The sequence below is a fragment of the Pantoea sp. M_10 genome, from assembly GCF_008631515.1.
Taxonomy (GTDB): Bacteria; Pseudomonadota; Gammaproteobacteria; order Enterobacterales; family Enterobacteriaceae; genus Pantoea; species Pantoea anthophila.
In genome coordinates, this window is sequence record NZ_VWUL01000011.1 from 1 (window position 1) to 57,671 (window position 57,671).

Consider the following 57,671-nt stretch of genomic DNA (forward strand, 5'->3'; position numbering starts at 1 on the left):
TGAGCCATGATCAAACTCTTCAATTTAAAGTTTGATTTGCTGAAACGAGTTCAGCGGTGCTCATCTGTAAAACGTCATAATGAATTTCATTATGTGTTCACTCGTGAGGCTTTGATATTTTTGTGCGTCCAAGGACGCTGATATCAATCCTGCGAGTGCCCACACAGATTGTCTGATAAATTGTTAAAGAGCAGTGCCGCGTTTTCCTGCGGCGCGGGCTGCGTATATTACGCTTTCCGCATTGTCAGTCAAGCATTTATTTTCGCTTAACTCACTGGTTCGTATGATTTCGAACCACTTAACGCGACGCTTCGTAAGCCGTTGTGCCGTGTCAGTGGAGGCGCATTATAGGGAGTTCTCGGAGGCTGACAAGTGCTAATTTCAAATAAAATTCCGAGTGCTGTTTTTTTCAGCTAAAAGCCCCTAAAGCGCCAGTTTTTCCAGCAACGGGAAGCCATAACGGTGTAAAACGGGTGATAATTGTACCGCTTCGCCATCCAGCTCCGTACAGAACGCGACGTTCTGCTGTGAGGAACGCACCTCAGGTGCTTCATGCTCCAGCAGCCAGACCGTACGTCGGGCGATTGCCGCACCGGAATCAATCAGGCGCGTTCCTTCCGGCAGGACCTGTTGCAGCTCTTCACGCAGTAAAGGAAAGTGAGTGCAGCCTAAAACCACCGTGTCAGGCGGTTCCGCCATCCGCAGCCATGGCTGAACAATACGCCTTACTTCATCCAGTGCCACTTCCCCGCCGTGCAGCTTGGCTTCTGCCAGCTCCACCAGCTCCGCCGATCCCAGCATCTCAATTTTGCAGGAGCCAGCAAACTGTGCCACCAGCTCATGGGTATAAGGACGGCGAACGGTTGCTCTTGTCGCCAGCAAGCCCACGACACCATTACGCGTCAGGCGCGCAGCCGGTTTAATCGCCGGAACGACGCCTACAACAGGAAACGAAAAGTGTTCACGCAATGCAGGCAGCGAAACCGTGCTGGCGGTATTGCAGGCGATGATGACTAATGAGAGAGGCGTGCGGCGGGTAATGGCCTCAACGATGGCGACCACCCGCTCCACGATAAAGGATTCGCTTTTCTCACCATAAGGGAAGCCGGCGTTATCGAAGGCGTAGAGATAATGAAGATCCGGCAGTAGCTGACGGACCTCATCATAGACAGAAAGCCCACCGACGCCGGAGTCAAATACCAGCACGGTGGGTCGCAAATCAGAAGCTGTAGCTGCCGCTGAGGTAATACTCTCGTCCTGGAGTCTGATAGCCATACGCTGTCTCGTAATCTTTATCGAACAGGTTGGCAATTCTACCACGAACTGTGAGTTGTGAAGTGACAGGATATGAGACGGCGAGATCCCACAGACTGACGCCACCTTCCCTGACGCGGCGGCTGGGCGTGCTGTTGAAATCCGTATCGTAGCGGTCGCCCAGATAGTGATAGGTCACAGACCAGTCCGCGTCATACAGCGTCCAGTCGAGCTGATACTTCACCTGCTGTTTTGCCCGGCGAACCAGCGGCTGATTGGTGCTGCCATCCCGCGCATCGACATAATCATAAGAGAGCTGATGCGTCAGTGGCCCGGTATCAAAGCCTGCCGTCGCTTCCACGCCTTTAATACGCGCCTGCTTAATGTTGTAGTACCGGAAGGTCGCCGGATCGCCATCAATCAGGTTATCGATGTCATTGCGGTAGCCCGACACGCGCCAGCTGACCGGCCCGCTCAGCCCTTCAAAGCCGCCTTCCCACTGTTTACTTTTTTCCGGTTCGAGGTCCCGATTACCATAAACCGGGCTGTAAACCTGTGACAGATTCGGCGCTTTAAAGGCGGTGCCATAAGAGGCGAAGGCACGGTAGCCCGAGATAAACTCCCAGGAAGCTGCCATCTGCCAGGTGTTATGCCAGCCGAACTGATTGTTATCGTCACCGCGTACCGCCCCTTCCAGCGTAACCGTGCCGAACTGCTGCTGGCCGGTCAGGTAGAGGCCGGTGTTACGCTGCTCATACCCCTCTGACAGAAAATTGGTGCCTGGCTCAGTGGTCTCTTTCTGCCAGTCGACACCCCCACTCACCGCGCCCTGCCCCATCTGCACCGTGTTGCCCCACTGCAGATTGTACTGCGTGACATCATCAAACGTAGAAGCCGGGCCGTAGCGGCCATTGCGCGGGTCGTAGTTGATATCTTTGGTATGGCCATAGCTGGCGATGAGCTGAGTCGAGTAGAAATCACGGTTAAAGCGTAAACCGGTGTCCCAGGTCTGACTGTAAAGCTGACGGGTGTCCGGCAGACCGATGATGTTGATGTAACTCTCATCGTAGCTGTATGCCCCGTCATAGGCGGTGCGGTTATCAAATCCGTAGCCGCGCACAAACCCACTCAGCTCATCGCTGAACTGATGCTCAAGATTGCCATAGAGGGTTTTGCTCATGAATCCGTCGCGATCGTGCTGTGCCGGGCCATAATTACTGGGATAGCCCGCCACCACATCATATCCTCTGGTGTAGGTATAGTTGCCTGCCAGGGTCAGCGTGGTGGCGTCGCTCAGCCTCTGCTGGGTAGAGCCATCATAAGATTGATAGCCATTGGAGCCCATGCCCGCCGTCAGCGTGGTTCCCGGCTGCGACCGGCCGGTGATGATATTAATTACGCCGCCAATGGCATCAGAACCGTAGACGGCAGAACGCGCCCCGCGGATATATTCGATACGCTGCACCAGGGTCAGCGGAATCTGGCTGAGATCGGACGAACCACTGATTCCGGCCTGATTAAGCCGGATGCCATCAATCAGGATCAGGACATGGCGGGACTCGGTGCCGCGAATAAACAGGGAGCTCTGCTGACCTAACCCACCGTTTTGCGCCACATCGACACCCGGCAGGCGGCGCATCACATCCGCCAGGCTTTTAGCCTGCCAGCGCTCAATCTCATCGCGCGTCACGACGGTGGTGGGGGCCAGCACGCCGGAGACAGGTTCGGCAAAACGGTTAGCGGTCACGATTTGCGTCTCATCATTTGCCTGAGCAAACCCGTTTTGCGCCCAGAGAGAAGCCGCCGTTGCGCTCAGAGCGAACAGCGATGCACTTTTTTTTATCATTTTTAAATCGCATCCATAAGACGAAGCAGGATGCCGCAGGCCGACAATCGATAGCACGCGATGATTGTACGAGTAGCGACGTTACACCGGCAGGTCTTCGGGCTGGGAACCATAAATGATGATGACTTCCCATCCCGCAGGACAGTGTCTGCCATTGCACTCATCACGACATTCCTTACCGCTGCGCGTCAGCTCCAGATTTACACTGGATTCCCTATTAACTCAGGCTGAGGCCGGCGTCTGCAGTCTACGGAGTGGCGATTCGGAAGTCCAGATAGCCGGGAATCATCTCTCTGCGGGACTGGACATCAGCAAGTGAATGCCTACAATCGCCCGCTGGTAAGCTATTAATCAGGATTGCTCATGACACCCGAACATCTCCCCATTGAAGAGTATGACGCACAGCTGGCGGAAAAAGTCAGTCGTTTAGAGACGATGATGACGCCGTTTGCTGCGCCTGACGTGGAGGTGTTCCGTTCACCGGTCAGCCACTATCGGATGCGCGCAGAGTTCCGGCTGTGGCACGACGGTGATGACATCTATCACATCATCTTCGATCAGCAGACGCGCGAACGGATCCGTGTCGATCAGTTCCCTGCGGCCAGCCAGCTGATCAATCAGCTGATGCCAAAGATGATCGCCGCGATCCGCGATAACCGTACTCTGCGCCACAAGCTGTTCCAGATCGACTATCTCTCAACCCTGAGCAATCAGATTGTCATTTCGCTGCTCTACCACCGCAAGCTGGACGACGAGTGGCAGCAGGCTGCCGCTGCGCTGCGCGATCGGCTGCGTGCCGAAGGGCTGGATGTGCAGCTGATTGGCCGCGCGACCAAAACCAAAATCTGTCTCGATCGCGACTACGTTGACGAACGTCTGCCGGTGGCGGGCCGCGAGCTTATCTATCGCCAGGTCGAAAACAGTTTTACCCAGCCTAACGCGGCAATGAATATTCAGATGCTGGAGTGGGCGCTGGATGTCACCCGGGATTCACAGGGGGATTTGCTGGAACTCTACTGCGGCAACGGTAACTTCTCGCTGGCGCTGGCACGCAATTTCCGCCGTGTACTGGCCACGGAAATCGCCAAACCTTCCGTGGCATCGGCGCAATATAATATCGCCGCTAACCAGATCGATAATGTGCAGATCATTCGCATGGCGGCGGAAGAATTTACCCAGGCGATGAACGGTGTCCGCAGCTTTAATCGTCTGGAAGGCATTGATCTGACCAGCTACGACTGCGAGACGATTTTTGTCGATCCGCCGCGCAGCGGACTGGATGATGAGACGGTGAAGATGGTGCAGGCTTATCCGCGCATCCTCTATATCTCCTGCAATCCTCAGACCCTGAGCGACAACCTGCAGACGCTGGCGCAAACGCACGACGTCGCGCGCCTGGCGCTGTTTGACCAGTTCCCTTACACCCATCATATGGAATGCGGTGTTCTGCTGACGCGTAAAGCCTGAAGCGGAAACAAAAACGGGAACCCTGCGGTTCCCGTTTTCTTTACTGATTACGTTTGCGCTTAAATCGCGTTGCAATCCAGAACACCAGCGCCACCATCAGAACGGTGGGAATGAAGTTGGAGCCCATGTCCGGGTATTCTGCCCGCACCAGCGCGCTGTAAACCAGAATTCCCAGCAGGAAAAAGGCGGCTGCCAGGCCCGGCATCCCCTCCGGCATGTTGGTGTTGAGGTAACGCTGATGCAGACACCAGGCCGCCAGGCCCAGTGCAATCAGCGGAAAAATGGAAAAGGGAACAAAGGCGCTGAACAGCACAGAAAACGAGCCGTTAATCGCTAAGCCGGTAATAAAAGCCAGTGCCAGTGTGCCTTTATCGCGGGAAGCCGGGTGGGTCATGGACGGATCCTTACTCATTACTCTTCGGGTTTTTCCAGGGTAACCGCGAGACGCTCCTGCTCCCGGCGGTACCAGTAATAGGCGCCTTTGGCGATCATACGCAGCTGTAACACCAGCCGATCCTCAAGCTTACGACGCTGCTCAGCATCAACATCCAGTGCTTCTGCACCGGCGCTGAAGACAATGGTCACCATCGCCTCAGCCTGCGCTTCGGTAAAACTGCGCGGCATGCGATTTTCGACCTCAAGATAGTCAGCCAGTTCAGCGATAAAGTGCTGAATTTCACGCGCCACGGCGGCACGGAAAGCGGCGGAGGTGCCGGAACGTTCACGCAGTAACAGGCGGAAAGCGTTGGGGTTGTTGCCGATGAACTCCATAAAGGTCGACACCGACGTTTTAATGATGCTGCCGCCTTTGGCGATACGCTGGCGCGCCTGGCGCATCAGCTGTCGCAGCATGAGTCCGCTTTCATCCACCATCGTCAGGCCCAGCTCATCGACATCCTTGAAATGACGATAAAAGGAGGTGGGTGCGATACCTGCCTCGCGGGCAACTTCCCGCAGACTCAGGCTGGCAAAACTGCGTTCGGCGCTGAGCTGACTGAACGCTGCTTCAATCAGTGTACGTCGTGTACGTTCTTTTTGTTGCGCTCTGACGCCCATTCTCTCTGCCTTTAGCGGTGTTAGGCAGGCACTATATCAAAAATTTCAGCGTACAGATTGGCAATCTTTGTCACCGCCTGTGAACCTCACTCTTTGTCAAACTGTGATGAAAATCGCTGATAGAATTCAGAAGTGCGCGACGAGATGTTAGAATCTCGTTGTAAAAATGTATAAATAATAGGACGTATCGGTATGCAAAAGTCTTACGATTACGATGCCATTGTGATTGGCTCAGGGCCCGGCGGTGAAGGGGCGGCGATGGGGCTGGTAAAACAGGGAGCGCGCATCGCCGTGATCGAACGCTACCATAACATCGGCGGCGGCTGTACCCACTGGGGCACCATCCCCTCTAAAGCTCTCCGTCACGCCGTCAGTCGCATTATCGAATTTAATCAGAACCCGCTTTACAGCGATCACACCCGACTCCTTCGCTCCTCTTTTGCCGACATTCTCAATCACACGGAAAACGTGATCAGCCAGCAGACGGCCATGCGTCAGGGCTTCTACGAGCGTAACCGCTGCGAACTGTACCAGGGCGATGCGCATTTTGTTGATGCCAACACCATTGAGATTGAACAACCTGATGGGACGCGTGAGCGGCTGACGGCAGAGAAATTTGTCATCGCCTGTGGTTCACGTCCTTACCATCCTGACGATGTCGACTTTACCCATCCCCGCGTCTATGACTCAGACTCCATTCTCAACCTGCATCACGAACCGGGACACGTCATCATTTATGGCGCCGGCGTGATTGGCTGTGAATACGCCTCGATTTTTCGCGGCCTGAACGTCAAGGTTGACCTGATCAATACCCGCGATCGTCTGCTGGCGTTCCTCGATCAGGAGATGTCTGATTCGCTCTCCTACCACTTCTGGAACAGCGGCGTGGTGATTCGTCACAACGAAGAGTTTGAGAAGATTGAGGGCGTGGAAGATGGCGTCATCATCCACCTGAAATCCGGCAAGAAAGTGAAAGCGGACTGCCTGCTTTACGCCAACGGCCGAACCGGCAACACCGATTCCCTGTCGCTGGAAAATGTCGGTCTGGAAGCGGATGGCCGCGGCCTGCTGAAAGTCAACAGCATGTATCAGACCGCGCAGCCGCACATCTATGCGGTCGGTGACGTGATTGGCTATCCGAGTCTGGCCTCTGCCGCCTACGATCAGGGCCGCATTGCCGCGCAGGCGATTATTAAAGGAGAAGCGTCAGCGCATCTGATTGAAGATATCCCGACCGGTATCTACACCATTCCGGAAATCAGCTCCGTGGGCAAAACCGAGCAGCAGCTGACCGCCATGAAAGTGCCCTATGAAGTGGGACGCGCGCAGTTCAAACATCTGGCGCGGGCGCAGATTGTGGGGATGAACGTCGGCAGCCTGAAGATCCTGTTCCATCGGGAAACCAAAGAGATTCTGGGGATACACTGCTTTGGTGAGCGTGCCGCCGAGATTATTCACATCGGTCAGGCGATCATGGAGCAGAAAAATGGTGGCAACACGATTGAGTACTTCGTGAATACCACCTTTAACTATCCGACGATGGCGGAAGCCTATCGCGTGGCGGCGTTAAACGGCCTAAACCGCCTGTTTTAACGTCGTGTCGAGATAGTGCTGCATGTGGGTTTTGATTGCTTCTGCCAGCTGTTCATAACGGCTGCGCAGAGGCGAACCCGGCCGATAGACCAGCGCAATCGTGCGTTGTGGTACCGGCTTATAGCACGGAAGATAGCAGACCCCATCGCGGATACGTTCCGGCGGAACCGCCAGCGCTGGTAACAGCGTAATGCCGCTGCCTGCTGCCACCATATTGCGCAGCGTTTCCAGACTGGTTGCCCTGAAATGGGTGTCTTCGTCGGCACCCGCCTCAAAACAGAATCCCATCGCCTGGTCACGCAGACAGTGCCCATCTTCCAGCATCAGTAATTTCTCGCCCGCCAGATCGGACATCGGTACCCGATCGCGGTCGCGCCACGGATGATCTTCGTAGATCGCCAGCTTCATCGGTTCATCAAACAGCGGAACCTCAATAAAGGCCTGGCTCTCTTTAACCAGCGCCACAATCGCGCAGTCCAGTTTGCCGCTGTCGAGCTGTGCCAGCAGCTGCTGCGTCTGCGCTTCATGCAGATACATTTCCAGTTTCGGGAACGTCTGGTGCAGCATCGGGATAATCTGTGGCAACAGGTAGGGGCCGGTGGTCGGGATAAGGCCGATATGCAGCGGGCCTGACATCGCTTCCCCTTGCTGACTGGCCATCTCTTTCAGCACTTTTACTTCACGCAAAACCGTGCGCGCCTGATCCACCAGCAGCAAACCGGCCTGGGTAAACAGCACTTTACGGCTGGTACGCTCCAGCAGCATCACACCCAGCTCATCTTCCAGCTTGCGGATCTGCCCGCTTAACGTTGGCTGACTGACATGACACGCATCTGCCGCACGGCGGAAATGGCGATATTCAGCAAGTGAGACCAGATATTCAAGATCACGAATATTCATTATTACCCTCCAAACCACGATAGCCCGTGGCGATAGATAGAATAGCAATGAACGATTGGCCCTATCAAGGGCGGTTCGGAATAATGCGCGCATCAAATGGAAAGGGGTTATCAGGAGAAAAAATGTTTGCAAGTCAGGAAGGTAAAGCCATTCCGTCCGTCACGTTTCATACGCGCCAGGACGATCGCTGGGTCGATGTCACCACAGAATCGCTGTTCAAAGACAAAACGGTGATTGTTTTTTCCCTGCCGGGTGCCTTTACCCCTACCTGCTCATCCAGTCATCTGCCGCGTTACAACGAACTAGCGGGCCTGTTTGCCCAACATGGCGTGGACACGATTCTCTGCGTCTCGGTCAATGACACCTTCGTGATGAACGCCTGGAAAGCCGAACAGCGGGCAGACAATATTACCTTCATTCCTGATGGCAACGGCGAGTTCACCCGAGGTATGGAGATGCTGGTTGAGAAAGCCGATCTCGGTTTTGGCCCGCGCTCATGGCGCTACTCCATGCTGGTACGCAACGGCGTGGTGGAGAAAATGTTCGTTGAGCCGAACAAGCCTGGCGACCCCTTTGAGGTCTCCGATGCCGACACCATGCTGCGCTATCTGGCCCCGGAGTGCAAAGCACAGGAGTCAGTCTCCATCTTTACAAAACCTGGCTGCATCTTCTGCGCCCAGGCAAAACAGATGCTGATGGATCATGGCATCCAGTATGAAGAAATTGTGCTGGGTCAGGATGCCACAACCGTAAGTCTGCGTGCCGTATCAGGCCGGGCGACGGTGCCGCAGATTTTCATGGGCGGTCGTCATATTGGCGGCAGTGAGGATCTGCAGCAGTTCCTGCTGTCAGCGTAAGAGAATCTTAGCGTCGGCCGGGAGAGCGGGCGCTCTGATGATGTGCCTATAATAAAGTAGTAATTCTGAAGCTAGAGGTTAGCGGGCATCTGTTGTGCCCGCCTTTTTTTTGCCTGCGGATTATGCCAGCCGCTGCTTCGCCTCACCGATGGCGCGGGCAACCTGCTGTGGCGAGACGCCCCCCTGCGCATTACGTTTATCCAGACAGGATTGCAGTGCCAGAATCGGATAGACATCGTCGTCAATCACCGCACTGAACTGCTGTAACTGTGCCAGCGACAGGGCTTCCAGCGCCACACCCTGCCCGATGGCCGCTACCACGACCTCGCCGACGATGTGGTGAGCTTCACGGAACGGCACACCTTTAGCGACCAGATAGTCGGCCAGTTCAGTGGAGTTTGCGTAGCCCTGCTCTGCGGCTTCCTGGCAGCGCGGACGTTTCACCTGCAGGCCATCCAGCACCAGCACGGACATGTGCAGACAGTCGAGCCAGGTGTCCAGCGCGTCAAACAGCCCCTCTTTGTCTTCCTGCATATCTTTGTTGTACGCCAGCGGCAGACCTTTCAGCGTCATCATCATGCCGGTCAGTGCGCCCTGCACCCGACCGCATTTGCCACGAATCAGCTCCAGCGCATCAGGGTTTTTCTTCTGCGGCATCAGCGATGAGCCGGAAGTGACTTTGTCTGACAGCTCGATAAAGCCCGCTTCACCGGTGTTGAAGAAGATCATATCTTCGGCGAAGCGCGACAGATGAACCATGCCGATCGCCGCATCAGAGAGCAGCTCCAGAACATGATCGCGATCGGAGACGGTGTCGAGACTGTTACGCGTGGCGGAGGCAAAACCCAGCCAGCCTGCCAGCTGCTGACGATCGATTTCGTAGGCCGTTCCGGCCAGTGCGCCGCAGCCCAGCGGGCTGACATCGAGACGCTTCAGGGTATCCTGCAGACGGCTCTCATCACGCGCCAGCATTTCCACATAGGCCAGACACCAGTGCGCGAAGGTCACCGGCTGCGCACGCTGCAAATGGGTGTAGCCCGGCATCACTGCATCCTGATTCGCTTCCGCAGTGACGACCAGCGCCTGCTGCAGATCGCGTGTCGCGCCCAGCAATGCCTCAACCTGCATCTTGCACCAGAGTTTCAGATCGGTCGCGACCTGATCGTTACGGCTGCGGCCGGTATGCAGTTTTTTACCCAGCGCACCCACTTTGTCGATCAGCTGTCCTTCAACCCAGCTGTGAATATCTTCGGCGTCGCTCTGCAGAATCTGCTCAGGATTCTCGCGCACTTCACCCAGCAACGTATTCAGGGCCGCTTCCAGCTGCTGCTGCTCATCCTGAGTCAGCACGTTTACCGTCACCAGCGCTTTGGACCAGGCAACAGAGCCAATAATGTCCTGCTCTGCCAGGCGGTAATCGAAGCGCAGCGAGTCGTTGAACTGTTTAAAACGTTGATCCGCTGCCTGAGTAAACCGTCCACCCCAAAGTGCCATGTGAAAACTCCTCTGAATCGTTAAACAAGGGGCGGCATAAATGCCGCCCCTGGATTGAATCTGTGAGGCGAGGCGCACCTCGCCTGAAATATTACTTCTTCTTCTGCTCGTTCAGCGCACGGATACGTGAAGAGAGCGAGAACAGACGGATAAAGCCGCCTGCATGACGGTGGTCGTAAACCTCATCTTCGCCAAAGGTGGCGAACTCTTCCGAGTAGAGGCTGTTAGCCGAGCGTTTCTGAGTGGCTGTCGCGTGGCCTTTGTAGAGCTGCACCACAACTTCACCATTTACCTCTTCCGCCAGCGATTCGGCAGCAGCCTGAATCGACTTACGCAGTGGGGCAAACCAGCGACCGTCATAGACCACATAGGACATCTCGTGGCCGAGCTGCTCGCGCCATTTGAAGCTGTCGCGATCCAGTACCAGCTGTTCAACGGCACGCAGCGCGCTGATCATGATGGTGCCGCCCGGGGTTTCGTAGCAGCCACGGGACTTAATCCCGACCAGACGGTTTTCCACGATGTCGATACGGCCGACACCATGTTTTGCGCCCAGCACGTTGAGTTTTTCCAGACACTGGAACGGGCTCAGTTTTTCGCCGTTAACGGCCACAACCCGGCCTTTCTCGACGGTCACGGTCACCTCTTCAGGCTGATCGGGCGCCTCCAGCGGATCGACGGTCCAGACCCAGCAATCTTTATTCGGCGCATTGGCCGGGCTCTCCAGCACGCCGCCTTCGGTAGAGATATGCCAGGCGTTTTCATCACGGCTGTAGATCTTTTCCAGTGAGGCGGTCGTCGGGATATTGCGCTCTTTCAGGTAGTCCAGCAGCGCTTCACGTGAACGCAGGTTCCATTCACGCCACGGGGCAACCACTTTCAGCTGCGGTGCCAGGGCGGTATAGGTGGTTTCGAAACGCACCTGGTCATTCCCTTTACCGGTTGCACCGTGGCACAGCGCATCCGCGCCTACTTTCAGTGCCAGTTCAACCTGCGCTTTCGCGATGATAGGACGGGCCATCGAGGTGCCGAGCAGATAGGTGCCTTCATAGAGCGCACCGGTCTGCAGCACCGGGTAAACGTAGTCGCTGATAAACTCTTCACGCAGGTCGACAACGTGGCATTCCGAGGCGCCAGACTGCAGCGCTTTCTTCTCAACACCTTCCAGATCGCCACGCTCCTGACCGATATCCGCCACAAAAGCGACCACTTCACAGCCACCGTAGTTCTCTTTCAGCCATGGAATGATTGCCGAGGTATCAAGACCACCGGAGTAAGCCAGAACGATTTTTTTGATGTTTTGCGTTTGCATTTCGTAATCCTTGAATCAGAGTCGTTAAGCGAGAATCCGGGTGCCAATTGACACGCCGTTAAACAGGTCAGGCAGCCGCTCAGCGTGACGCCAGCTGGCGATATCGACCGGGCGGCCCAGCGTACGCGCGGCATCCAGCGCCGCGTGCACTTTCACAATCATGCCATCGGTAATAATGCCCTGGGTAATCAGCTGCTCCGCTTTGTCAGCGGTCATCTCTTCGATGCGCTGACCTTTGCCGTCGAGAATACCACTCACGTCGGAGAGCAGAACTAAATCCGCGCCCAGCGTTGAAGCCAGTGCCGTCGCCGCCTGATCGGCGTTGACGTTCATCAGTTCGCCGCCCTCAGTGATGCCAATAGAGCTCACCACCGGCATGTAACCCGCCGCCAGCAGCGTATTCAGCAGTGCCGGGTCGCCTGGCATGGCGTGGCCCACATGGCCAAGTTCCGGATCGAAGGCGGTGACATTCACGATGCCCGCATCACCCAGGCAGAGGCCAACCGCGTTGATGCCTGATTTTTTCGACCAGGCCAGCAGGGTTTTATTGGCGGTTCCCGCCAGCGCACCGGTAATGATGTCGATCTGATCGGCTGGGGTGACGCGCAGGCCATTTTTCTTCATCACCGGCAGCGACAGCTTTTTCATCAGCTCGTCCACCAGGCAACCGCCGCCGTGGACAATGATCAGTGGACGCTGATGGGTGCTGCGATATTTCAGCAGCGCTTCAAACAAGCGGGCCAGCGCTTCTTCGCTGTCCAGCAGCACACCGCCCAGTTTGATAATCAATGGATTGGTCATGGTTTATTTGTCCGTTAAATCAGTGACTGCGTTTCTGGGAAGCCGAACCGGATGTTCAGGCACTGCACCGCCTGTGATGCCGCACCCTTCAGCAGATTGTCTTCGGCTGCCACGACAATCAGATGCTCGCCCTGCATCTCAAATCCGATGTCGCAGTAAGGCAGGCCCACGACGGCTTTCAGCGCCGGCACACCCTGGTCATAGAAACGCACCAGCGGCTTATTGTCATAAGCGCGATGGAAAACGGCGGCAATATCTTCGCGGCTGACAGCCGCTTTCAGACGGCAGGTAATGGTCGCCAGGATACCGCGCGGGAAGCTGCCCAGATGTGGGGTGAAGATCACCGGGGTGCCAAGGTGGGCCACAATCTCCGGATGATGACGATGATTGAACAGGCCGTAAGGCTGCAGGCTCACTTCGCAGAAGCTGGTGCCGACATTGGCTTTACGGCCGGCACCGCTCACGCCACTGGTGGCATTGATGACCGGCCACTGCGCGTCGTTTAGCAGCCCGGCATCCACCAGCGGTTTCAGCGCCAGCTGCGCGGCGGTCGGATAGCAACCCGGCACGGCCACCAGCTGCGCCTGCTGGATGTTTTCATGCTGATATTCCGCCAGGCCGTAAACGGCTTTGTCCAGCCAGTCGCCATGCTGATGGGTGAAGCCATAGAAGCGAGTGTAGAACTCAGCGTCATTGACCCGGAAAGCGCCCGACAGGTCGAACACCACACAACCCGCCTTAAGAAATTCCGGAGCCAGATCGTGGCTGACTTCATGTGCCGTCGCCAGAAAGACCACATCCACTTTGTCTGCCCACTCCGCCGCGCTGCTCAGTGGCTGCAGCGGAAGATCCACCACGCCTTTCAGCTGCGGATGAAGATCGGACAAGCGCTTACCTGCATCAGGGCTTTGCGCCGAAACCGCTAAAGCGGTTATGTTGATATGTGGATGACGATTCAGGAAGGTGGCAAGCTCTACTCCAGCATAACCACTGGCACCAACGATCAGCGTATTCAACATCAGGCTGTAACCCCTTTTACAGTCGCACGTCCCGGGCCGCGGCCTTGCCCCGTAACCCACTCAGTCTTCTGCAGTGATTTAAGGTTTCCTTGCAGAGGACGTTAATGTATTTTTATTCACTATTAATGCATGAATATGGATACATCCTAACCCAAGGACCGTCAACAGTGAAGACAAAATTACCGCCTTTTATTGAACTCTACCGCCAGTTAATCGCCACACCGTCGATCAGCGCAACCGATGCGGCTCTGGATCAGAGTAATGAAACTTTAATCAATTTGCTGGCAGGCTGGTTTCGTGACCTCGGCTTCAGCGTGGAAGTGCAGCCTGTACCCGGCACCCGCAATAAATTTAATATGCTGGCGCGGACCGGAACCGGCGCGGGCGGCCTGCTGTTAGCCGGGCATACCGATACCGTTCCCTTTGATGATGGCCGCTGGACACGCGATCCCTTTACCCTGACCGAGCACGACAACAAGCTCTATGGCTTGGGTACGGCAGACATGAAAGGTTTCTTCGCCTTTATTCTCGATACGCTGCGGGATGTGGATGTCAGCACCCTCAGCAAGCCGCTCTATATTCTTGCCACGGCCGATGAAGAGACTACGATGGCCGGCGCGAAATATTTCTCTGAATCGACGCAGCTGCGCCCCGACTGCGCCATCATCGGTGAACCGACATCACTCAAGCCGGTGCGGGCACATAAAGGACACCTGTCGAATGTGATCCGTATTGAAGGGAAATCGGGCCATTCCAGCGATCCGGCACGCGGCGTGAACGCCATTGAACTGATGCATGAGTCGATTACCCATCTGATGCAACTGCGCACGACCCTGCAGGAACGTTATCACCATGATGGCTTTGCCATCCCTTATCCCACCATGAACTTCGGCCATATTCATGGCGGTGATGCCGCTAACCGTATCTGCGCCTGCTGTGAACTGCATATGGATATTCGTCCGCTGCCGGGCCTGTCGCTCAGCGATCTGGATGGGCTGCTTAACGAGGCGCTGGCACCGGTCAGCGCACGCTGGCCAGGCCGTGTCACGGTGGCCGAACTCCATCCGCCGATTCCCGGCTATGAGTGTCCGGCGAATCATGAGCTGGTGAGTGTGGTGGAAAAACTGCTGGGCACGCCGACCGAAATCGTCAACTACTGCACCGAAGCCCCTTTTATTCAGCAGCTCTGTCCGACGCTGGTGCTGGGGCCAGGGTCCATTAATCAGGCCCATCAGCCAGATGAATTTATTGATACTGCATTTATCAAGCCGACACGGGCGCTTATCAGTCAGGTTGTGCAGCATTTCTGTCACTGATTGACAGTAAATGGGGCATTTCACTGTATTAACAGTAAAATGCCCCCTCATTCTGCGGGATTTACCAATAAGAATAACTTATCCCGCTTTGTTCCCGATAAATTCTTCGAATTTCCGTTATTTAGCGACCTGTTCAGCCCACTTTAACGCATTTGACGAACGCAACATTACGTGGCTAGATAAAAGACGTTGTTATGCCCACCGGGTGACTATCCAGAACGTTTCAGAATGCTGACAGGCGGCAACGGAGCCGGTTCCCTGTAGATTAGCGGGAGCAGAACGTTGCCGATTTTTCTGCTGCCTGAAAGGTCGGGTGTAGAAGTTTTTCAAGACGATAAGGGTGTCAGGGTCCAATGAACGAACAATATTCCGCAATGCGAAGTAATGTCAGTATGCTCGGCAAACTGCTCGGGGATACGATTAAGGAAGCTCTGGGCGAGAACATCCTCGACCAGGTTGAAGCCATCCGTAAGCTCTCCAAGTCATCCCGTGCAGGCAATGACACACATCGTAAAGAACTGCTCAATACGCTGCAGAATCTCTCCAACGAAGAGCTTCTGCCGGTTGCACGCGCCTTCAGCCAGTTTCTTAACCTCACCAACGTGGCCGAGCAGTATCAGACCATTTCGCAGAGTGGCGAAGGGGCAAATCACCCGGAACTGCTGAAAAAGACCTTTGAGACCCTGAAACAGCAGAAAGATATCCGCGAAAGCGACATTCTGGCGGCCATTGAGTCGCTGTCGCTGGAGCTGGTGCTGACCGCGCATCCGACCGAAATCACCCGCCGTACGCTGATTCACAAGCTGGTCGAAGTTAACAGCTGCCTGAAACAGCTCGACCATAGCGACGTCTCTGACTACGAACGTAACCAGATTATGCGCCGCCTGCGCCAGCTGGTCGCGCAGGCATGGCACACCGATGAAATCCGCAAATACCGTCCGACCCCTATCGATGAAGCCAAATGGGGCTTTGCCGTAGTGGAAAACAGCCTGTGGGAAGGCGTTCCCGCCTTTCTGCGTGAGCTGAACGAACAGGTAGAAGAGGCGTTTGGCATTAAGCTGCCGGTGGATTTCGTCCCGGTCCGGTTCACCTCCTGGATGGGCGGCGACCGCGACGGAAACCCGAATGTGACGGCGTCGATCACCCGTCATGCGATGCAGCTGAGCCGCTGGAAAGCCACTGACCTGTTCCTGCGCGATATCGGCGTGTTGATCTCCGAGCTGTCGATGTCGGAGTGCAGCGATGAGATCCGTGAACTCAGCGGCGATCCGGAAGCGATCGAACCTTATCGTGTGATCCTGAAGCGTCTGCGCAGCCAGCTCATGAGCACCCAGTCATTCCTGGAACATCGCCTGAAAGGCGAGCGTCTGCCGCGTCCGGCCGACCTGCTGGTCTCCAACGATCAGCTGTGGGACCCGCTGTTTGCCATCTACGAGTCGCTGCAGCAGTGCGGCATGGGCATTATCGCCAACGGTCAGCTACTTGATACGCTGCGCCGCGTGAAATGTTTTGGCGTGCCGCTGGTGCGTATCGATCTGCGTCAGGAGAGCACCCGTCACACCGAAGCAATTGCCGAAGTCACCCGCTATCTGGGACTGGGCGACTATGAAAGCTGGTCTGAAGCGGACAAGCAGGCCTTCCTGATCCGTGAGCTGAACTCTAAGCGTCCTCTGCTGCCGCGCAGCTGGGAACCCAGCGACGAGACGCGTGAAGTGCTGGAAACCTGCCGCGTCGCGGCTGAAGCGCCACAGGGCTCCATCGCCGCCTACGTGATCTCAATGGCGAAAACCCCGTCTGACGTGCTGGCCGTGCATCTGCTGCTGAAAGAAGCGGGCATCAGCTATGCGATGCCGGTTGCACCGCTGTTTGAAACTCTGGATGACCTGAACAACGCCAATGATGTGATGAGCCAGCTGCTGAGCATCGACTGGTATCGCGGCTTTATTCAGGGCAAACAGATGGTGATGATTGGCTACTCTGACTCGGCGAAAGATGCCGGTGTGATGGCCGCCAGCTGGGCGCAATATCAGGCGCAGGATGCACTGATCAAAACCTGCGAGAAAGCGGGCATCTCCCTGACCCTGTTCCACGGACGCGGCGGCAGCATTGGCCGTGGCGGCGCACCGGCTCATGCCGCGCTGCTGTCGCAGCCGCCAGGAAGTCTGCGCGGCGGTCTGCGCGTCACCGAACAGGGCGAGATGATTCGCTTCAAATATGGTTTACCGGCCGTCACCATCGCCAGTCTGTCGCTCTATACCGGCGCAATTCTGGAAGCGAACCTGATGCCACCGCCGGAGCCAAAACGCGAATGGCGTGACATCATGAATCAGCTCTCCGCTGACTCCTGTGCGATGTATCGGGGTTATGTGCGTGAAAATGCCGACTTCGTTCCCTACTTCCGTTCAGCCACGCCGGAGCAGGAGCTGGGTAAATTACCGCTCGGCTCACGCCCGGCTAAACGTCGCCCGACCGGCGGCGTGGAGTCGCTGCGTGCCATCCCATGGATTTTCGCCTGGACGCAGAACCGTCTGATGCTGCCTGCCTGGCTGGGTGCCGGTGCGGCCCTGCAGCAGGCGATGGCGGCAGGTCATCAGGATCAGCTGGAAGCAATGTGCCGTGACTGGCCTTTCTTCTCTACCCGCCTGGGGATGCTGGAGATGGTGTTCGCAAAAGCGGACCTGTGGCTGGCAGAGTATTACGATCAGCGTCTGGTCGACAAATCCCTCTGGCCGCTGGGCAAGCAGTTGCGCGATCAGCTTGATGCCGATATCAAAGCGGTGCTGACCATCGCCAACGACTCGCACCTGATGGCCGACCAGCCGTGGATTGCCGAGTCAATTGCGTTGCGTAACGTCTACACCGACCCGCTTAACGTCCTTCAGGCGGAACTGCTGCATCGTTCACGCGCACAGGAAGCACGCGGCGATGAGCCGGATCCGCGCGTTGAGCAGGCCCTGATGGTGACCATTGCGGGCGTGGCAGCAGGCATGCGTAACACCGGTTAGCGCGCAGGCGCGGCGTAGCGTCCGCGCCCTCTGAACGTCGCCATAAAAAAAGTCGGGACTGTCCCGACTTTTTTATTGCCTGAAGGAGAGCGGTTAAGCCGCCACCGCAACCGGACGCACGCCCAGCGTGTGGCAGATGGCGTAACTCATTTCAGCGCGGTTCAGCGTGTAGAAATGAAAATCTTTCACCCCTTCGCGTGACAGGATTTTCACCATGTCCATCGCGATGTTTGCCCCGACCATTTTCCGTGTTTCCGGGTCCTCATCCAGTCCGGCAAACATCGCGTTCATCCAGCCCGGCACGCGCACATTGGTCAGCGTGGCAAAGCGTTGCAGCTGTTTAAAGTTAGAAACCGGCAGAATGCCCGGCACAATTTCAACGTCGATGCCGGTCGCGACACAGCGATCGCGGAAGCGTAAATAGCTTTCCACGTCGAAGAAAAACTGGGTAATGGCGCGGCTTGCGCCTGCATCGATTTTTCGCTTCAGGTTAATCAGATCGGCCTGGGCACTTTTCGCTTCGGGATGGACTTCCGGATAGGCCGCGACGGAGATATCAAAATCGCCGACCTCTTTCAGCAACGCCACCAGATCGCTGCCGTACATCTCCGGCCTGCCGCCTCCCTCTGGCAGATCGCCCCGCAGCGCCACAATGTGACGGATGCCGTTATACCAGTAATCCTGGGCGATGGCGCGCAGTTCATCGCGGGTGGCATCAACACAGGTGAGATGAGGGGCCGCCTCCAGACCGGTGCGATCTTTAATGCCTTTGATAATGCTATGCGTGCGGTCGCGCTCGCCTGAGTTAGCACCGTAGGTGACAGAAACAAATTTCGGTTTCAGGCTGCTCAGACGGTCGATGGAACGCCACAGGGTCTCTTCCATTTCACCAGACCGCGGTGGGAAGAACTCAAATGAGACGTTAATGCGCCCGTTCAGCTCAGCCAGGCTCTGGTTTAGCGCTTCGCGCTGATTGGCATGAAAGAAACTCATCCTGCATCCTCATCGGTTAAAAACTGGACCGCGAACATCTGAACGTTTAGACGTCCAGATGTTCAAAATGGCCCAATCCGATCGTGCCGTCAACGAATAAATCGTGAACAGCGATGATCAATTTTCAACCAGCATGAAAGAGATTCAACAGGCAGCGGTAACGCATTGAAAACAGGCGCCGAAGCGCCTGAGGGGAGGACTAGAGCAGTTGTGCGAGGCGATTGATATCTGACTGGATAGCACCGGCGGTGACATCCCGGCCTGCGCCCGGCCCGCGAATTACCAGCGGGTTGTCGCGATACCAGCGGCTCTCAATGGCGAAGACATTGTCGCAGGGCAGCAGCGAGGCCAGCGGATGTTCCGGACGAACCGCTTCAACCCCGACGCGCGCCTTGCCGTTGGCATCAAAACGGGCAACATAACGCAGCACGAGATCCATCTCCCGCGCCGCTTCCAGTCGCTGCAGCATCTGCTCATTCAGCTCATCGCCATTTTCGAAGAAATGGTCAACCGAGCCCTGCTGGCAGTTGTCTGGCACCAGCGATTCAACCCGCACCTGATCCGGCTCGATGTTATAGCCCGCCTCACGCGCCAGGATCACCAGTTTGCGCATCACATCCTGCCCTGAGAGATCGGCCCGCGGATCGGGTTCGGTCAGGCCCTGCTGCCACGCCTGATCCACCAGCTCGGTGAAGGGCACCGTGCCGTCAAACTGCAGGAACAGCCATGACAGCGTGCCGGAGAAGATCCCGCTGATCGCCAGGATGGTATCACCGCTGTCACGCAGATCGCGCACCGTATAGTTGATCGGCAGACCTGCACCGACAGTGGCGTTATAGAGCCAGTGACGCCCGGTTTTGGTAAAAGCATCACGGATTTGCCGCCAGGTCTGGCTGTCTGATGCACCGGCCACTTTATTGGCGCTGATGACATGGAAACCGTGGCTGGCAAAGTCGAGATACTGCTGCGCCAGCGGCGTACTGGCGGTGACATCCAGCACCACTAAATCATCAAACGGATGGGCGCGCATCCACAGGAACAGCGACTCTTCGTCACGCTCCACCGCTTCATCGTCAAAGAAGGCCAGCGCACGGCTGGCATCCAGTCCCTCATAACTCAGCAGGCTGCGACGGCTGTCCACCACACCCGCCAGCACAAATTCAAAGCCGGTACGCGCTGAGAGCGTTTCCTGATCGCGGGCAAACAGCTCCAGCCAGCGTGAGCCGATATTGCCTTTGCCAAACAGCATCAGGCCGATACGCTTTTCTGCACGGAACAGTGACTGATGCAATCCCTGAATCAGATGCTGAGTGGGACCGACACGCAGCACCGCGACCACGCTGATGTGCTCTTCAGACTGCCAGATAAATTCAACGGGTTGATCTTTTAACTGCTGCCAGAAGCGATGGGTATGCAGCGGATTGCGGGTCACGCCTGCGCCTACCAGCGCCACCAGCGCCAGGCCGTCACGCAGCTGCAGATGGCCCGGCAGTCCGGCATCCTGCAGCAGCGTAAAGGCGCTGTTGACCACTTCAGAGGTGTAACAGAGCTGCAGCAGCTGGCGGTCAGGATGGACGCCAAACGCCAGCGGACGCAGCTGTGCCCGCTTCAGCAGCAGGTCGATCTCTTTGTGCAGGATGGCGAAGTCATGCTGCTCCGGCAGCTGGATTTCAATCAGACAGACATCATCATGACTGGTCACGATGCGTGCGCCGGTTCCGGAGGCCAGCACCCGTTCGATGCGGGTGGAACCCTGCTCCGGCTGATAACTGCAGCGCAGCTGCAGGTCGATATCGCTGCCGGAAACCGGCTGCAGGGTGCGGGTATGCAGCACCGGGGCCGCCAGACGCGCCAGCTCACTGGCTTCGTCCAGCCTTAACAGCGGCAGCAGACAGGCATCAGAAACTTTGCGTGGATCGGCGCTGTAGACGCCCGCCACATCGCTCCAGATCGTGACCCGTCCCACACCTGCCAGCGCACCAATCTGCGTGGCGGAGTAGTCGGAACCGTTGCGGCCAAGCAGGACGGTTTCACCCGCATCATTGCGGCTGATAAAGCCGGTCACCACGATGCGCTGATGCGGATGCTGTGCCAGCAGGGTCTGCAGCAGCGGCCAGGATTTGCCTTCATCGACCTGCGGCTGGGCCGCACGTTCAGCACGCAGAAACTCACGCGCATCCAGCCAGCAGGCCTGCATGTCGCGCTGACTCAGCACCGCTGCCATCAGGCGCGCCGACCAGAGTTCACCGTGGCCGACCACTTCGGCGTAGACCGCATCGGTTATCGGTCCATCCAGCAGCGCGGCCAGCTTTTCCAGGTCACGAATAAATGCCGCGGTTAAGGGTTCCGCCATCTCAGCAGGCAGCAGCGCACCGATCAGTTCGCTCTGGTAACGCCGTAAAGCCTGTTGCACCTGGTGCGCGGAGAGCCGGTCGCTCTGGCTCAGCTTCAGCCAGCTAATCAGCTGGTTGGTGGTCGAGCCAGCCGCAGAGACCACCATCATGTCGCCCGGCTGACTGTAATCCGCCATGATGCTGGCCACACGCTGATAGCAGCGTGCGTCGGCCAGGCTACTGCCGCCAAATTTATGCAACTGCCTGATAGTCGGCGTTCCCGTGCCTGCTGAAATCGTCATGCTTAACCCTCGGCTGCGACCCGGAATGCATTATCCAGATCGGCAATTAAATCTTCGTGATCTTCAATACCAACAGAAACCCGCAGTAGCGTATCGGAAATGCCCGCTGCAGCGCGTGCCTCTGCCGACATCCCCGCGTGCGTCATGGTGGCGGTGTGGGAGATCAGACTCTCAACGCCACCCAGCGATTCCGCCAGCGTAAACAGCCGCAGCGCTTTCAGGAAGCGGCGCAGCAGCGCCTCGTCACCGTCAACCTCGAAACTCAGCATGGCGCCAAAGCCGCGCTGCTGACGAACGGCATGTTCGTGTCCGGCGTTCTCCGGCAGCGAAGGATGATACAACTTTTTCACCCGTTTCTGCTGCTTCAGATACTCCACAATTGCCAGCGCATTGCGCTGCGCCGCTGCGATGCGTGGTGAAAGTGTGCGAATCCCACGCAGCAGCAGGTAGCTATCAAAGGCCGCGCCCGTGACGCCAATGTTGTTTGCCCACCAGGCCAGGTCCGTCGCCAGCTGCGGATCTTTAGCAATCACCGCGCCTGCCACCACGTCGGAATGACCGTTGAGATATTTCGTACAGGAGTGGATCACCAGGTCTGCCCCCAGCGCCAGCGGATTCTGCAGGGCCGGACTCATAAAGGTGTTATCCACCACGCTGATGGCACCCGCCGCCCGGGCAGCGGTGCAAATCGCGCTGATATCCACCACGCGCAGCAGTGGATTGCTGGGGCTTTCGATCAGCACCAGTTTAGGTTTCTCATCCAGTGCCGCCTGCAGTGCCACCGGATCGCCCTGATCAACAAATTTCACCCGATATGCGCCGCGCTTATTCATGCTGTCAAACAGCCGATAGCTGCCACCATAGCAGTCATGTGGCGCAACCAGCAGATCGCCAGGCTTCAGGAACACCGTCGTCACCAGATGAATCGCCGACATCCCGGTATTGGTTAATACCGCGCCCGCACCGCCTTCCAGTTCCGCCAGCGTACGCTGCACGACATCACGCGTGGGGTTACCCCGACGGGAATAGTCATGCGCACGAGGCTCATTAAAATCCAGGAAGTTATAGGTTGTGGAAAGATGGATAGGCGGGACAACGCAGCCATACTGTTCGTCATCATTCAAACCGCTACGCACTGCGATGGTTGCCGGTTTACGCGTCATGAGCGAATTGTTCCTGAAAAGTGAATAAAATGTGGCTCACAGAATATCACCCTCTAATTAGACGTCAATACATCTGGACATCTAAATGTCTTTGCGTATAGATTGAGCAGAAACGCAATACCCGCTAAAATTATGCGTCATCGCCTGGCGTTCCTCTCTGAAGAACAGAGGCAGTGAACGAAGAAAACCCGCCTTATCAGGGGTCAGGCAGGAAAAAATCAGGCATAATCCGCTGATTTCCTCACATTTAACGTTTATTAATTAAGGTAACCCATGGCTGAATGGAACGGCGAATATATCAGCCCGTACGCTGAGCACGGTAAGAAGAGCGAGCAGGTCAAGAAGATTACAGTTTCTATCCCCTTGAGCGTGCTGAAGATTTTAACGGATGAGCGTACCCGTCGTCAGGTGAACAACCTGCGTCACGCCACCAACAGCGAGCTGCTTTGCGAAGCCTTTTTACATGCCTTTACGGGTCAACCGCTGCCGGATGACGTCGACCTGCGCAAAGAGCGCAGCGATGAGATCCCGGAAGAAGCGAAAGCAATTATGCGCCAGATGGGTGTTGATCCGGACACATGGGAATATTGATCCCCGGCGCCGTTGTCGCCTGACCTCGCTGCAGAGAAGCAGGCTCCGCTCAGGGAGCCGCTTTTCTGATCCGTTCTGCCCCCTGTGACGCTCCTCTCTTCCGGCCTGACGCCATCGCCTGCATATTGCCTGCCAGACGTATCAGAAAAATCTACCCTCTTTTCCTTATTATTGCGTTATTTCCATTGCAATAAGAATATTGTTTTATCCGGACAATAGAATTATTACTATTGTTCACTATTATGCGCATCCGTAAGATTTTGTCAGAGCGACAATTTCACGGAAAGCCAATGAGCATCAAATATAAAATAAAATCCTTCGCACCCACTTTTTTTATTCTTTTCATCACCAGCACAACCAGTTATTTCACTTCTGCATCCAGCGTGGCACCGGCTATAACGGTGCAAAATGAGAATATTAATGCCCGGCAACAGGATCGGGAGCGCAAAGCGCAATTAGCGCCTGACCTGCCGCCTGGCATGTCTGAAAAAGAGGACTTCAGACCGGAAGCGATTCCGTTTCCGCATGAGGAAAATTGCTATCCGATCGATAATATTTCGCTGAATCAGGACAGTAAAAAACTGCACCTCAGAAAACTACGCTATTTCACTGCACAGGCAGAAGGGAAATGCCTGGGCATTAACGGAATAAAACTTCTGGCTAAAACGCTGCAGAATGAAATTATCCGGCTGGGATATATTACAACGCGTGTTAATTTGCCCGAACAGAATCTGTCGGGCCGTACGTTAACGTTTGATATTCATGCCGGTCACGTTGGAAAAATCGTGCTAAATAAGGCGAGTGGCGACGACATTAACCTGACCAGTACCCTGCCGTTCAGCGCGGGCGATCTGCTCGAACTCAGCGATCTGGAGCAGGGCAGCCTTAATCTTCAGCGCGTCCCGGGATCGCGGGTTAACGTTCAGCTATTGCCAGGCAGCAGCAAAGGTGAAAGCGATATCGTTATCCAGCGCGAACAGGATAAATACTGGCAGATGAGTGCTTGGCTGAATGATGCCGGCTCGGCGGCGACGGGGCGTTATCAGGGGGGAACCGCACTCTATTTAAACAACATTGCGTCATTAAGTGACATCTTTTACGTCTCTTACGGCCACGATATTGCGCCGAAACAGACCCGCAAAGGCAATGATAATAAATCGATAGGTTATTCGGTGCCATGGGGTTTCTGGTGGCTCGATCTCTATGCCAGCCAGAGTCATTATCAGCAACGCCTGACCGGAAACTGGTCAGAATGGGCACTGGATAATAAGAACAGCTACTACAGTGCGCAGCTCAACCGACTGCTTTCGCGAACCCTCTTTCAGACCACCACAGCTGGCCTGCAAATCTTCAACACGTCATCGCGTTATTCACTTAATGACCGGGACCTCATCAGCATGCATAAAAAAAGTGCGGGCTGGAAAGCGTTGCTGCAGCATGAGATGCATGACGATAACGCGGCGCTGACGACGACCCTGAGCTATCAACGGAAGATGCCCTGGTTTAACAGCAGCCATACCGTTGAACAGACGTATGGGCTCATTGATACGCAGGGCCGGATTATGACGCTGGATCTGAAAGGTTCGGTTAATTTCCAGTTAGGAGATAACTGGCTGAACTACTCACCCCATGTCAGTGTGCAATATTCACCCGACACCCTCTCTTCGCTGAATCGCTTTTCGCTGGCAAACCGCTGGACGGTTCGTGGCTTCGATGGCGAATACGCGCTTCAGGATAATAAAGGCTGGTTCTGGCGCAACGATATCAGCTGGATTTTCCCTGACAAACCGGTTCAGCCTTATATCGGTATTGACGCAGGCCAGGTCTACGGTAATAGCAGCCAGCAGGAATATGCCGGAAAAACCGTTACAGGCAGCGTGGCTGGCCTGCGGGGAACACTCCTGAAAACACGTTTTGATCTTTTTGCCGGCACCCCGGTTAAAAAACCCCAGGCTTTCCACACCGATCCCGTTACGCTCGGTTTTTCACTGCAGTGGAAATATTAGTAAGAAGTAAAGCGTTAAATAAAAAGATTTTGAAAATAAACACACACATCCAGAGGAAAAAAATGAATACGCATAAGTTTAATCTGCTATTCCTGGCGACGCTCGCCACCCTGTGTAGTCAGCCTGCGCTTTCTGCACTGAACAGTTATCAGCATGCAAATGGTTCGACCGTGGTGGATATTAATCAGCCGGATGCGAATGGTCTGTCACATAATATGTATCAGAGCTTCAACGTCTCCGAAAAGGGGTTGGTACTGAATAACAGCACCACAGATATGGTTCGCGACAGTGGTAATATTGCCCGGAACAGCAATCTGAATAGCTCAGCCAGTCTGATTCTGAACGAGGTCATCTCAAATAAAGCTTCTTCACTGAACGGCTTTATTGAAGTCGCAGGTCAGAAGGCCGATGTAATTATCGCCAACCCAAACGGGATCACCTGTTCCGGCTGTAATTTTATCAATACCGGACGCGCCACCCTGACCACCGGCACGCCAGTTTTAACCGATGGTGCACTGACGGGCTTTAATGTGACGAAAGGCACCCTTACGGTTAAAGGCAAAGGGCTGACAGGCGCCGATTACACGGACCTGCTGGCGCAGAAAATTACGCTCAATGGCAAAGTTGAGACAACCCAGCTGAAAGCGATTGCCGGTAAATACACCTATAACAGGGCCTCGGGTCAGGCCACAGCCAGCACGACGGGCCGGACTGGCGGCAACAGCATCGATGTCAGCGCGCTGGGCGGAGCAACAGCAGGCCTGATCCAGCTGCAAACCACGGAAGCCGGTGCGGGCGTCAACAATAATGGCGTCCTGAATGCCAACAGCCTTTATATCTCAACTAATGGCACGTTAACCAACAACGGGACCCTTGACGCTGGCGTGATGAGCATCGCAGCCAGCGGTAGCATGACGAACAAAGGGACGCTTTCTGCCAGCCAGGCTGCTCTGCAGACAACAAATACATTCACGAATGAAGGCACTGTTAAAGCCACCAATAACGCCAGCATCGTGAGTTATGGAAAAGTGACTAACAACGAGAAAGGGCAGATCAGTGGCGATGGCACCGTCAGCCTTTTTTCGCTGGCGGGAGATATCGAAAATAAAGGCACCATCAGCACGGCTGGAGCCCTGACAATGCAGACCGGCTACAGCACGGTGAATGGTGTTATCACGCCTGTCGCCAACACCAGCCTGATTAACTCCGGCTCGATTCAGGCGGACACTATTGGCTTATACGCCGTTAAAGAGGTCAGCCTCCGGTCAGGCGATGTTACCGCACAGAGCACAGCCTCTGTTTCTGCCGTAACTGTCTCTAACGCCGGAACCCTCACAGCGCAGAATGCCTCTCTCGTTTCTGACGACTTCAGCAATCAGGGTGTGATGCAGGCGACTGAGCGGTTAAGCGTGACCGGTAAAAGTGGAATTTCTAATAAGGGTACCCTGAAGGCGGCAACCCTGGCGCTGACAACGGATGGGAAAATCAGTAACACATCCTGCCGGCTGTGGTTATTGTGCAGGCAGGGCACCATGAAAGCGGATAAAATTTCGATTTCAGCCCCTAAAATCACCACCATTGCTGATTTAGATGGTGATTACACCACGCAGCTTCTGGAGCTGAACAAGCCTGAAACAGACTCCAGTCTGTAACCGGGCCATAAAAAAACCCAGCCGAGGCTGGGTTTTTTGTTGCCGCCGAACCCGCAGGTTCAGGTGCCTTTTAATCTTATTTTTTAGCGCCTGGCACGCTGAAACGCTTGTTAAAGCGGTCAACACGGCCACCAGTTGCCACTTCACGCTGCTTACCGGTATAGAACGGGTGGCATTTACCACAGACGTCCAGGTTCAGTTCGTGAGTCAGTGTTGAACGGGTGTGGATCTCGTTGCCGCAGGTACATTTAATAGTAACTGCTTCGTATTTCGGGTGAATACCTTGTTTCATGGGAAACCTCATAGAAGGCCGTGTCGCTCTCCGTGCCAGGCGTAAACCTGCACAGCACCACACGCGGTTGAACATTATAGGGTGTACTCCGGCAAGGTCTTTCTCACCGAAGGCGGCATATTATACAGAGAAGTTGTCATTGCTGCAAATTTATCCTGGGATACCCGCCATCCGGGTACAGCGTGTACACTAGCCCTCCCGATGCCCGAGCCGGAAAGAGAGAGTTATGCCCGTTGTCCAGGTTGCCCTGCCCGTCCCCTTGCCCCGCCTGTTTGATTATCTGCCGCCACAGGGCGCGCAGCCGGTCATTGGTGGTCGCGTAAGTGTGCCCTTTGGCAATCGCAGGATGATCGGCATTGTGGTCGCCCTGCGTGAGAGCAGCGATCTGCCCGAAGGACAGCTCAAGCGCGTCATTGAGGTGCTGGATAGCGAGTCACTCTATCCCTCTTCGCTGTGGCGCATCCTTAACTGGGCCGCCAGCTACTATCACTCTCCCCAGGGCGAAGTGCTGAACCATGCCATTCCGGTACTGCTGCGTCAGGGCAAACCCGCGCAGGATAACCCGTTATGGCGCTGGGAAATTACCGAGCAGGGCCGGGCGACCACGCCGGAGAGTTTAAAGCGCGCACCCAAACAGCAGCAGGCGCTGGCTGCCCTGCGTCAGCAGCCGCTCTATCGCCATCAGGTCAGCGAACACGACCTGACGGAGGCGACGCTTCAGGCTCTGCGCGCCAAAGGGCTGTGCGAGCTGTATGAGCATCAGCCGCAGCGGCACGACTGGCGAACCACCTTCGCCGTTAAAGGCGAACGCCTGCGTCTGAATACCGATCAGGCGATGGCGGTCGGTGCGATTCGGGCAGATGACGAACATTACGCCGCCTGGCTGCTGGCGGGCATCACCGGTTCCGGCAAAACAGAGGTTTACCTCAGCGTGCTGGAGAATGTGCTGGCTCGGGGAAAACAGGCGCTGGTGCTGGTCCCGGAGATCGGCCTGACCCCGCAGACCATTGCCCGTTTCCGGGAGCGTTTCGATGCGCCGATTGACGTGCTGCACTCCGCCTTAAACGACAGTGAGCGGCTGGCCGTCTGGTTACGTGCGCGACGCGGGGAAACGGCGATTGTGATTGGCACCCGCTCGGCGCTGTTTACCCCGCTGGCCCGGCCGGGGGTCATCATCATTGATGAAGAGCACGACAGCTCTTACAAGCAGCAGGAGGGCTGGCGCTATCAGGCGCGCGATCTGGCTGTGTTTCGCGCCCATGAAGAAAATATCCCGATTGTAATGGGATCGGCGACGCCCGCGCTGGAGACGCTGCACAATGTGCGCAGCGGCAAGTATCGCCAGCTCGACCTGACAAAGCGCGCAGGCAATGCCAGACCGGCGCTGCAACAGCTGATCGACTTAAAAGGTGTGCAGTTGATCGGCGGCCTGGCACCGGGCCTGATTGGCAAAATGCGTCAGCACCTGCAGGCGGATAATCAGGTGCTGCTGTTTCTTAACCGCCGCGGCTTTTCGCCCGCCCTGCTCTGTCACGACTGCGGCTGGATTGCCGAGTGTCACCGCTGTGACCGCTACTACACGCTGCATCAGCATCATCGCCAGCTGCGCTGCCACCACTGCGACAGCCAGCGTCCGCTTCCTCATCAGTGCCCGCAGTGTGGCTCAACTCACCTGCTGCCGGTCGGTGTCGGCACGGAACAGCTGGAACAGCAGCTCGGCACGCTGTTCCCTGGCGTGCCGGTGTCGCGAATCGATCGTGATACCACCAGCCGTAAAGGGGCGCTGGAGCAGCATCTGGCCGATGTGCATCGCGGAGGCGCGCGCATTCTGGTGGGTACTCAGATGCTGGCGAAGGGCCACCACTTCCCTGACGTGACGCTGGTGTCGCTACTGGATGTCGATGGGGCGCTGTTTTCCGCCGATTTCCGGGCGGCGGAGCGCTTTGCTCAGCTCTACACCCAGGTCGCCGGGCGCGCCGGGCGTGCCGGTAAGCAGGGCGAAGTCCTGCTGCAGACCCACCACCCGGAACATCCGCTGCTTCAGACCCTGCTGCATCAGGGCTATACGGCGTTTGCGCAGCAGGCACTGCTGGAGCGCCAGGCGGTTCACCTGCCACCCTGGAGCCGCCATGCGCTGTTTCGCGCTGAAGATATGGATAATCAGCAGGCAGCTGAATTTCTGCAACAGCTTCGTAACCTGCTGGAGGCCAGTCCGCTCAACGATCAGGCCATGTGGTTTATGGGGCCGGTCCCGGCCCTGCAGCCAAAACGCAGCGGCCGCTGGCGCTGGCAACTGCTGGTTCAGCACCCTTCCCGACAGCGTCTGCAGCAGCTGCTGAGCAGTTCGCTGCCGCTGATCTCCACCCTGCCCGCCGCGCGCAAAGTGAAATGGACGCTGGATATTGACCCTACCGAGAGCTGATCTCCGCTGACGTTGCGAGCCAGATCGAAAAATGTCGCATAAGTCACAATTTTTATGCAAATTAAGTAACAACCAGCCACGCAATCGTTAACAATGTGGCTGGTTTGCCTCTGAGCAGGCAAAAACAGAATCGAACACGCCATAATGCGTCAGGAGCATGTGTTGGAGCAGAATCAACAACCGCCCGCCGCCACGATGAAGGATGTCGCGGAACATGCGGGTGTCTCAACCGCCACCGTATCGCGTGCGCTGATGAATCCGGAGAAAGTTTCTGCGGCCACCCGACAGAAAGTCGAACAGGCCGTTGCCGCCGTCGGCTATGCAGCACATGGTCCCACACGCAGCGCGCGTCGCAATGAGACCCGAACCATCCTCGTCATTGTCCCTGATATCTGCGATCCCTTCTTCAGTGAAATCATCCGCGGCATTGAAGTCACGGCAGCTGAAGAGGGTTATCTGGTGCTGATTGGCGATTGCGCCCATCAGAATCAGCAGGAGCGAACCTTTCTCAACCTGATGGTGACGCGCCAGATAGATGGCATGGTCCTGCTGGGCTCACAGCTGCCCTTTGATGCCGGCATTGATGAGCAGCGCAACCTGCCGCCGATGGTGATGGCGAATGAGTTTGCGCCCGAAATGTCACTGCCCTCGGTGCACATCGACAACCTGACCGCCGCGTTTGAAGCGGTTAATCATCTGCTGCAGTTAGGTCACACACAGATTGCCTGTATCGCCGGGCCGGAAGAGATGCCGCTCTGTCAGTATCGGTTACAGGGCTATGTCCAGGCGATGCGGCGCAGTGGCCTGACGGTCGATCCCACCTATATTGTGCGCGGCGATTTCACCTTCGAAGCGGGCGTTGCCGCGATGAATCAGCTGATGACCCTGCCGCAGCCACCGCGCGCGCTGTTCTGCCACAGCGACATTATGGCGCTCGGGGCGATGAATCAGGCCCGACGCTGCGGGCTGCGGATACCTGACGATCTCTCTGTGGTGGGATTTGATGACATCGAGTTGTCGCGCTACTGCGAGCCGCCGCTGACTACTGTTACCCAGCCGCGCTATCAGATCGGCCGGGAAGCGATGCTGCTGCTGCTGGATGAGCTGAATGGCAAACGGGTCATCAGCGGTTCGCGGCTACTGGACGCGGGTCTGACCATTCGGGGCAGCACGGCGCGCGCAAAAAAGCGTGAAAAATAAGCGTATTCGCCGCGCTTTTTCAGTAGATTCTTAAAGCGAACACTGCTGGTCAAAGTTCCGACCCTTGAGTAACATGGCGGACTCCTTGCCGGGCGCGTAAAAATCATCATTTCGCCCATCTGGCACTATTTTTGAAGGGTATAAGAACGAGAGTGGCACAAAAAGATTACGTAGGCCGCGGGCGTTCAACAGGGACGCGTCGCAAAAAAAGCCCCAGCCGCGGCAAGAAGAGCAAAGGCGGTTCGGGAACATCCAAACTGATGATTGTACTGGCGGTCGCCGTGCTGGTGACCTTTGCCGGTGGTTTATGGTTCCTGGCGCATCACAAGAAAGAGGACGTGCCGGTCATTACGGATCATAAAGCCAACGGCAATGGCTTACCGCCGAAGCCCGAAGAGCGCTGGAAATATATTAAAGAGCTGGAGAACCGTCAGGTTACCGTGCCGACCCCTATCGAACCTTCATCGGGTGGCGAGGTGAAGTCGCAGACGCAGCTGACTGACGAGCAGCGTCAGCTGCTGGAGCAGATGCAGGCGGATATGCGCCAGCAGCCAACGCAGCTGAACGAAGTGCCGTGGAACGAACAGACACCGGCGCAACGTCAGCAGACGCTGCAGCATCAGCAGCAGTTACAGCAGCTGCAACGCCAGCAGCAGCAGTTCCAGCAACAGCAGCAACGTCAGCAGCAGCAGGTTCAGCAACAACAACTGCAGCAGCAACGTCAGCAGCAGCAGCAGCAACAGCAACAGCGCCAGCAGCAGTTGCAGCAGCAGCAACAGCGTCAGCAGCAGTTACAGCAGCAACGTCAGCAGCAGCAGCAGCAGCAGCAGCAAAATGTTCAGCGCCAGACGCAGCCTGCGCCAGTTACGCGGGAACCCGAGTTGCAGTCAAAACCGCAGGAGACCGCAAAAGCGAAACCGGCGGAGAAAGCCTCTTCGCAGCGCTGGATGGTGCAGTGCGGGTCATTCAAAGGCACCGACCAGGCGGAGTCAGTGCGTGCCGGTTTAGCCTTTGAAGGATTTGAAAGCCGCATTACGACCGGTGGCGGCTGGAATCGCGTGGTGATTGGTCCGTATAAAGATCGCGCCTCTGCAGACAGCACACTGAAGCGTCTGCGCAGTTCGGGTCACTCCGGCTGCATTCCCCTCTCAATCGGGGGTTGAAACCCGTCAAACCCGCCCCATATCTGTTGCATGATACTCCGCGCCCCGTGCGCGGAGTCCTTTTCCGACTGCAACAAGGGGTCTGCCCGTGACAACAATAGTAAGTGTACGACGCAACGGCCAGGTAGTGATTGGCGGTGATGGCCAGGCTACGCTCGGCAATACCGTGATGAAAGGCAACGTTAAAAAAGTGCGTCGTTTATACAACGATAAGGTGATTGCCGGATTTGCTGGCGGCACCGCAGACGCCTTCACCCTGTTTGAGCTTTTCGAACGTAAACTGGAAATGCATCAGGGCCACCTGGTGAAAGCCGCGGTGGAACTGGCTAAAGACTGGCGTACTGACCGTATGCTGCGTCGACTTGAAGCCCTGCTGGCGGTCGCGGATGAGTCCGCCTCACTGATCATCAGCGGTAATGGTGATGTAATTCAGCCTGAAAACGATCTGATTGCCATCGGCTCCGGTGGGCCTTTCGCCCAGGCCGCGGCACGTGCGCTGCTGGAGAATACCGACATGGGCGCGCGCGACATCGTTGAGAAGTCGCTGAACATCGCAGGCGATATCTGCATCTACACTAACCATAACGTTAATTTCGAAGAATTAACCTCCAGGGCGTAAAGGTATAACTATGTCTGAGATGACTCCACGCGAAATCGTCAGCGAACTGAACCGCTTTATTATCGGCCAGGACAGCGCCAAGCGCGCCGTGGCTATTGCACTGCGCAACCGCTGGCGTCGCATGCAGCTGGATGAAGAGCTGCGCCATGAAGTGACCCCGAAAAACATCCTGATGATCGGACCGACCGGTGTCGGTAAAACGGAGATCGCCCGTCGTCTGGCTAAACTGGCCAATGCGCCCTTTATCAAGGTCGAGGCGACCAAATTTACCGAAGTGGGTTATGTCGGTAAGGAAGTCGATTCGATCATTCGCGACCTGACCGACTCCGCCATTAAGATGGTGCGCAGCCAGGCGATTGAAAAGAACAAATACCGTGCAGAAGAGATGGCGGAAGAGCGCATCCTGGATGTTCTGATTCCACCAGCCAAAAACAACTGGGGCCAGTCAGAGCAGAGCGCGGAACCATCTGCGGCGCGCCAGTCGTTCCGTAAAAAACTGCGCGAAGGCCAGCTGGATGACAAAGAGATCGAGATCGACCTGGCCGCCAGCGGCCCGGGCGTCGAAATCATGGCGCCTCCGGGAATGGAAGAGATGACCAGCCAGCTGCAGTCGATGTTCCAGAACCTTGGCGGCCAGAAGCAGAAAGCCCGCAAGCTGAAGATCAAAGAAGCGATGAAGCTGCTGATCGAAGAAGAAGCGGCAAAACTGGTGAATCCGGAAGAGCTTAAACAGGACGCCATCGATGCCGTCGAGCAGCACGGTATCGTGTTTATCGATGAGATCGACAAAATCTGTAAGCGCGGCGGCCAGAATGCTGGCGGTCCGGATGTGTCTCGCGAAGGCGTTCAGCGCGACCTGCTGCCGCTGGTGGAAGGCTGCACGGTCTCAACCAAGCACGGTATGGTGAAAACGGACCACATTCTGTTTATCGCTTCGGGCGCGTTCCAGGTTGCCAGCCCGTCCGATTTAATCCCGGAACTGCAGGGCCGTCTGCCTATCCGCGTTGAACTGCAGGCGCTGACCGTGAATGATTTCGAGCGCATTCTGACAGAGCCTAACGCGTCTGTAACCGTGCAGTACAAAGCGCTGATGAATACCGAAGGCGTGAATATTGAGTTCACCGAGGATGGTATCCGCCGGATCGCTGAGGCCGCATGGCAGGTTAACGAAACCACCGAAAACATCGGTGCGCGTCGTCTGCATACCGTACTGGAACGTCTGATGGAGGATATCTCCTATGACGCCAGCGATCGTCACGGTGAATCGGTCACCATCGATGCTGACTATGTGGGTAAACATCTGGATGAACTGGTGGCTGACGAAGACCTGAGCCGCTTCATTCTCTGATTCACGGATGTCGCACTTTTCAGAAGCCCAGCCGAACCGGCTGGGCTTTTTTATGCATGTTCTTGATCGAACGATGCTTTTTTCAGGGTGATGATTTTGCCAACAATCTGCATATAGCGATATACTTAGCATTCCTGTGGCAAACAGACGAAACCCTTATGAAATACGATACATCTGAACTCTGCGATATCTACCATGAAGAAGTGAATGTTGTTGAACCGCTTTTTTCAAACTTTGGTGGGCGCACTTCATTCGGTGGTCAGATTACCACAGTGAAATGCTTTGAAGACAACGGCTTACTCTACGATCTGCTGGAAGAAAATGGCCGCGGCCGGGTGCTGGTGATTGATGGCGGCGGTTCCGTGCGTCGGGCGCTGGTGGATGCGCAGCTGGCACGTCTGGCAGCCACTAACGAGTGGGAAGGCCTGGTCATCTACGGGTCAGTACGTCAGGTTGACGAGCTGGAAGAGCTGGAAATTGGCATTCAGGCGATTGCCGCCATTCCGGCCGGCGCGGCGGGTGAAGGGATTGGCGAAAGCGATGTGCGCGTCAATTTCGGCGGCGTGACCTTCTTTTCCGGTGACCATCTCTATGCCGACAATACCGGTATCATTCTGTCAGAGGATGCGCTGGACCTCGAATAAGGTCCGACAGCAACCGGGAGCAGACATGAAAACGGGTGCCTGAGCACCCGTTTTTCACATCAGCTGAGGCTTCAAACCTCTTCCATTTTTCCCAGCAGTGCGCGCAGACGTTCCTGCCAGACGTGCTGCTCTTCTTTCAGGTGCTGATTTTCACGCATCAGCGCATCGTGGTTGCCCGCGACTTGTTGCGCATCGTTACGCAGTGAGTTGTTCTGCTCTTTCAGCTCTTCGATTTCCATCTGCAACAGGGTGATGGTATCAATCGCCTGCTGTACTTTCGCTTCCAGTTTCTCAAACACTTCAAATGACATCTTTCTGACCTCTCCTAAATTCCTGCAAGGCGTTGATGATGCCAGCGCTAGCCAGCAACGTTGTCCCGATTGTATGTACCCTCACCCCGCAAGTCCAGCAACGCGGGCGCGCCGGGCGTAGTCTGTAACACTTTTCAGTCTATGCCTGAATTTATGCTGTGCTCCGATCAACGGCACACAGAGATCCCTCCGCCACGCCCGCTATCCGGCGCATTTAAGGGCGAAAGAAAGCCGGAATACGCGAAAACGCGCATTTTTATGACACAGTACACAAAAAATGATTTCGCTATTTCTCGTTTATGTTCGTTAACGATAAATTCACACCAACCCTACAATAAAGCTGGGCGACTCATGGAATGAGAACAAAAACTGATAAAATTTAACCTCGCTTCAGGAACCACTATTATGAGTCAGACAACTAACACGCTCAAAGGTCAGTGTATTGCCGAATTTCTGGGGACAGGCTTGATTATTTTCTTCGGCGCGGGCTGTGTGGCCGCACTGAAACTCGCCGGTGCCGCATTCGGTCAGTGGGAAATCTGCATCATCTGGGGGCTGGGCGTTTCCATGGCCGCCTACCTCACCGCAGGCATTTCGGGTGCGCACCTGAACCCGGCCATTACCGTGGCGCTCTGCCTGTTTGCTAATTTTGAAGGACGTAAAGTTCTGCCCTACATCATCTCACAGGTTGCCGGCGCCTTTTGTGCCGCAGCGCTGGTCTATGGCCTCTACTACAGCCTCTTTATTGACTATGAGCAGAGCCATCAGATGGTGCGCGGTACGGTTGAGAGTCTCGACCTGGCGGGCATCTTCTCAACCTATCCTAACCCGCACATCGGTGTCGGTCAGGCATTCCTGGTTGAGATGGTCATCACGGCGGTACTGATGGCGGTCATTATGGGTCTGACGGATGACGGTAACGGCATCCCACGCGGCCCACTGGCACCCCTGCTGATCGGCCTGCTGGTCGCGGTAATTGGTGGCGCAATGGGTCCGCTGACCGGCTTTGCCCTGAACCCGGCACGTGATTTCGGACCGAAGATTTTCGCATGGCTGGCAGGCTGGGGTAACGTTGCCTTCACCGGCGGTCGTGACATCCCTTACTTCATGGTACCGATTTTTGGCCCGCTGGTCGGTGCCTGCCTGGGTGCCGTAGGTTATCGCGCACTGATTGGCCGCTATCTGCCAGGCACCGCGAAGGAACCTGCCAGTGTTCCTGCAGACAAACCGGTTGCACGCGCTCAGCAGCGTAAAGCGTAAGTTTCACTTTTTATCATCAGGACTGAATTTATGACTACCACAGATAAAAAATACATTGTCGCGCTCGATCAGGGCACAACCAGTTCACGCGCCGTGATCCTCGATCACGACGCCAACATCGTCGCCGTCTCGCAGCGTGAATTTACCCAGATCTACCCGAAAGCGGGCTGGGTTGAGCATGATCCGATGGATATCTGGGCCTCTCAAAGCTCCACGCTGGTTGAAGTGCTGGCACACGCCGATATTCGCTCCGATGAAATTGCCGCTATCGGTATCACCAATCAGCGTGAAACCGCTATCGTCTGGGACAAAGAGACCGGTAAGCCGGTCTATAACGCCATCGTCTGGCAGGATCCCCGCACCGCCGACTACTGTAACAAACTGAAGAAAGAGGGACTGGAAGAGTATATCCAGCACACCACCGGTCTGGTGATTAACCCCTACTTCTCCGGCACCAAAGTGAAGTGGATCCTCGATAACGTTGAAGGCGCGCGTGAGCGTGCGAAACGTGGCGAGCTGCTGTTCGGCACCGTTGATACCTGGCTGGTCTGGAAAATGACCCAGGGCCGCGTGCATATCACCGATTACACCAACGCCTCCCGTACCATGATGTTCAACATTCACAAGCTGGAGTGGGATCAGCGCCTGCTGGATATCCTGGATATCCCGCGTGAAATGCTGCCGGAAGTGAAATCGTCGTCTGAAGTCTATGGTCAGACCAACATCGGCGGTAAAGGCGGCACGCGTATTCCTATCGCCGGTATTGCCGGTGACCAGCAGGCGGCGCTCTATGGCCAGCTCTGCGTCCAGCCTGGCATGGCGAAAAATACCTACGGCACCGGCTGCTTTATGCTGATGAACACCGGTACTGAAGCGGTAACCTCAACGCATGGCCTGCTGACCACCATCGCCTGTGGCCCGCGTGGTGAAGTGAACTATGCGCTGGAAGGGGCGGTATTCATCGGGGGTGCCTCAATTCAGTGGCTGCGCGATGAGATGAAGCTGATCAGCGATGCCGCTGACTCTGAATACTTTGCGATGAAAGTGAAAGATACCAACGGCGTCTACATGGTACCGGCATTCACCGGTCTGGGCGCACCTTACTGGGACCCGTATGCCCGTGGCGCGATCTTCGGTCTGACGCGCGGTGCGAACGCTAACCACATCATCCGCGCCACGCTGGAGTCGATCGCTTATCAGACCCGCGACGTTCTGGAAGCGATGCAGAACGATGCGAACACCCGTCTGCAGGCGCTGCGTGTGGATGGGGGCGCGGTGGCCAACAACTTCCTGATGCAGTTCCAGTCTGACATCCTCGGCACCCGTGTTGAGCGTCCGGAAGTGCGTGAAGTTACGGCGCTGGGTTCAGCGTATCTGGCGGGTCTGGCCGTCGGCTTCTGGCAGGATCTGGATGAAGTCCGTGCAAAATCGGTGATTGAGCGTGAGTTCCGCCCAAGCCTGGAAACCACCGAACGTAACTTCCGCTATGCCGGCTGGAAAAAAGCCGTCGCCCGCGCGCAGGCGTGGGAAGAAGAAGAGTAATACCGGGGCCCGCGACGGTCTGCGTCGCGGGCCTTTTCCCCGCCCCACTCTCCCGCTGTGTTACACTGCCTGTCTGTTTTTTGTCAGGCAGAGACCATGAAACGAGAACTTGCCATTGAATTTTCCCGCGTAACCGAAGCTGCCGCTCTGGCGGGCTATCACTGGTTAGGGCGCGGCGACAAAAATGCGGCCGATGGCGCGGCTGTCCATGCCATGCGTCACGTCCTCAACTCCATTGAGATCGACGGCCAGATTGTGATCGGCGAAGGTGAAATCGACGAAGCCCCGATGCTCTATATCGGTGAAAAAGTCGGCACCGGTCGCGGCGACGCGGTCGATATTGCGGTCGATCCGATTGAAGGCACCCGCATGACGGCGCTGGGTCAGGCTAACGCGCTGGCCGTCATGGCCGTGGGCGACAAGGGTAGTTTTCTCCACGCACCCGATATGTACATGGAGAAGCTGATTGTGGGGCCGGCCGCCCACGGGGCAATCGATCTCGACCTGCCGCTGGAAACCAACCTGCGTAATATCGCTATCGCAATGAACAAGCCGCTGTCGCAGTTAACCGTGTCGATTCTGGCAAAACCCCGCCATGACGCGGTGATTGGTCAGCTGCAGCAGCTGGGTGTGCGGGTCTTCACCTTCCCGGATGGCGACGTGGCCGCCTCCATTCTGACCTGCATGCCGGACAGCGAAGTGGATGTGATGTATGGCATCGGCGGTGCGCCGGAAGGCGTGGTCTCTGCGGCCGTCATCCGGGCGCTGGACGGCGATATGCAGGGCCGGCTGCTGGCGCGTCATCACGTTAAGGGCGACAGCGCGGAAAACCGTCTGCTCGGCGAGCAGGAGCTGCAGCGCTGTGCAGAGATGGGGATTGAGGCGGGGAAAAAGCTGACGCTGAGTGAGATGGCGCGCAACGACAACGTGGTCTTTGCCGCCACCGGCATTACCAGTGGCGAGCTGCTGAAAGGCATTACGCGTCAGGGCAATATCGCCACCAGCGAAACCCTGCTGATTCGCGGTAAATCACGCACCATCCGCCGTATCCAGTCGATTCACTATCTTGACCGCAAGGATCCGGCGCTTCATCCGTTTATCCTGTAACCGCCTGGTTGCCGCGCTCCGGCTGACGTGAGAGCGGCAACCAGCAGAGCAGCATCACCAGCGCCGTGAAGAACATCAGCATGCCCAGGCTGAACTGGTCGCGCTGCGGCATCATCGCTGACAGCCACGCGACCAGACCCGATCCGAGGTTCATCAGCCCGCCAATCAGCGCGCCCGCGCTACCCGCCAGCCAGGCATAAGGTTCCATAGCGCCAGAGGTTGCCAGCGGAAAGAGCATACCGGCACCAAAAAAGAAGAGCGCGGCCGGCACCAGCAGGGTCCAGATATTCATCACGCCGAACCACGCCGGGATCCACATCAGAATGCCCGCCAGCAGGCAGCTGTTCACGCCCCACCACATCAGGCTATGCCAGGAGCCCTGCTCGCGGCCGGCAAACCAGGCGCCAAAGAAGGCCGCCGGAATCGGCAGAATAAACAGGATACTGACTGTCAGGCTGTGCAGGCCCAGCACGCCGCCCAGTAATACACCGCAGCTCGACTCAAATACCGCAATTCCGGCGAGCGCACCAATCAGCAGCACGATGTAGCGGACGAAATTCGCGTCGCTGAGCAGACGGACATAGCGTTTAAAGAAGGGCGTCACTTCCGCACTCTGCGGCCGGGTCTCCGGCAGCCAGCGCGCCATCGCGCCGGTTACCGTCAGGCAGAGCAGCAGCAGGAAGGCAAAGCAGGCATGCCAGCCAAAGAGCTGGGTCAGCAGCGCGCCAATCACCGGTGCCAGCAGCGGGCTGACCAGAATGCCCATATTCAGCAGGCTGTTAGCACGGCGCAGCGCGTGACCCTCATAGAGATCGCGCGGCATGGTGCGGGCCATCACGCCAGCCACGCCGGTTCCCAGCCCCTGCACGGCGCTGCCAAGCACCAGCATATCCAGCGAGGTCGCCATCAGCGCGGTCACCGCCCCGATCATAAAGATCAGCATGCCTGCCAGGATCACCGGGCGCCGCCCCACGCTGTCCGACAGCGGGCCGTAGATCAGTTGCGATCCGCCATAGGTCATCAGATAGGCCGCCATCACGCGTTGCAGCGCGCCATCCCGCACGTTCAGCGCATCGGCCATTACCGCCATAGCCGGAACATAAATGGTCTGCGCCATCTGACCCACGGCCACCAGCACAATGAGCATCACCAGCAGCGGGCGATTTTCCAGTTTCGTCATCATGGTTATACAAAATATCTTTCTGTGAAAGGAGGTTAAAACAGCGGTTCACCCGCCGGACATCTTATTATGGCGGGCAAAATATCAGGATTAGGTGACAAAGCGAGAGGCAGGCGAAAAGGTCCTGGCTTGCGCCTGTCAAGTTTATGCACCAGCCTGTAAAGGGAATGCAACAGTTTGCCGATTCGAGCCTTTGCGAGGGCGCAGGCTGGCAATCGCGCCGGGCAGCCGCGAAAATAGTGACCTGCCTGAATCATCAACAACCAGGGAGTGAGTATGGCTGAGTGGGTCAATGCTGAAGTTAAGGAAGTCAAAAACTGGACGGATGCGCTGTTCAGTCTGCGGGTGACGGCACCGGTCGATCCCTTTATCGCCGGGCAATTTGCCAAACTGGCGCTGGAAATTGAGGGGGAACGCGTGCAGCGCGCTTACTCCTACGTCAACGCGCCGAAAGATGATCTGCTGGAGTTCTATCTGGTCACGGTGCCAGAGGGCAAGCTCAGTCCTCATCTGCAGGCCCTTCAGCCAGGCGATCAGGTGATGGTCACCAAAGAAGCCGCGGGCTTCTTTGTGCTGGATGAGGTTCCGCCGTGCAGGACGCTGTGGATGCTGGCGACCGGCACCGCTATTGGTCCTTACCTGTCGATGCTGCAGCAGGGCGAAGGGCTGGAACGCTTTGAAAATATCGTGCTGGTGCATGCCGCGCGTTATGCGGCCGACCTGAGTTTTTTACCGCTGATGCAGCAGCTGCAGCAGCGTTATCAGGGCCAGCTACAGATTCAGACGGTGGTAAGTCGCGAAGAGATTGCCGGTTCGCTGACTGGCCGGGTGCCTGCGCTGATTGAGAATGGCGAGCTGGAGCGGGCCACCGGTCTGACACTGGATGCAGAGAGCAGCCATGTGATGCTGTGCGGTAACCCGCAGATGGTGCGTGATACTCAGCAACTCCTGAAAGAGACACGTGAGATGCGCAAACACCTTAAGCGTAAGCCGGGACATATCACCAGCGAACATTACTGGTGAGCCGTTGAGCGGTATCGTACCGGCTGGGTCGCCGGGCCAAACCGGTTAGCGCCGGGGGAGCCGCGAAAAACGCCGAGGTCGAGCAGCAGACCCGCCAGTAAAACAAAGGGAATGGCGCGTCCCAGCAGCCAGGGCAGGATGCCCGTCAGCATGCTCCAGTTCCCCACCACCAGCAGCCAGGCCACGATCACCAGCAACCCCCAGTAGCCGGGACGATCGCGATCGTGCAGCCGTTTGACGATCACTGCGCTGGCAGGCCACAGCAGGCAGACCACGCCAAAGGCCGCCATCTGGGTATCGAGCCAGTCGTTAGCCGCCAGCACGAAGAGCAGTGTCGTTGTCAGCAGCCAGACCGCCTGCCAGATCCAGAAATCACGTCGTCCCAGCCGGCCGCGCCAGGAAAAACACCATTGTTGTAACGTCATGCTTTATCATCCGGAAAAGAGAGCTGCCGCGCTTTTGACCTCGCGGATAAAAACCGTTTTAATTTGCGCCTGAGTTTACGGGACAGGATCGACAAAATGAAGAATTTGCCTGGCGCACTGCTGTTATCGTTTGCGCTGACGGTTCCGGTCTTTGCCGCCGATCCGCCACCGCAGGAGCGGACCGATGCGTTGCCTCCCGCCCCCTATCTGCTGGCGGGTGCGCCCACCTTTGATATGACTATCGGCCAGTTTCGCGAAAAGTATAATCTGGCCAATGCCGCGCTCATCCTGCCGGAGTATCGCGCTATTGATAATCGCGGTGACAAAAGCAACCTGACGCGGGCTGCCAGCAAAATCAATGAGACGCTCTACGCCTCTACGGCGCTGGAGCCCGGCACCGGCAAAATCAAAACGTTGCAGATTACCTGGCTGCCGTTACCTGGCCCGGATCAGAGCGCCTCGCAGCAAAAGGCGCTGGCCTACATGACCGCCCTGCTGCGCTTCTTTGTGCCGGGATTAAGTGCCGAAGAGGGGCGTAAAAAGCTGGAGGCGTTGCTGAATGCCGGCAAGGATTCACCCTACTATGCGCAGGTCGACGGCGCGCTGCGATTTGTCGTCTCTGACAGCGGTGACAAGGGGCTGACCTTTGCGATTGAGCCGGTCAAACTGGCGCTCGCCAGCCCCTGATGATGTGGCCGAAAATGACGAAAAGCAAAGCCATCGCAACATTTGATCTCTATACTGTCTGGCAGACAACGCTGCCGGCTGGCAGCGATTTTTCATGTATCGCGTTATGCGGAGGATAGAATGCGACATCCACTGGTTATGGGTAACTGGAAGTTGAATGGCAGCAAGCAGATCACAGCTGAACTGATCGCCGGTCTGCGCAAGGAACTGTCTGGCGTTGACGGTTGTGGCGTTGCCATTGCACCGCCGGCACTCTATCTCGAGCAGGCAAAACACGCCCTCTCCGGTAGTCACATTGCACTGGGTGCACAGAACGCAGACGTTAACCTGTCTGGTGCCTTCACCGGTGAAGTTTCCGCAGAGATGCTGAAAGATATCGGCGCGAAATATATCATTATCGGCCACTCAGAGCGTCGTACTTACCACAAAGAGAGCGACGAGTTCATCGCGAAGAAATTCGCGGTGCTGAAGTCAGTGGGTCTGGTTCCCGTGCTCTGCATCGGTGAAACCGAAGCAGAAAACGAAGCGGGTAAAACCGAAGAAGTCTGCGCTCGTCAGCTGGATGCCGTGCTGGAAACCCAGGGCGCTGAAGCGTTCAACGGTGCGGTCATCGCCTATGAGCCCGTCTGGGCTATCGGTACCGGTAAATCGGCGACCCCTGCGCAGGCTCAGGCCGTGCACAAATTCATCCGTGACCACATCGCGAAGAAAGATGCGGCAGTCGCGGAGCAGGTCATCATTCAGTACGGCGGCTCCGTTAACGACAAAAATGCGGCAGAGCTGTTCACCCAGCCTGACATCGATGGTGCGCTGGTTGGCGGTGCGTCACTGAAAGCTGACGCATTTGCGGTCATCGTGAAAGCGGCGGCGGCGGCAAAAAGCGCCTAAGCGTTGATGCACAGATTAAAGGCGGCTTAAGCCGCCTTTTTTATGGGCGCAATCAGCTGGCAGCTATGATCCTGCACCTCCTCCGCCGACCCGCTATTCAGCAGCAGCCAGTTTCGCTCTATCGCCATCAGCACCAGTCGCCCGTCGCTTAACTGCGCCAGCGCCAGTCCATATTTCCCCATCTCTGTGCGCGTCTGTGGCCGCTCACTGGCCAGACGGATAAAGGCACTCTGCTGCGCCAGTTCGGCTGGCGTCAGGGCACGCAGCCAGTAGTGATGCTGACGCAGCGTGCTGCGCTGCCACTGGCCGTTAAGCTGCGGCGTCAGCGTATCGAGTTGCCGACGCACATCGGGGCGCAGGCAGGAGAGATGAATATGAAGCTGGTTCTGGGTGCGGCCATACTCTGAATTAATAGCCAGCGACAGAACCCGGTCGTCAATCGGCGAGCCATGCCGCTGGGCTAACAGATAGCGTTCATGCCAGGCAAAGGCAAAATAGTTGGGTGTGGCGGGCTGAAGTAAGCGCGGGCTTTCTATGCCCGTGATCCTGTCGAGCGGAATCAGCAGAAACTGCAGTGGCCCATGGATATCTTTCAGCATGGCATAACGATGTGGCCGATCGACACGCTGACAGGGCGCCGGGTTGCCACTACTCTGCTGGTGGGGCACACATTTCTCGCTGACGATCTGCCACAGCGCATCACTATTCTTTTTAAAATGCAGTGCGGCCGCCAGCATCCCCGCAATGACCAGCACCAGCAGGATCGCCATCCCGCGGGCTGCATGACGGTGTATCGGCATAACAACGCTTCCTGAGTGGCTTCGCAGCCTGCATCCTCGCCTGGCGGGAAAAGAATGTCACGGGGAATTCTGGCTGATAGCGCAGCAGGGGTGGAGAAAAGAGGTGTCGCGTTAAGCGGTCAGCGCAGAGATGCGCTGACCGCCATGCCTTACGGTTTCATGACCTGGTCATAGCTGCCGCCATCGGCGAAGTGGGCTTTCTGAGCCTGTGTCCAGCCACCAAACTTGTCCTGAATGGTGAACAGTTTCACAGGCGCAAAGGTGCTGGAAAATTTCTTCGCAATCTCAGCATCACGCGGACGGTAATAGTTCTGCGCGGCAATCGTCTGGCCTTCCGGCGAGTAGAGGTATTTCAGATAGGCATCCGCAACCTTACGCGTACCCTTTTCGTCCACCACCTTATCGACTACCGACACGGTCGGCTCAGCCAGAATGGATTCACTCGGCGTCACAATCTCGAACTTATCTTTGCCCAGCTTGTTCACCGCCAGATAGGCTTCGTTTTCCCAGGCGATAAGGACGTCACCAATGCCGCGCTCAACGAAGGTGTTGGTCGCGCCACGCGCACCGGAATCCTGCACCTCAACGTTTTTAAACAGCGCTCTGACGTAAGCCAGCGCTTTAGCCTGGTCGCCATTGTTGTGATCCAGCGCCCAGCCCCAGGCCGCCAGATAGTTCCAGCGTGCCCCGCCGGAGGTTTTCGGGTTAGGGGTGATAACAGAGACACCTGGTTTGATCAGGTCGCTCCAGTCATGAATGCCTTTGGGATTGCCTTTGCGTACCAGGAAGACGATGGTCGAGGTGTAAGGAGCGGAGTTGTCCGGCAGGCGCTGAAGCCAGTTTTTATCAATACGCCCGCGTTCTGCAATGGCATCGACATCGGATTGCAGCGCCAGCGTCACCACATCCGCCCGGATGCCGTTAATTACGGAGGTTGCCTGCTTGCCGGAGCCGCCATGGGACTGACGCACCACGACGTTATCGCCGGTTTCCTGTTTATAGTGCGCACTGAACGCTTTGTTGTACTGTTCGTACAGCTCACGCGTTGGATCGTAGGACACGTTAAGCAGCTGAATGTCTTTTGCCAGAACGCTGGTTGAGGCCAGCAACAGGGTAACGCCGATACTCCACTTGTTCATTACGCACTCTCCCAATGTCGTTATGGGCGTAGCGTGACATAAACCAATACAGAGCTTAAAGAATTAAAAATAAGTGGTTATAACTGGGGGGAATATAGACTGGCGATGCCGGGGCGTGCGGTAACGCACACCCCGCAGAGGGATCAGTAGAGTTTTTTCGCGGTGTCGAGCCAGTCGCGCTTAAACGGACGCTTCATGTTTTCAATCGCGTCGATGATGTCGTGATGCACCATCTTCTCATTCTGAATACCAACACAGCGACCGCCGTAGCCCTGCATCAGCAGCTCAATGGAGTAAGCGCCCATGCGTGACGCCAGAATACGGTCATAGGCACAGGGCGCGCCACCACGCTGAATATGGCCCAGCACGGTGGAACGGGTTTCGCGTTTGGTTTCCGTTTCAATAAAGCGCGCCAGATCGTCGATATCGCAGATATGTTCGGTAATCGCCACGATAGCGTGCTTTTTCCCTTTGGCGATGCCCGCTTTGATTTCCGCAACCAGCTCTTCACGGGTATAAGGGAATTCCGGCAGCACGATGAACTCACAGCCACCCGCAATGGCCGCCGCCAGCGTCAGGTCGCCGCAGTAGCGGCCCATCACTTCAACGATGGAGATACGCTGATGCGACGAAGAGGTATCACGCAGGCGGTCAATGGCCTCCACCACGGTTTCCAGCGCCGTAAAGTAACCGATGGTGTAATCCGTTCCGGCAACGTCGTTGTCGATGGTGCCCGGTAAGCCGATGCAGGGGAAGCCCATTTCGGTCAGACGTTTCGCCCCCATATAGGAGCCATCGCCGCCGATCACCACCAGCGCGTCAATGCCGCGCTTTTTCATGTTCTCGATGGCCACCTGGCGAATATCTTCATTACGGAATTCAGGAAAACGCGCAGAGCCCAGGAAGGTGCCGCCGCGGTTGATCATGTCGGAGACGCTGTAGCGATCGAGATTGATCATGCGGTCTTCGTACAATCCCAGATAGCCATCATAGATCCCAAAAACTTCCAGTCCTTCACTCAGCGCGGAACGCACGACTCCACGAATAGCTGCGTTCATGCCTGGGGCGTCACCGCCGCTGGTTAATACACCAATTTTTTTGATCATGACAACCTCTGGATTTTTAAAACGAAGGGTTAATCCTGCCTGTCGATCGCTGCTGAACATCATTAAAGGCCAGCGCGACATGTGATGGCAGATAGTATATCAAAGGCTTGCTGCTGAATTGATTCAGGTCAGACAACTTTTCACTATTTTTTGCAGCAATGTTAGCGTTACGTCGTCCCTTACGTATCAAATTGATTCGTTTAGGTTAAAAACCTGGAGAATCCTCCTTCTCGAACGGTACCACAGAACAGGGGTCCTGATGGATAATTACGTCTGACCCGGGAAATGCGTCGCGTAACGCCCTCTCAACCTGATCGGCCACACGGTGCGCCTGCACCAGGGGCAGCTGGTCTTCAAGCTCCAGATGCAGCTGAATAAATTTTGTCGGGCCGGACTGGCGGGTACGCAGATCGTGCACCCCCTGCACCTGCGGCCAGTTCGTTGCCAGCGTCAGAATCTGCTGACGCTCCTCTTCCGGCAATGCGCGATCCAGCAGGGACTGCACTGCGTCGTAGCCCATACGTAACGCGCTGTAGAGAATAAAAATGCCGATTCCCAGCGCGAACAGGGCATCTGCCCTTGCAAAACCATAGCTGCTCAGCACCAGCGCGATCAGAATCGCGCCATTCATAATGACATCGGACTGATAGTGCAGCATGTCAGCCCGAATGGCCTGACTGCGGGTTTTCCGCACCACCCAGCGCTGGAAGGCCACCAGTAACAGGGTTGAACTCAGCGCGACAACCGTTACCACAATCCCGACTATGGGAGCCCGCAGAACATCCGGCGACGCCAGATGTTGCAGGCCGGTCAGGAACAGAAACAGCGCCGAGCCTGAAATAAACATGCTCTGAGCCAGTGCCGCCAGCGATTCTGCTTTACCATGCCCGAACGTATGGTCTTCATCGGCGGGCTGCAGCGCATAACGCACCACCAGCAGATTCGTGAGTGACGCGGCAATATCGACCAGCGAGTCCACCAGCGAAGCGAGCAGACTCACCGAACCGGTGTACCACCAGGCAAAGATTTTCACGATCAACAGCACCGACGCGAGAAGGGTAGCGGCCAGCGCAGCACGCTTTACCAGTCGGCCATAAGAGGGTTGCATGCCGGATCCCCTGCACCCCATCATCAGATGAGGCGTATTCAGATGGAAGAGTGGCTGAAGTCTAACACCCTGAGCCGGGCAATGCTTAAGGAGGTGCAACGGAGAGAGGTTCTTTACGGCGGGGCAACCGATAAAAACAAGCCCCGACCTTTGAAAAAGGACGGGGCAGCGTGTCATACACATCAGTTACATCAGTGCCAGACCCTGAAATTCAGGTCTGTTCAGGAAACGTTGCAGCTGTTACTTTTTGCCGCCTTTCTTACCGGCTTCTGATGCTTTTTCACGATCGTTTTTAAAGTTTCCGCCGCCGCTGTTCTGGCCGCCTTTTTTACCGGCTTCAGAGGCCTTTTGCGGATTATCTGCGAAATTACCTGAACCACCACGATGCTCTGCCATAATTTACTCCGTTAATAGATTCATTCGGGATTACATAATGTGGTTGTTGCTCCCTGAGACTTCGCGAAATCACTTCACTTCCCTGCAGTGACAGGATTAAGTGTAGATAAAGCTAAGGCGCCAGCAAGCGCAACGGTAAATTCCCTATCTTACTGAAAAATATTATTTATTTTCACAGCCAGGAGAATAAATATACTCTTTTCAACGGGTTAAAATATTTTTTTTCTGTTTTTCTCTGCCGGTGCGCTTAAACGCAACCAGAGCCCCGGTCAGTTCATCTTTCAGCAGCTAAAAGCCGATTAAGGACCAACAGCGGTAACAAAACCGGGGTTTTGTTGTGCGGTGATGATTCGGGTCAAAACAGAAAAAGTGAAAAATAGATAAAAAAAACCCCCGCCATCATGGCGGGGGAAGACAGGGATGTGTCTATGGCAAGGAAAACAGGGATACTATGTTACTGGTTACTGCTGGTACTACTCACTGCCTGCAGCGATGAGGCCGACTGCAAATTCGAAAACTGGCGCAGCTCGTTCAGCCGCCGCTGGTAATTCTTCTGTAACGTGGCCTGCTGGGCCGGCGTTAACAGCTGAAACATCTGATTCTGTACGCGTGCCATCTCAACCTGTTGTTCAACCTGAACTCTGGCGATAATTTCCGCTCTGTTGCGGATGGCCGCTTCGTTAAACTGGTCTGCAGTCACTAACTCATGAAGTGCTGCGATATCGTCAATATGAACCACCGGGCGATCATGTCGGGCCTGTTGCATCAGGTCGCGCATCTGCTGACGTTGCTCTTCCGTCAGCTCAATGCCATCGAACATGTGGCTTTGCGGATTTTGCGTCATACTGCCTGTCGGAAATCCGCCATGATGCATCTCGTCAATCGTCGTCGCATCTTTAGCACCTGCACTGGCGATACTCAGGGTCATCGCTGAGGCAAGGACGACGGCGGTTAATTTGCGCATCGTGTACTCCAGTTCGTTCCGTTTTGCGATTCAACGAGAGCCAGTGTACGGCGACAGCTGCAAACATCCGTCAGGGGGTGTAAAACTACGTAAAGCGATGGATAGGTGCGCCAGGAACACGGTATTTTGCCTGCGGAGGGCTACAAAAATGAATAAAATCCTGTTGGTAGATGACGACCGCGAATTAACTTCGCTTTTGAAAGAACTGTTAGAAATGGAAGGGTTTGAAGTGGTAGTGGCCAGCGATGGTGAACAAGCGCTGAACCTGCTCGACAACTCTATTGATCTGCTTTTACTGGATGTCATGATGCCGAAGAAAAACGGTATCGACACCCTGAAAGAACTGCGACAGCAACATCAGACTCCCGTCATCATGCTGACCGCGCGCGGCAGCGAGCTGGATCGCGTGCTGGGCCTCGAACTGGGCGCAGATGACTATCTGCCTAAGCCGTTTAACGATCGTGAACTGGTGGCCCGTATCCGCGCGATTCTGCGGCGTTCGAACTGGAGTGAACAGCAACAGCAACACGATAACAGCTCACCGACGCTGGAAGTGGACTGCCTGCGTCTCAATCCCGGTCGTCAGGAGGCCAGCTTTGATGATGTGACGCTGGATCTGACCGGCACGGAATTTACCCTGCTCTATCTGCTGGCGCAGCATCTGGGCCAGGTGGTCTCACGCGAACACCTGAGTCAGGAAGTGCTGGGCAAGCGTCTGACGCCGTTTGACCGCGCCATTGATATGCATATCTCCAATCTGCGTCGCAAGCTGCCTGAGCGCCGTGATGGTCATCCCTGGTTTAAAACGTTACGCGGCCGCGGCTATCTGATGGTTTCGGCATCATGATTGGCAGTCTGACCACCCGCATCTTCGCTATCTTCTGGTTAACCCTGGCGCTGGTGCTGATGCTGGTGCTCATGGTGCCTAAACTCGATTCACGTCAGATGACCTCGCTGCTGGAAAGTGAACAGCGGCAGGGCATCATGATTGAGCAGCACGTCGAAGCCGAACTGTCACAGGATCCCCCTAACGATCTGATGTGGTGGCGTCGTCTGTTTCGTGCCGTCGAAAAATGGGCACCGCCGGGTCAGCGACTGCTGTTAGTCACCAGCGAAGGTCGGGTGATCGGCGCGCAACATAACGAAATGCAGGTGATCCGTAACTTTATCGGCCAGTCTGATAATGCCGATCATCCGCAGAAAAAGAAATATGGTCGGGTGGAGCTGGTCGGGCCTTTCTCCGTGCAGGATGGCGAAGACAACTACCAGCTTTACATGATCCGTCCCGCCAACAGCTCCCAGCTCGATTTTGTCAATCTGCTGTTTGACCGTCCGTTACTGCTGCTTATCGTGACGATGCTGATCAGCTCCCCGCTGCTGCTGTGGCTGGCCTGGAGCCTGGCGCGCCCGGCGCGTAAGCTGAAATATGCCGCCGATGAGGTGGCGAGTGGAAACCTGCGCCAGCATCCGGAACTGGAGTCAGGCCCGCAGGAGTTTCTTGCCGCCGGGTCGAGCTTCAACCAGATGGTGAGTGCGCTGGAGCGGATGATGACCGGTCAGCAGCGCCTGCTATCGGACATCAGTCATGAACTTCGTACGCCGCTGACCCGCCTGCAACTGGCAACCGCGCTGCTGCGTCGTCGCCAGGGTGAAAGTAAAGAGCTGGGACGCATTGAGATGGAGGCGCAACGCCTTGATGGCATGATCAACGACCTGCTGGTGCTCTCGCGCACACAGCATAAGAATGCGCTGGTCAGCGAAGCGATGAAGGCCAATCAGTTGTGGAATGGGGTGCTGGAAGATGCCCGTTTCGAAGCTGAGCAGATGGGCAAGAAGATGGATATCCCCTATCCTCCGGGCCCGTGGCCGCTCTATGGCAATCCGCACGCTCTGGAGAGTGCGCTCGAAAATATCGTGCGCAATGCGCTGCGCTATTCACACACTCACATCAGCGTCAGCTTCTCCGTCGATATTTCCGGTATCACGGTTCACGTCGATGATGATGGTCCTGGCGTAAGCCCGGAAGATCGGGAACAGATTTTCCGTCCCTTCTACCGGACCGATGAAGCGCGCGATCGCGAATCGGGAGGAACCGGGCTGGGCCTGGCCATTGTCGACACGGCCGTGCAGCAGCATCGCGGCTGGGTGAAAGCCGATGACAGCCCACTGGGCGGTCTGAGACTGACCCTCTGGTTACCGCTCTACTCCTCCGGTCGTCAATAATTTGTTATGCTTCGGCCCCTGTCATCGGGGGCCTTAATGCTTAACATTGTCTTGTTTGAACCAGAAATTCCGCCGAATACCGGCAATATCATCCGCCTGTGCGCCAACAGTGGCTTTCAGCTTCACCTGATCCAGCCGCTTGGCTTCGCCTGGGATGACAAGCGCTTACGCCGCGCCGGGCTGGATTACCATGAATTTACGGCCATCAGATTCCATGCGGATTATGCGGCGTTTCTCGCCTCAGAGGCACCAGAGCGTCTGTTTGCGCTGACGACCAAAGGCACGCCTGCACACAGTGCTGTGACGTATCAGGCGGGCGATTATCTGCTGTTCGGACCGGAGAGCCGTGGGCTGCCGGCTGAGATACTGGCGGCGTTACCCGCGCAGCAGAAAATCCGTATCCCGATGCGGGCAGAAAGCCGCAGCATGAACCTGTCGAACGCCGTTTCGGTAGTAGTGTATGAAGCGTGGCGCCAGCTGGATTATGCCGGCGCGCTGATTAAAGACTAGATGCCGTCGCCGAACTGAAAACCCGCCAGGCTGCCGTTGAAGTGCTGATCCATATCCATTGATGGCTTATCGCTGCCTGGCTTGCCGACGATACGGGCGGGTACGCCTGCTGCCGTGGTGTGCGGCGGCACAGGCTGCAACACCACAGAACCGGCACCGATTTTCGCCCCCCGGCCCACTTCAATGTTGCCGAGCACTTTCGCACCGGCTCCAATCATGACCCCTTCACGGATTTTAGGATGACGGTCGCCGCTGGTCTTACCGGTGCCGCCCAGCGTCACCGACTGCAGGATAGAGACATCGTTCTCCACCACGGCGGTTTCACCAATCACGATGCCTGTGGCGTGATCGAGCATGATACCGTGACCGATGCTGGCAGCGGGATGAATGTCGACTGCAAACGAGACGGAGATTTCATTCTGCAGATAAACCGCCAGCGCACGACGGCCCTCATTCCACAGCCAGTGGCCGATGCGGTACGCCTGCAGGGCGTGAAACCCTTTAAGGTAGAGCAGCGGGGTGGAGTATTTATCGACTGCCGGGTCGCGCTGACGCACCGCCTGAATATCGTAAGCCGCTGACAGTATCATCGACGGATCTTCACGGTAGGCTTCTTCAACGATTTCACGGATGGCGATGGCGGGCATAATCGGATTTGCCAGCTTGTTAGCCAGCATATAACTCAGTGCGCTACCGAGATTTTCATGCTTAAGCAATGTCGCGTGAAAGAAGCTGGCCAGCATCGGCTCACAATCAGCCAGGGCTCGCGCTTCTGCTTTGATATTATTCCAGACCAGTTCTAACTCATCAGACGACATTGCTGCTTTCTCCCGATAAAAAAAGCGCCTGAATGGGCGCTGCAGGTGATGATGCTACGCGTCCTGCGTTAGCCAGTGCTGTTTTCGTCCTTCCTTGTTCGTCCCAGCAGGCTCAATGCTGCATCTCTCGCCGGTTTTTCGCAATACAGCACCTGATAAATCTGCTCGGTAATCGGCATTTCCACACCGAATCTTGAAGCCAACGCTTTGACTTCTTTGGTATTTCTGTAGCCCTCTACAACTTGTCCGATAATGCGTTGCGCGCTATCTACATCTTCGCCCTGGCCCAGCATCATGCCAAACCGGCGGTTGCGCGACTGATTGTCCGTGCAGGTCAGGACCAGATCGCCCAGGCCCGCCATCCCCATAAAGGTGGTGGGATCGGCGCCCAGTGCAGCACCGAGCCGGCTCATCTCAGCCAGACCGCGGGTGATCAGTGCGGTTCGCGCGTTGGCGCCAAATCCGATACCATCAGAAATGCCGGCTCCGATAGCAATCACGTTTTTCACCGCGCCGCCCAGCTGGACACCGACAAAATCGGGGTTGTTATAAACGCGGAAACTTTTACCGCAGTGCAGCTTCAGCTGGAGATCGTCAGCAAACTGCGCATCCGTGGCGGCCAGCGCGATAGCCGTCGGTAAGCCTGCGGCCAGCTCTTTAGCGAAGGTCGGCCCGGAGATCACGGCCAGCGGGATGGAGTCGCCCAGAATCTCACGCGCCACATCCTGCAGCAGGCGTCCGGTCTCTTTTTCCAGCCCTTTGGTCGCCCAGACAATCCGCGAGTCAGACCGCAGATGAGGCTTAATCTGTTGCAGTACGTCGCCAAAGACATGACTCGGCACCACAATCAATATGTCGCGGCTGGCTGCAATGGCTTTTTGCAGGTCGGGTTCAGGAGAGAGGTTATCGGGAAACGGAACGTCAGGGAGGAAAGCCGTGTTGCAGCGGTCGGTCTGAAGCTGCGCCAGATGCGCCGGGTTATGTCCCCACAACAGTACCGGATGGCCATTACGGGCCAGCGTAATCGCCAGAGCGGTGCCGTAGGAGCCGGCACCGATGACGCTAATCGAAGCGTGAGTGGTCATCAGGCATCCTGATGTTGTTGAGCACCTTCTTCACCCTGCTGCTGCTGCAGATAGTTCATGAACAGTGCATCAAAGTTGACCGGTGCCAGGTTCAGCTGCGGGAAGGTGCCACGTGATACCAGGCTGGTAATGCATTCACGGGCATACGGGAACAGGATGTTCGGGCAGTAAGCGCCCAGGCAATGTGCCATCTGCGTTCCTTCGATACCGCTGATGGTGAAGATACCGGCCTGCTGAACTTCACACAGGAAAGCGGTCTCTTCACCCACGTTGGCGGTTACAGTCACACGAAGTACCACTTCATAAACATCGTCAGCCAGCTGAGAAGATGCAGTATCCAGATCCAGTTTAACGTCCGGTTCCCACTCTTTCTGGAAAACCTGCGGGGCATTAGGCGCTTCAAAAGAGATATCTTTTGTGAAGACGCGCTGAATCTGGAATTGCATTTCGTTCGTGTTATGTTCTGACATGTGACCAAATCCTATGTATGAGATTGTCCGGCGTAAACTTACGCCTGCAGTAAGGGATCTAAACCTTCGCGATTATCGAGTGCGAATAAGTCATCGCAGCCGCCAATGTGCTGCGCATCAATAAAAATCTGAGGCACGGTGGTGCGGCCACTACGCTTGATCATCTCTTCGCGTTTCGCCATGTCTCCATCAATGGGGATCTCCTGGAACGACACGCCTTTTTGCGTTAACAGCGCTTTCGCCCGATGGCAGTAAGGACAGGTGGCCTTGGTGTACATTTCAACATTTGCCATGCTACGCACCTCTGTCAGGTTACAGGTTATTTACCGCGAACTAACGGCAGGTTTTCGCCGCTCCAGCCGCTGATGCCATCTTTCAGAACAAAGACCTGCGGGAAGCCAGCAGCACTCAGATGTGCAGCGGAATCAGCCGCGCTTTGTCCGGTTGCACATACCACAATTATGGGCTGCGCTTTGTGCTTTTCCAGTTCGTCTGCGTTGCCTTTTTTAATCTCAGCGGCTGCCACATTCAGCGCACCTGAAATATGCCCTCTGCGAAAATCGTCGCGCGAACGCACGTCGACAACCACCGCGTCCTCTTTGTTAATCAGGCGGGTCGCTTCACCGCGGCTGATCGTTTTTACCTTAGAGAACATTCCTTTAACGGTAGTCACAATCACCAGAATGAGTAAAACGACCCATGCGAGACTCAGGATGGGGTGATTGCTTGCAAACTGCATAATTTCTTGCATGAGGGGTAACGACTCCAGACCGGGCTAATAAGCTAAAACAAGGGTTCTGAGTATACCTGCGCCACTTCGCATGTACAGATGCTATGCGGCGAGAGTATCGATTTGTGCGCCATTTTCCAAAAAAAGTGGCTGAATAGCAAAAATGGCGTAAGGCTTAATCCATCTCATTGTGAAAGCGGACATAACTGGTAAAGCAAATGCCGGTGGGGAGCACTGGTAAGCGGCGATTCATCGTGGAATAATCATTGGCCTATGAAGGGAAAAACTACCGTTTTGCACACAAGGACCCGTTCCAGCGGCGAAAATCAGCCGTTGTTCACACCGTTGTCCACCCTCTCCCTCAGCCTGCTTTGCGCGGGAGCACTGTTGTTGCCAGCTGTGGCACAGAGTGCGGAAGACAGTAAATCTCAGCTGCAATCTATTCAGCAGAACATTGCTGAAAAAGAGAAAAGCGTTAAGGCGCAGAAAGTGCAGCGCAGCAAATTACTGGATCAGTTGCAGAGTCAGGAAAAAATCATCGCCCAGGCGAGCCGTCAGTTGCGCGAAACCCGCAACAGCCTCACCGCCCTGAATAACGATATTAAACAGCTCACCACCTCCATCGCCCGGCTTGAGAAGCAGCAAAGCCAGCAGGAAAGCCTGCTGTCGCAACAGCTTGATGCCGCATTTCGTCAGGGCCAGCACAACGGTATACAGCTGTTGATGGGCGGAGAAGAGAGCCAGCGCAGCGAGCGTATTCTGGCCTATTTTGGCTATCTGAACGCGGCGCGCCAGAAAAGTATCGCCTCACTGCAACAGACGCGTCAGGACCTGGATCAGCAACGCGCCACGCTGGAGCAGAAGCAACAGCAGCAGAAAGCACTATTAGCTCAGCAGCAGGGCCAGCAGCAGAAGCTGCAACAGGCGAGCGACGCGCGCAGGAAAACCCTTACGTCGCTGGAAAGCGCGCTGGAAAAAGATCAGGCCGATCTGGTCGAGATGCGTCAGAACGAAAGCCGTCTGCAGGATAAGATCGCCCGGGCAGAACGGGAAGCGCGTGAGCGCGCGGCGCGCGAAGCCCGTGAGGCAGAAAAAGTGCGTCAGCGCCAGGCGCAGGCCAAAGCCAAAGGCTCCAGCTATCAGCCGACCCAGAGCGAACGCGAACTGGTTGCCCGTACCGGAGGACTCGGTCGCGCGGGCGGACAGGCGTTGTGGCCGGTGCGCGGACGCATCGAACATCGCTTTGGTGAACAGCTGCAGGGGGAACTGCGCTGGAAAGGCCTGGTGATTGATGCGCGGGAAGGCACCGAGGTGAAAGCCATTGCCGACGGGCGGGTTCTGATGGCCGACTGGTTGCAGGGTTACGGTCTGGTCGTAGTGCTGGAGCACGGTAAAGGCGACATGAGCCTCTATGGCTACAACCAGAGTGCACTGGTGAGCGTGGGTACACAGGTGAAGGCAGGACAGCCTATCGCCCTGGTGGGCACCAGCGGGGGGCGCGGTACCCCGTCGCTCTATTTTGAAATCCGACGTCAGGGACAGGCTGTCAATCCACTCCCGTGGTTAGGAAAATAAGTTTTGCTGCAACGTCGAAAAATCTCCGTTTTATTCAGCGCGCTGCTGTTCAGCTTCGCGGCGCAGGCAGGCAAGCTGGCTATTGTTATCGATGATGTGGGCTACCGGCCTGCCGAAGAGAACAAAGTTCTGCAGATGCTGCAGGCGATTTCAGTGGCTGTTCTGCCCAACGCACCCCATGCACGGGAGATGGCTACCAGAGCCCATCAGGGTGGACACGAAGTATTGATCCATCTGCCGATGGCGCCACTCAGCAAACAGCCACTGGAAAAAGATACGCTGACCCCGGAGATGAGCAGCGAAGAGATCACCCGCATTATGCGCAATGCGGTCAGCAACGTGCCTTACGCAGTCGGCCTGAACAACCACATGGGCAGCAGGATGACCTCGAGCCTTTCCGGTATGCAGAAGGTAATGCAGGCGCTGAATCACTATAACCTCTACTTCCTGGATAGCATGACCATCGCCAATAGCCAGGCGATTCCTGCCGCACAGGGCACTCAGGTCAAAGTTCTGAAACGCCGGGTGTTCCTGGATGACAGTCAGGATATTAATGCTATCCGCCAGCAGTTCAGCCGGGCGGTGAAGCTGGCACAGCGCGACGGGTATGCCATTGCTATCGGTCATCCCCACCCCAACACCGTTCGGGTGCTGCAGCAGATGCTGCCCTCGCTGCCCGCAGACATTACGCTGGTTCGCCCCAGCCAGTTGCTGAACGAAACACGCCACAGCGGCTCACGGACGCCAGCGGTTCCGGTGAAACCGGCGAAACCGCGCTTCCAGCCAGCAGAACTGTGTAAAGTGAAACAGCCGCTGGCGCCGGTTCCGGCGACCCGGGCGTTAACGGTGGTAGGCGAAAGCGTGAGTCACAGCCCGCTGTTTAGCACCCTGAAAAGTCTGTTCTGAATTTGCCATGAATGCTAAGTGCTAAGCTTAAAGTTCAATTGCAGGTAAAAATTACTATAATCCCGGTCGGGCGATAACATGCGGTGCGGGAATAGTAAGACGGATGACGATTAATAAACAAAAAATCCTGCTGCTGGATAACGGCAGAGAGTGGGGAGGCGGCACCAACAGTATGCTGGAGCTGCTGAAACGTATCGATCGTCAGAAATTTGATATTACCTGCTGCTTCTATCACAACTACAGCCGTGGCAACGACGAAACCATTGAGGCCACGCTCAACGCGCTGGCCATTCCGGTCTTTTTTATCCCGCAGATCAGGCAGCCGCGCTGGGCAAAATTTGTCAAAGAGGCCGTGCGGGCGCTGCTGTTTTTTAATAAAAAGCTGAAGAAGCGGGCTATCGATGAGATCGATACACGCTGGCGCATCATGCCCAACGCCAGCAAAATTAACTCCCTGCTCCAGCTGGGAAAATTCGACACGCTCTACATGAATAACCAGCCCAGCACCAATGTGGAGGGCTATCTGGCCGCGCGCAGCCTGGATGTGGCGGTGGTGCAGCATTGCCGTATCGACCCGGTGCTGGAACCACGACTGGTCAGCATGGTGAACCAGGACTGCCAGGCGATTATTGCCGTGTCGCAGGGGGTAAATAAGACGCTGATCAGCCACGGTGTTGATGCGGAACGCTGTTTTACCGTCAACAATGCGATCGACATCCACCAGCCTTTACCTGACCGCCTCGACGTTCGCCAGCGTTTTAAACTCTCCC

53 protein-coding genes and 1 riboswitch (1 of these 54 running past the window's edge) are annotated in these 57,671 nt (G+C 56.2%); of the genes, 26 read left to right on the top strand and 27 right to left on the bottom strand.

Features of this window, described 5'->3' with window-relative positions; all coding sequences use genetic code 11:
* Positions 1-423: 423 nt before the first annotated feature.
* Positions 424-1,275 carry a glutamate racemase gene (gene murI, locus F3I47_RS20775; protein WP_009087991.1) on the bottom strand — a complete coding sequence of 284 codons (852 nt, stop codon included), beginning with the start codon at positions 1,273-1,275 and terminating at the stop codon, positions 424-426.
* Positions 1,220-3,100, bottom strand: a complete 1,881-nt coding sequence (gene btuB, locus F3I47_RS20780; protein ID WP_150030390.1) for a TonB-dependent vitamin B12 receptor BtuB — start codon at positions 3,098-3,100, stop codon at positions 1,220-1,222. Before btuB ends, murI begins: the two co-directional genes overlap by 56 nt.
* A 70-nt stretch (positions 3,101-3,170) precedes the next feature.
* Positions 3,171-3,353, bottom strand: a riboswitch (cobalamin riboswitch).
* Positions 3,354-3,463: 110 nt separating this feature from the next.
* On the opposite strand from btuB, the gene trmA reads away from it, so the two are divergent.
* Positions 3,464-4,567: a tRNA (uridine(54)-C5)-methyltransferase TrmA gene (gene trmA, locus F3I47_RS20785; RefSeq protein WP_009087993.1), complete on the top strand. Its 1,104-nt coding sequence runs from the start codon at positions 3,464-3,466 to the stop codon at positions 4,565-4,567.
* Between the two features lie 40 nt (positions 4,568-4,607).
* Here trmA and F3I47_RS20790 read toward each other — a convergent pair whose 3' ends face one another.
* Together F3I47_RS20790 and fabR are read right to left on the bottom strand one after the other, a co-directional pair.
* On the bottom strand, positions 4,608-4,961 hold the full coding sequence (locus tag F3I47_RS20790) for a YijD family membrane protein (protein WP_009087994.1): 354 nt from the start codon (positions 4,959-4,961) through the stop codon (positions 4,608-4,610).
* 17 nt (positions 4,962-4,978) lie between these two features.
* The gene (fabR, locus tag F3I47_RS20795; RefSeq protein ID WP_009087996.1) at positions 4,979-5,623 is read right to left on the bottom strand and encodes an HTH-type transcriptional repressor FabR; all 645 of its coding nucleotides are present in this window, start codon (positions 5,621-5,623) and stop codon (positions 4,979-4,981) included.
* Positions 5,624-5,815: 192 nt separating this feature from the next.
* Between fabR and sthA the strand changes: the two genes are divergently transcribed.
* A complete protein-coding gene (gene sthA / locus F3I47_RS20800) occupies positions 5,816-7,216 on the top strand; it encodes a Si-specific NAD(P)(+) transhydrogenase (protein ID WP_009087998.1) in 1,401 nt (466 codons plus the stop codon).
* On the opposite strand, the gene oxyR is transcribed toward sthA, so the two are convergent.
* Positions 7,199-8,116, bottom strand: coding sequence for a DNA-binding transcriptional regulator OxyR (oxyR, locus tag F3I47_RS20805; protein ID WP_009088000.1), 918 nt, complete (start codon positions 8,114-8,116; stop codon positions 7,199-7,201). The two genes, sthA and oxyR, sit on opposite strands and share 18 nt — an antisense overlap.
* Before the next feature lie 122 nt (positions 8,117-8,238).
* Between oxyR and F3I47_RS20810 the strand changes: the two genes are divergently transcribed.
* On the top strand, positions 8,239-8,973 hold the full coding sequence (locus tag F3I47_RS20810; protein WP_140029930.1) for a glutathione peroxidase: 735 nt from the start codon (positions 8,239-8,241) through the stop codon (positions 8,971-8,973).
* Between the two features lie 120 nt (positions 8,974-9,093).
* Here F3I47_RS20810 and argH read toward each other — a convergent pair whose 3' ends face one another.
* From argH to argC, 4 genes are all read right to left on the bottom strand, one after another.
* Positions 9,094-10,467 (bottom strand): argininosuccinate lyase, encoded by a 1,374-nt coding sequence (argH, locus tag F3I47_RS20815; RefSeq protein ID WP_150030389.1) that lies wholly within the window; start codon positions 10,465-10,467, stop codon positions 9,094-9,096.
* Positions 10,468-10,558: 91 nt separating this feature from the next.
* Positions 10,559-11,779: an argininosuccinate synthase gene (locus F3I47_RS20820; protein WP_150030388.1), complete on the bottom strand. Its 1,221-nt coding sequence runs from the start codon at positions 11,777-11,779 to the stop codon at positions 10,559-10,561.
* A gap of 24 nt (positions 11,780-11,803) precedes the next feature.
* Entirely contained in the window at positions 11,804-12,580 is a 777-nt protein-coding gene (gene argB / locus F3I47_RS20825) for an acetylglutamate kinase (protein WP_150030387.1), read from the bottom strand.
* A 14-nt stretch (positions 12,581-12,594) separates the two neighbouring features.
* On the bottom strand, positions 12,595-13,599 hold the full coding sequence (gene argC / locus F3I47_RS20830; RefSeq protein WP_150030386.1) for an N-acetyl-gamma-glutamyl-phosphate reductase: 1,005 nt from the start codon (positions 13,597-13,599) through the stop codon (positions 12,595-12,597).
* Positions 13,600-13,766: 167 nt separating this feature from the next.
* Between argC and argE the strand changes: the two genes are divergently transcribed.
* Both argE and ppc read left to right on the top strand, forming a co-directional pair.
* Entirely contained in the window at positions 13,767-14,915 is a 1,149-nt protein-coding gene (gene argE / locus F3I47_RS20835; protein WP_009088011.1) for an acetylornithine deacetylase, read from the top strand.
* Positions 14,916-15,268: 353 nt separating this feature from the next.
* The gene (ppc, locus tag F3I47_RS20840) at positions 15,269-17,920 is read left to right on the top strand and encodes a phosphoenolpyruvate carboxylase (RefSeq protein WP_111208715.1); all 2,652 of its coding nucleotides are present in this window, start codon (positions 15,269-15,271) and stop codon (positions 17,918-17,920) included.
* Positions 17,921-18,013: 93 nt separating this feature from the next.
* Here ppc and metF read toward each other — a convergent pair whose 3' ends face one another.
* The 3 genes from metF to metB form a co-directional block, all read right to left on the bottom strand.
* Positions 18,014-18,913: a methylenetetrahydrofolate reductase gene (gene metF, locus F3I47_RS20845; RefSeq protein WP_150030385.1), complete on the bottom strand. Its 900-nt coding sequence runs from the start codon at positions 18,911-18,913 to the stop codon at positions 18,014-18,016.
* Between the two features lie 199 nt (positions 18,914-19,112).
* Positions 19,113-21,548 (bottom strand): bifunctional aspartate kinase/homoserine dehydrogenase II, encoded by a 2,436-nt coding sequence (locus F3I47_RS20850; RefSeq protein ID WP_150030384.1) that lies wholly within the window; start codon positions 21,546-21,548, stop codon positions 19,113-19,115.
* A gap of 2 nt (positions 21,549-21,550) precedes the next feature.
* Entirely contained in the window at positions 21,551-22,711 is a 1,161-nt protein-coding gene (metB, locus tag F3I47_RS20855) for a cystathionine gamma-synthase (protein WP_009088017.1), read from the bottom strand.
* Between the two features lie 273 nt (positions 22,712-22,984).
* Between metB and metJ the strand changes: the two genes are divergently transcribed.
* The 3 genes from metJ (at position 22,985) to F3I47_RS20870 (ending at position 26,960) form a co-directional block, all read left to right on the top strand.
* Positions 22,985-23,302: a met regulon transcriptional regulator MetJ gene (gene metJ, locus F3I47_RS20860; protein ID WP_009088019.1), complete on the top strand. Its 318-nt coding sequence runs from the start codon at positions 22,985-22,987 to the stop codon at positions 23,300-23,302.
* A gap of 401 nt (positions 23,303-23,703) precedes the next feature.
* On the top strand, positions 23,704-25,308 hold the full coding sequence (locus F3I47_RS20865; RefSeq protein WP_223812787.1) for a ShlB/FhaC/HecB family hemolysin secretion/activation protein: 1,605 nt from the start codon (positions 23,704-23,706) through the stop codon (positions 25,306-25,308).
* A gap of 62 nt (positions 25,309-25,370) precedes the next feature.
* Positions 25,371-26,960, top strand: a complete 1,590-nt coding sequence (locus F3I47_RS20870) for a filamentous hemagglutinin N-terminal domain-containing protein (RefSeq protein ID WP_150030382.1) — start codon at positions 25,371-25,373, stop codon at positions 26,958-26,960.
* A gap of 76 nt (positions 26,961-27,036) precedes the next feature.
* Here F3I47_RS20870 and rpmE read toward each other — a convergent pair whose 3' ends face one another.
* Positions 27,037-27,252, bottom strand: coding sequence for a 50S ribosomal protein L31 (gene rpmE, locus F3I47_RS20875; RefSeq protein WP_003851227.1), 216 nt, complete (start codon positions 27,250-27,252; stop codon positions 27,037-27,039).
* Between the two features lie 226 nt (positions 27,253-27,478).
* On the opposite strand from rpmE, the gene priA reads away from it, so the two are divergent.
* The 6 genes from priA to rraA all read left to right on the top strand — a co-directional run bounded on the left by priA (position 27,479) and on the right by rraA (position 34,648).
* The gene (gene priA, locus F3I47_RS20880) at positions 27,479-29,674 is read left to right on the top strand and encodes a primosomal protein N' (RefSeq protein ID WP_150030381.1); all 2,196 of its coding nucleotides are present in this window, start codon (positions 27,479-27,481) and stop codon (positions 29,672-29,674) included.
* Positions 29,675-29,836: 162 nt separating this feature from the next.
* Positions 29,837-30,874, top strand: a complete 1,038-nt coding sequence (gene cytR / locus F3I47_RS20885; RefSeq protein WP_190311369.1) for a DNA-binding transcriptional regulator CytR — start codon at positions 29,837-29,839, stop codon at positions 30,872-30,874.
* Positions 30,875-31,026: 152 nt separating this feature from the next.
* Complete coding sequence (gene ftsN, locus F3I47_RS20890) at positions 31,027-32,037, top strand: cell division protein FtsN (RefSeq protein WP_150030379.1); 1,011 nt, start codon at positions 31,027-31,029, stop codon at positions 32,035-32,037.
* An 88-nt stretch (positions 32,038-32,125) separates the two neighbouring features.
* Positions 32,126-32,656, top strand: a complete 531-nt coding sequence (gene hslV / locus F3I47_RS20895; protein WP_009088029.1) for an ATP-dependent protease subunit HslV — start codon at positions 32,126-32,128, stop codon at positions 32,654-32,656.
* A 10-nt stretch (positions 32,657-32,666) separates the two neighbouring features.
* Positions 32,667-34,004 (top strand): HslU--HslV peptidase ATPase subunit, encoded by a 1,338-nt coding sequence (hslU, locus tag F3I47_RS20900; RefSeq protein ID WP_046100836.1) that lies wholly within the window; start codon positions 32,667-32,669, stop codon positions 34,002-34,004.
* 158 nt (positions 34,005-34,162) lie between these two features.
* Positions 34,163-34,648, top strand: a complete 486-nt coding sequence (rraA, locus tag F3I47_RS20905) for a ribonuclease E activity regulator RraA (protein ID WP_009088032.1) — start codon at positions 34,163-34,165, stop codon at positions 34,646-34,648.
* A gap of 71 nt (positions 34,649-34,719) precedes the next feature.
* Here rraA and zapB read toward each other — a convergent pair whose 3' ends face one another.
* Positions 34,720-34,959 (bottom strand): cell division protein ZapB, encoded by a 240-nt coding sequence (gene zapB, locus F3I47_RS20910; protein WP_003851242.1) that lies wholly within the window; start codon positions 34,957-34,959, stop codon positions 34,720-34,722.
* A 405-nt stretch (positions 34,960-35,364) separates the two neighbouring features.
* On the opposite strand from zapB, the gene F3I47_RS20915 reads away from it, so the two are divergent.
* From F3I47_RS20915 to glpX, 3 genes are all read left to right on the top strand, one after another.
* Positions 35,365-36,219 (top strand): MIP/aquaporin family protein, encoded by an 855-nt coding sequence (locus F3I47_RS20915; protein WP_150030378.1) that lies wholly within the window; start codon positions 35,365-35,367, stop codon positions 36,217-36,219.
* Positions 36,220-36,249: 30 nt separating this feature from the next.
* A complete protein-coding gene (gene glpK / locus F3I47_RS20920) occupies positions 36,250-37,761 on the top strand; it encodes a glycerol kinase GlpK (protein ID WP_009088036.1) in 1,512 nt (503 codons plus the stop codon).
* Positions 37,762-37,857: 96 nt separating this feature from the next.
* Positions 37,858-38,868 carry a class II fructose-bisphosphatase gene (gene glpX, locus F3I47_RS20925; RefSeq protein WP_058957357.1) on the top strand — a complete coding sequence of 337 codons (1,011 nt, stop codon included), beginning with the start codon at positions 37,858-37,860 and terminating at the stop codon, positions 38,866-38,868.
* Here the strand turns inward: glpX and emrD are convergent.
* Positions 38,858-40,051, bottom strand: a complete 1,194-nt coding sequence (emrD, locus tag F3I47_RS20930; RefSeq protein ID WP_082668189.1) for a multidrug efflux MFS transporter EmrD — start codon at positions 40,049-40,051, stop codon at positions 38,858-38,860. The two genes, glpX and emrD, sit on opposite strands and share 11 nt — an antisense overlap.
* Positions 40,052-40,324: 273 nt before the next feature.
* Between emrD and fpr the strand changes: the two genes are divergently transcribed.
* Positions 40,325-41,071 carry a ferredoxin--NADP(+) reductase gene (gene fpr, locus F3I47_RS20935; RefSeq protein ID WP_009088043.1) on the top strand — a complete coding sequence of 249 codons (747 nt, stop codon included), beginning with the start codon at positions 40,325-40,327 and terminating at the stop codon, positions 41,069-41,071.
* Here fpr and F3I47_RS20940 read toward each other — a convergent pair.
* On the bottom strand, positions 41,062-41,496 hold the full coding sequence (locus F3I47_RS20940) for a DUF805 domain-containing protein (protein WP_046100839.1): 435 nt from the start codon (positions 41,494-41,496) through the stop codon (positions 41,062-41,064). The genes fpr and F3I47_RS20940 overlap by 10 nt on opposite strands.
* A gap of 96 nt (positions 41,497-41,592) precedes the next feature.
* Between F3I47_RS20940 and F3I47_RS20945 the strand changes: the two genes are divergently transcribed.
* Entirely contained in the window at positions 41,593-42,183 is a 591-nt protein-coding gene (locus tag F3I47_RS20945) for a DUF1454 family protein (protein WP_009088047.1), read from the top strand.
* Positions 42,184-42,303: 120 nt separating this feature from the next.
* Positions 42,304-43,071 (top strand): triose-phosphate isomerase, encoded by a 768-nt coding sequence (gene tpiA, locus F3I47_RS20950; protein ID WP_009088051.1) that lies wholly within the window; start codon positions 42,304-42,306, stop codon positions 43,069-43,071.
* 26 nt (positions 43,072-43,097) lie between these two features.
* Here tpiA and F3I47_RS20955 read toward each other — a convergent pair whose 3' ends face one another.
* The 6 genes from F3I47_RS20955 to cpxP all read right to left on the bottom strand — a co-directional run bounded on the left by F3I47_RS20955 (position 43,098) and on the right by cpxP (position 48,584).
* Positions 43,098-43,871: a CDP-diacylglycerol diphosphatase gene (locus F3I47_RS20955; RefSeq protein ID WP_150030377.1), complete on the bottom strand. Its 774-nt coding sequence runs from the start codon at positions 43,869-43,871 to the stop codon at positions 43,098-43,100.
* A gap of 149 nt (positions 43,872-44,020) precedes the next feature.
* The gene (locus F3I47_RS20960) at positions 44,021-45,010 is read right to left on the bottom strand and encodes a sulfate ABC transporter substrate-binding protein (RefSeq protein WP_009088055.1); all 990 of its coding nucleotides are present in this window, start codon (positions 45,008-45,010) and stop codon (positions 44,021-44,023) included.
* 143 nt (positions 45,011-45,153) lie between these two features.
* Complete coding sequence (pfkA, locus tag F3I47_RS20965; RefSeq protein WP_009088057.1) at positions 45,154-46,116, bottom strand: 6-phosphofructokinase; 963 nt, start codon at positions 46,114-46,116, stop codon at positions 45,154-45,156.
* Between the two features lie 205 nt (positions 46,117-46,321).
* A complete protein-coding gene (fieF, locus tag F3I47_RS20970) occupies positions 46,322-47,224 on the bottom strand; it encodes a CDF family cation-efflux transporter FieF (RefSeq protein ID WP_150030376.1) in 903 nt (300 codons plus the stop codon).
* Positions 47,225-47,464: 240 nt separating this feature from the next.
* Positions 47,465-47,620, bottom strand: a complete 156-nt coding sequence (locus tag F3I47_RS20975; protein WP_003851267.1) for a general stress protein — start codon at positions 47,618-47,620, stop codon at positions 47,465-47,467.
* 454 nt (positions 47,621-48,074) lie between these two features.
* A complete protein-coding gene (cpxP, locus tag F3I47_RS20980; protein ID WP_046100843.1) occupies positions 48,075-48,584 on the bottom strand; it encodes a cell-envelope stress modulator CpxP in 510 nt (169 codons plus the stop codon).
* A gap of 148 nt (positions 48,585-48,732) precedes the next feature.
* On the opposite strand from cpxP, the gene cpxR reads away from it, so the two are divergent.
* The 3 genes from cpxR to trmL are packed head-to-tail and all read left to right on the top strand — an operon-like array spanning position 48,733 to position 51,317.
* Positions 48,733-49,431, top strand: a complete 699-nt coding sequence (cpxR, locus tag F3I47_RS20985; RefSeq protein ID WP_009088062.1) for an envelope stress response regulator transcription factor CpxR — start codon at positions 48,733-48,735, stop codon at positions 49,429-49,431.
* Positions 49,428-50,807: an envelope stress sensor histidine kinase CpxA gene (gene cpxA / locus F3I47_RS20990; RefSeq protein WP_009088064.1), complete on the top strand. Its 1,380-nt coding sequence runs from the start codon at positions 49,428-49,430 to the stop codon at positions 50,805-50,807. Before cpxR ends, cpxA begins: the two co-directional genes overlap by 4 nt.
* Before the next feature lie 36 nt (positions 50,808-50,843).
* On the top strand, positions 50,844-51,317 hold the full coding sequence (gene trmL / locus F3I47_RS20995; protein WP_009088065.1) for a tRNA (uridine(34)/cytosine(34)/5-carboxymethylaminomethyluridine(34)-2'-O)-methyltransferase TrmL: 474 nt from the start codon (positions 50,844-50,846) through the stop codon (positions 51,315-51,317).
* Here trmL and cysE read toward each other — a convergent pair.
* The 5 genes from cysE to F3I47_RS21020 all read right to left on the bottom strand — a co-directional run bounded on the left by cysE (position 51,314) and on the right by F3I47_RS21020 (position 54,441).
* Positions 51,314-52,135: a serine O-acetyltransferase gene (gene cysE / locus F3I47_RS21000; RefSeq protein WP_009088067.1), complete on the bottom strand. Its 822-nt coding sequence runs from the start codon at positions 52,133-52,135 to the stop codon at positions 51,314-51,316. The two genes, trmL and cysE, sit on opposite strands and share 4 nt — an antisense overlap.
* A 68-nt stretch (positions 52,136-52,203) precedes the next feature.
* Positions 52,204-53,220 (bottom strand): NAD(P)H-dependent glycerol-3-phosphate dehydrogenase, encoded by a 1,017-nt coding sequence (gpsA, locus tag F3I47_RS21005; protein WP_181405375.1) that lies wholly within the window; start codon positions 53,218-53,220, stop codon positions 52,204-52,206.
* Positions 53,220-53,690: a protein-export chaperone SecB gene (secB, locus tag F3I47_RS21010; RefSeq protein ID WP_009088070.1), complete on the bottom strand. Its 471-nt coding sequence runs from the start codon at positions 53,688-53,690 to the stop codon at positions 53,220-53,222. The genes gpsA and secB overlap by 1 nt, the downstream gene beginning before the upstream one ends.
* A gap of 38 nt (positions 53,691-53,728) precedes the next feature.
* Positions 53,729-53,983, bottom strand: coding sequence for a glutaredoxin 3 (gene grxC / locus F3I47_RS21015; RefSeq protein ID WP_008926942.1), 255 nt, complete (start codon positions 53,981-53,983; stop codon positions 53,729-53,731).
* 26 nt (positions 53,984-54,009) lie between these two features.
* On the bottom strand, positions 54,010-54,441 hold the full coding sequence (locus F3I47_RS21020) for a rhodanese-like domain-containing protein (protein ID WP_009088074.1): 432 nt from the start codon (positions 54,439-54,441) through the stop codon (positions 54,010-54,012).
* A 252-nt stretch (positions 54,442-54,693) separates the two neighbouring features.
* Between F3I47_RS21020 and envC the strand changes: the two genes are divergently transcribed.
* The 3 genes from envC to F3I47_RS21035 all read left to right on the top strand — a co-directional run.
* Positions 54,694-55,995, top strand: a complete 1,302-nt coding sequence (gene envC / locus F3I47_RS21025; RefSeq protein WP_058957364.1) for a murein hydrolase activator EnvC — start codon at positions 54,694-54,696, stop codon at positions 55,993-55,995.
* A 3-nt stretch (positions 55,996-55,998) separates the two neighbouring features.
* The gene (locus F3I47_RS21030; protein ID WP_150030375.1) at positions 55,999-56,901 is read left to right on the top strand and encodes a divergent polysaccharide deacetylase family protein; all 903 of its coding nucleotides are present in this window, start codon (positions 55,999-56,001) and stop codon (positions 56,899-56,901) included.
* A gap of 103 nt (positions 56,902-57,004) precedes the next feature.
* Positions 57,005-57,671: the 5' portion of a glycosyltransferase gene (locus F3I47_RS21035; protein WP_058957366.1), read on the top strand. It continues 563 nt past the right edge of the window; the window shows 667 of its 1,230 coding nt (coding positions 1-667); its start codon is at positions 57,005-57,007; its stop codon lies beyond the right edge, outside the window.

Excerpts from the sequence above, each read along its gene's own strand:
- murI (WP_009087991.1), bottom strand. The coding sequence starts at position 1,275 with ATGGCTATCAGACTCCAGGACGAGAGTATTACCTCAGCGGCAGCTACA.
- btuB (WP_150030390.1), bottom strand. The coding sequence starts at position 3,100 with ATGATAAAAAAAAGTGCATCGCTGTTCGCTCTGAGCGCAACGGCGGCT.
- trmA (WP_009087993.1), top strand. The coding sequence starts at position 3,464 with ATGACACCCGAACATCTCCCCATTGAAGAGTATGACGCACAGCTGGCG.
- F3I47_RS20790 (WP_009087994.1), bottom strand. The coding sequence starts at position 4,961 with ATGACCCACCCGGCTTCCCGCGATAAAGGCACACTGGCACTGGCTTTT.
- fabR (WP_009087996.1), bottom strand. The coding sequence starts at position 5,623 with ATGGGCGTCAGAGCGCAACAAAAAGAACGTACACGACGTACACTGATT.
- sthA (WP_009087998.1), top strand. The coding sequence starts at position 5,816 with ATGCAAAAGTCTTACGATTACGATGCCATTGTGATTGGCTCAGGGCCC.
- oxyR (WP_009088000.1), bottom strand. The coding sequence starts at position 8,116 with ATGAATATTCGTGATCTTGAATATCTGGTCTCACTTGCTGAATATCGC.
- F3I47_RS20810 (WP_140029930.1), top strand. The coding sequence starts at position 8,239 with ATGTTTGCAAGTCAGGAAGGTAAAGCCATTCCGTCCGTCACGTTTCAT.
- argH (WP_150030389.1), bottom strand. The coding sequence starts at position 10,467 with ATGGCACTTTGGGGTGGACGGTTTACTCAGGCAGCGGATCAACGTTTT.
- F3I47_RS20820 (WP_150030388.1), bottom strand. The coding sequence starts at position 11,779 with ATGCAAACGCAAAACATCAAAAAAATCGTTCTGGCTTACTCCGGTGGT.
- argB (WP_150030387.1), bottom strand. The coding sequence starts at position 12,580 with ATGACCAATCCATTGATTATCAAACTGGGCGGTGTGCTGCTGGACAGC.
- argC (WP_150030386.1), bottom strand. The coding sequence starts at position 13,599 with ATGTTGAATACGCTGATCGTTGGTGCCAGTGGTTATGCTGGAGTAGAG.
- ppc (WP_111208715.1), top strand. The coding sequence starts at position 15,269 with ATGAACGAACAATATTCCGCAATGCGAAGTAATGTCAGTATGCTCGGC.
- metF (WP_150030385.1), bottom strand. The coding sequence starts at position 18,913 with ATGAGTTTCTTTCATGCCAATCAGCGCGAAGCGCTAAACCAGAGCCTG.
- F3I47_RS20850 (WP_150030384.1), bottom strand. The coding sequence starts at position 21,548 with ATGACGATTTCAGCAGGCACGGGAACGCCGACTATCAGGCAGTTGCAT.
- metB (WP_009088017.1), bottom strand. The coding sequence starts at position 22,711 with ATGACGCGTAAACCGGCAACCATCGCAGTGCGTAGCGGTTTGAATGAT.
- metJ (WP_009088019.1), top strand. The coding sequence starts at position 22,985 with ATGGCTGAATGGAACGGCGAATATATCAGCCCGTACGCTGAGCACGGT.
- F3I47_RS20870 (WP_150030382.1), top strand. The coding sequence starts at position 25,371 with ATGAATACGCATAAGTTTAATCTGCTATTCCTGGCGACGCTCGCCACC.
- rpmE (WP_003851227.1), bottom strand. The coding sequence starts at position 27,252 with ATGAAACAAGGTATTCACCCGAAATACGAAGCAGTTACTATTAAATGT.
- priA (WP_150030381.1), top strand. The coding sequence starts at position 27,479 with ATGCCCGTTGTCCAGGTTGCCCTGCCCGTCCCCTTGCCCCGCCTGTTT.
- hslU (WP_046100836.1), top strand. The coding sequence starts at position 32,667 with ATGTCTGAGATGACTCCACGCGAAATCGTCAGCGAACTGAACCGCTTT.
- rraA (WP_009088032.1), top strand. The coding sequence starts at position 34,163 with ATGAAATACGATACATCTGAACTCTGCGATATCTACCATGAAGAAGTG.
- zapB (WP_003851242.1), bottom strand. The coding sequence starts at position 34,959 with ATGTCATTTGAAGTGTTTGAGAAACTGGAAGCGAAAGTACAGCAGGCG.
- F3I47_RS20915 (WP_150030378.1), top strand. The coding sequence starts at position 35,365 with ATGAGTCAGACAACTAACACGCTCAAAGGTCAGTGTATTGCCGAATTT.
- glpK (WP_009088036.1), top strand. The coding sequence starts at position 36,250 with ATGACTACCACAGATAAAAAATACATTGTCGCGCTCGATCAGGGCACA.
- glpX (WP_058957357.1), top strand. The coding sequence starts at position 37,858 with ATGAAACGAGAACTTGCCATTGAATTTTCCCGCGTAACCGAAGCTGCC.
- emrD (WP_082668189.1), bottom strand. The coding sequence starts at position 40,051 with ATGATGACGAAACTGGAAAATCGCCCGCTGCTGGTGATGCTCATTGTG.
- fpr (WP_009088043.1), top strand. The coding sequence starts at position 40,325 with ATGGCTGAGTGGGTCAATGCTGAAGTTAAGGAAGTCAAAAACTGGACG.
- F3I47_RS20940 (WP_046100839.1), bottom strand. The coding sequence starts at position 41,496 with ATGACGTTACAACAATGGTGTTTTTCCTGGCGCGGCCGGCTGGGACGA.
- F3I47_RS20945 (WP_009088047.1), top strand. The coding sequence starts at position 41,593 with ATGAAGAATTTGCCTGGCGCACTGCTGTTATCGTTTGCGCTGACGGTT.
- tpiA (WP_009088051.1), top strand. The coding sequence starts at position 42,304 with ATGCGACATCCACTGGTTATGGGTAACTGGAAGTTGAATGGCAGCAAG.
- F3I47_RS20955 (WP_150030377.1), bottom strand. The coding sequence starts at position 43,871 with ATGCCGATACACCGTCATGCAGCCCGCGGGATGGCGATCCTGCTGGTG.
- F3I47_RS20960 (WP_009088055.1), bottom strand. The coding sequence starts at position 45,010 with ATGAACAAGTGGAGTATCGGCGTTACCCTGTTGCTGGCCTCAACCAGC.
- pfkA (WP_009088057.1), bottom strand. The coding sequence starts at position 46,116 with ATGATCAAAAAAATTGGTGTATTAACCAGCGGCGGTGACGCCCCAGGC.
- fieF (WP_150030376.1), bottom strand. The coding sequence starts at position 47,224 with ATGCAACCCTCTTATGGCCGACTGGTAAAGCGTGCTGCGCTGGCCGCT.
- F3I47_RS20975 (WP_003851267.1), bottom strand. The coding sequence starts at position 47,620 with ATGGCAGAGCATCGTGGTGGTTCAGGTAATTTCGCAGATAATCCGCAA.
- cpxP (WP_046100843.1), bottom strand. The coding sequence starts at position 48,584 with ATGCGCAAATTAACCGCCGTCGTCCTTGCCTCAGCGATGACCCTGAGT.
- cpxR (WP_009088062.1), top strand. The coding sequence starts at position 48,733 with ATGAATAAAATCCTGTTGGTAGATGACGACCGCGAATTAACTTCGCTT.
- cpxA (WP_009088064.1), top strand. The coding sequence starts at position 49,428 with ATGATTGGCAGTCTGACCACCCGCATCTTCGCTATCTTCTGGTTAACC.
- trmL (WP_009088065.1), top strand. The coding sequence starts at position 50,844 with ATGCTTAACATTGTCTTGTTTGAACCAGAAATTCCGCCGAATACCGGC.
- cysE (WP_009088067.1), bottom strand. The coding sequence starts at position 52,135 with ATGTCGTCTGATGAGTTAGAACTGGTCTGGAATAATATCAAAGCAGAA.
- gpsA (WP_181405375.1), bottom strand. The coding sequence starts at position 53,220 with ATGACCACTCACGCTTCGATTAGCGTCATCGGTGCCGGCTCCTACGGC.
- secB (WP_009088070.1), bottom strand. The coding sequence starts at position 53,690 with ATGTCAGAACATAACACGAACGAAATGCAATTCCAGATTCAGCGCGTC.
- grxC (WP_008926942.1), bottom strand. The coding sequence starts at position 53,983 with ATGGCAAATGTTGAAATGTACACCAAGGCCACCTGTCCTTACTGCCAT.
- F3I47_RS21020 (WP_009088074.1), bottom strand. The coding sequence starts at position 54,441 with ATGCAAGAAATTATGCAGTTTGCAAGCAATCACCCCATCCTGAGTCTC.
- envC (WP_058957364.1), top strand. The coding sequence starts at position 54,694 with ATGAAGGGAAAAACTACCGTTTTGCACACAAGGACCCGTTCCAGCGGC.